The 56,768-nt window shown below is 64.2% G+C and carries 52 protein-coding genes; 5 read left to right on the top strand and 47 right to left on the bottom strand.

Annotated elements, in window-relative coordinates:
- Positions 1 to 87 precede the first annotated feature (87 nt).
- From fliP to QRM60_RS18195, 44 genes are all read right to left on the bottom strand, one after another.
- Entirely contained in the window at positions 88 to 930 is an 843-nt protein-coding gene (gene fliP, locus QRM60_RS18410) for a flagellar type III secretion system pore protein FliP (protein ID WP_011037082.1), read from the bottom strand.
- 1 nt (position 931) lies between these two features.
- Positions 932 to 1,339, bottom strand: a complete 408-nt coding sequence (fliO, locus tag QRM60_RS18405; protein ID WP_285446792.1) for a flagellar biosynthetic protein FliO — start codon at positions 1,337 to 1,339, stop codon at positions 932 to 934.
- Complete coding sequence (gene fliN / locus QRM60_RS18400; protein ID WP_014507674.1) at positions 1,336 to 1,674, bottom strand: flagellar motor switch protein FliN; 339 nt, start codon at positions 1,672 to 1,674, stop codon at positions 1,336 to 1,338. The genes fliO and fliN overlap by 4 nt, the downstream gene beginning before the upstream one ends.
- Complete coding sequence (gene fliM / locus QRM60_RS18395; RefSeq protein ID WP_011037085.1) at positions 1,671 to 2,684, bottom strand: flagellar motor switch protein FliM; 1,014 nt, start codon at positions 2,682 to 2,684, stop codon at positions 1,671 to 1,673. Before fliM ends, fliN begins: the two co-directional genes overlap by 4 nt.
- Before the next feature lie 12 nt (positions 2,685 to 2,696).
- Positions 2,697 to 3,239 (bottom strand): flagellar basal body-associated FliL family protein, encoded by a 543-nt coding sequence (locus QRM60_RS18390; protein WP_016945280.1) that lies wholly within the window; start codon positions 3,237 to 3,239, stop codon positions 2,697 to 2,699.
- A gap of 165 nt (positions 3,240 to 3,404) precedes the next feature.
- Entirely contained in the window at positions 3,405 to 4,685 is a 1,281-nt protein-coding gene (locus QRM60_RS18385; protein ID WP_076036905.1) for a flagellar hook-length control protein FliK, read from the bottom strand.
- Positions 4,682 to 5,137, bottom strand: a complete 456-nt coding sequence (fliJ, locus tag QRM60_RS18380; RefSeq protein WP_285446791.1) for a flagellar export protein FliJ — start codon at positions 5,135 to 5,137, stop codon at positions 4,682 to 4,684. Before fliJ ends, QRM60_RS18385 begins: the two co-directional genes overlap by 4 nt.
- Positions 5,138 to 5,140: 3 nt before the next feature.
- Positions 5,141 to 6,517 carry a flagellar protein export ATPase FliI gene (fliI, locus tag QRM60_RS18375; protein WP_012438339.1) on the bottom strand — a complete coding sequence of 459 codons (1,377 nt, stop codon included), beginning with the start codon at positions 6,515 to 6,517 and terminating at the stop codon, positions 5,141 to 5,143.
- The gene (locus QRM60_RS18370; protein WP_011037090.1) at positions 6,514 to 7,134 is read right to left on the bottom strand and encodes a FliH/SctL family protein; all 621 of its coding nucleotides are present in this window, start codon (positions 7,132 to 7,134) and stop codon (positions 6,514 to 6,516) included. Before QRM60_RS18370 ends, fliI begins: the two co-directional genes overlap by 4 nt.
- Complete coding sequence (gene fliG / locus QRM60_RS18365) at positions 7,131 to 8,120, bottom strand: flagellar motor switch protein FliG (RefSeq protein WP_011037091.1); 990 nt, start codon at positions 8,118 to 8,120, stop codon at positions 7,131 to 7,133. The genes QRM60_RS18370 and fliG overlap by 4 nt, the downstream gene beginning before the upstream one ends.
- Positions 8,121 to 8,130: 10 nt before the next feature.
- On the bottom strand, positions 8,131 to 9,858 hold the full coding sequence (gene fliF / locus QRM60_RS18360; RefSeq protein ID WP_014507678.1) for a flagellar basal-body MS-ring/collar protein FliF: 1,728 nt from the start codon (positions 9,856 to 9,858) through the stop codon (positions 8,131 to 8,133).
- A 13-nt stretch (positions 9,859 to 9,871) separates the two neighbouring features.
- The gene (gene fliE, locus QRM60_RS18355; protein WP_285446790.1) at positions 9,872 to 10,243 is read right to left on the bottom strand and encodes a flagellar hook-basal body complex protein FliE; all 372 of its coding nucleotides are present in this window, start codon (positions 10,241 to 10,243) and stop codon (positions 9,872 to 9,874) included.
- A gap of 836 nt (positions 10,244 to 11,079) precedes the next feature.
- Entirely contained in the window at positions 11,080 to 14,604 is a 3,525-nt protein-coding gene (locus QRM60_RS18350; protein WP_285446789.1) for a glycosyltransferase, read from the bottom strand.
- Positions 14,601 to 15,971 carry a polysaccharide pyruvyl transferase family protein gene (locus QRM60_RS18345; protein WP_285446788.1) on the bottom strand — a complete coding sequence of 457 codons (1,371 nt, stop codon included), beginning with the start codon at positions 15,969 to 15,971 and terminating at the stop codon, positions 14,601 to 14,603. The genes QRM60_RS18350 and QRM60_RS18345 overlap by 4 nt, the downstream gene beginning before the upstream one ends.
- A 36-nt stretch (positions 15,972 to 16,007) precedes the next feature.
- A complete protein-coding gene (locus QRM60_RS18340) occupies positions 16,008 to 17,531 on the bottom strand; it encodes an FkbM family methyltransferase (protein ID WP_285446787.1) in 1,524 nt (507 codons plus the stop codon).
- Complete coding sequence (locus QRM60_RS18335) at positions 17,528 to 18,151, bottom strand: UDP-3-O-(3-hydroxymyristoyl)glucosamine N-acyltransferase (RefSeq protein WP_075285701.1); 624 nt, start codon at positions 18,149 to 18,151, stop codon at positions 17,528 to 17,530. Before QRM60_RS18335 ends, QRM60_RS18340 begins: the two co-directional genes overlap by 4 nt.
- Positions 18,141 to 19,286, bottom strand: a complete 1,146-nt coding sequence (locus QRM60_RS18330; protein WP_075285700.1) for a Rieske 2Fe-2S domain-containing protein — start codon at positions 19,284 to 19,286, stop codon at positions 18,141 to 18,143. Before QRM60_RS18330 ends, QRM60_RS18335 begins: the two co-directional genes overlap by 11 nt.
- A gap of 3 nt (positions 19,287 to 19,289) precedes the next feature.
- Positions 19,290 to 19,943: an acetyltransferase gene (locus QRM60_RS18325; protein ID WP_075285699.1), complete on the bottom strand. Its 654-nt coding sequence runs from the start codon at positions 19,941 to 19,943 to the stop codon at positions 19,290 to 19,292.
- Positions 19,940 to 20,674, bottom strand: a complete 735-nt coding sequence (locus tag QRM60_RS18320; protein ID WP_115555975.1) for an SDR family oxidoreductase — start codon at positions 20,672 to 20,674, stop codon at positions 19,940 to 19,942. The genes QRM60_RS18325 and QRM60_RS18320 overlap by 4 nt, the downstream gene beginning before the upstream one ends.
- Complete coding sequence (locus tag QRM60_RS18315; RefSeq protein ID WP_075285697.1) at positions 20,671 to 21,435, bottom strand: SDR family oxidoreductase; 765 nt, start codon at positions 21,433 to 21,435, stop codon at positions 20,671 to 20,673. Before QRM60_RS18315 ends, QRM60_RS18320 begins: the two co-directional genes overlap by 4 nt.
- Positions 21,432 to 22,469, bottom strand: a complete 1,038-nt coding sequence (locus tag QRM60_RS18310; RefSeq protein ID WP_115555974.1) for a ketoacyl-ACP synthase III — start codon at positions 22,467 to 22,469, stop codon at positions 21,432 to 21,434. Before QRM60_RS18310 ends, QRM60_RS18315 begins: the two co-directional genes overlap by 4 nt.
- Positions 22,470 to 22,473: 4 nt before the next feature.
- Complete coding sequence (locus QRM60_RS18305) at positions 22,474 to 22,695, bottom strand: acyl carrier protein (RefSeq protein WP_070693100.1); 222 nt, start codon at positions 22,693 to 22,695, stop codon at positions 22,474 to 22,476.
- Positions 22,696 to 22,759: 64 nt separating this feature from the next.
- Positions 22,760 to 23,869, bottom strand: a complete 1,110-nt coding sequence (locus QRM60_RS18300) for a DegT/DnrJ/EryC1/StrS family aminotransferase (RefSeq protein WP_114998365.1) — start codon at positions 23,867 to 23,869, stop codon at positions 22,760 to 22,762.
- Positions 23,870 to 23,984: 115 nt separating this feature from the next.
- A complete protein-coding gene (locus QRM60_RS18295; protein WP_011037099.1) occupies positions 23,985 to 25,475 on the bottom strand; it encodes a sigma-54 dependent transcriptional regulator in 1,491 nt (496 codons plus the stop codon).
- Entirely contained in the window at positions 25,468 to 25,851 is a 384-nt protein-coding gene (locus QRM60_RS18290; RefSeq protein WP_005997154.1) for a response regulator transcription factor, read from the bottom strand. The genes QRM60_RS18295 and QRM60_RS18290 overlap by 8 nt, the downstream gene beginning before the upstream one ends.
- Before the next feature lie 8 nt (positions 25,852 to 25,859).
- Positions 25,860 to 27,263 (bottom strand): RNA polymerase factor sigma-54, encoded by a 1,404-nt coding sequence (rpoN, locus tag QRM60_RS18285; protein WP_285446786.1) that lies wholly within the window; start codon positions 27,261 to 27,263, stop codon positions 25,860 to 25,862.
- A gap of 225 nt (positions 27,264 to 27,488) precedes the next feature.
- Entirely contained in the window at positions 27,489 to 28,121 is a 633-nt protein-coding gene (locus tag QRM60_RS18280) for a response regulator transcription factor (RefSeq protein WP_011037101.1), read from the bottom strand.
- A 69-nt stretch (positions 28,122 to 28,190) separates the two neighbouring features.
- Positions 28,191 to 28,757 carry a PilZ domain-containing protein gene (locus tag QRM60_RS18275; protein ID WP_228436272.1) on the bottom strand — a complete coding sequence of 189 codons (567 nt, stop codon included), beginning with the start codon at positions 28,755 to 28,757 and terminating at the stop codon, positions 28,191 to 28,193.
- Positions 28,757 to 29,050 carry a hypothetical protein gene (locus tag QRM60_RS18270; RefSeq protein WP_016945285.1) on the bottom strand — a complete coding sequence of 98 codons (294 nt, stop codon included), beginning with the start codon at positions 29,048 to 29,050 and terminating at the stop codon, positions 28,757 to 28,759. Before QRM60_RS18270 ends, QRM60_RS18275 begins: the two co-directional genes overlap by 1 nt.
- An 8-nt stretch (positions 29,051 to 29,058) precedes the next feature.
- A complete protein-coding gene (fliS, locus tag QRM60_RS18265; protein WP_011037104.1) occupies positions 29,059 to 29,472 on the bottom strand; it encodes a flagellar export chaperone FliS in 414 nt (137 codons plus the stop codon).
- Positions 29,473 to 29,619: 147 nt separating this feature from the next.
- Positions 29,620 to 30,948 carry a flagellar filament capping protein FliD gene (fliD, locus tag QRM60_RS18260; protein WP_042599039.1) on the bottom strand — a complete coding sequence of 443 codons (1,329 nt, stop codon included), beginning with the start codon at positions 30,946 to 30,948 and terminating at the stop codon, positions 29,620 to 29,622.
- Positions 30,949 to 31,168: 220 nt separating this feature from the next.
- Positions 31,169 to 32,368: a flagellin gene (locus QRM60_RS18255; protein WP_042599040.1), complete on the bottom strand. Its 1,200-nt coding sequence runs from the start codon at positions 32,366 to 32,368 to the stop codon at positions 31,169 to 31,171.
- A gap of 317 nt (positions 32,369 to 32,685) precedes the next feature.
- The gene (gene flgL / locus QRM60_RS18250) at positions 32,686 to 33,891 is read right to left on the bottom strand and encodes a flagellar hook-associated protein FlgL (protein ID WP_285446785.1); all 1,206 of its coding nucleotides are present in this window, start codon (positions 33,889 to 33,891) and stop codon (positions 32,686 to 32,688) included.
- On the bottom strand, positions 33,891 to 35,765 hold the full coding sequence (gene flgK / locus QRM60_RS18245) for a flagellar hook-associated protein FlgK (RefSeq protein ID WP_011037108.1): 1,875 nt from the start codon (positions 35,763 to 35,765) through the stop codon (positions 33,891 to 33,893). Before flgK ends, flgL begins: the two co-directional genes overlap by 1 nt.
- 11 nt (positions 35,766 to 35,776) lie before the next feature.
- Positions 35,777 to 36,964, bottom strand: a complete 1,188-nt coding sequence (locus QRM60_RS18240; protein WP_011037109.1) for a flagellar assembly peptidoglycan hydrolase FlgJ — start codon at positions 36,962 to 36,964, stop codon at positions 35,777 to 35,779.
- Between the two features lies 1 nt (position 36,965).
- Positions 36,966 to 38,084, bottom strand: a complete 1,119-nt coding sequence (locus tag QRM60_RS18235; protein WP_014507703.1) for a flagellar basal body P-ring protein FlgI — start codon at positions 38,082 to 38,084, stop codon at positions 36,966 to 36,968.
- Between the two features lie 10 nt (positions 38,085 to 38,094).
- A complete protein-coding gene (gene flgH / locus QRM60_RS18230) occupies positions 38,095 to 38,787 on the bottom strand; it encodes a flagellar basal body L-ring protein FlgH (protein WP_011037111.1) in 693 nt (230 codons plus the stop codon).
- A gap of 38 nt (positions 38,788 to 38,825) precedes the next feature.
- Positions 38,826 to 39,611, bottom strand: a complete 786-nt coding sequence (flgG, locus tag QRM60_RS18225) for a flagellar basal-body rod protein FlgG (protein WP_005994332.1) — start codon at positions 39,609 to 39,611, stop codon at positions 38,826 to 38,828.
- 933 nt (positions 39,612 to 40,544) lie between these two features.
- Complete coding sequence (gene flgF, locus QRM60_RS18220; protein ID WP_040941329.1) at positions 40,545 to 41,300, bottom strand: flagellar basal-body rod protein FlgF; 756 nt, start codon at positions 41,298 to 41,300, stop codon at positions 40,545 to 40,547.
- Positions 41,301 to 41,444: 144 nt separating this feature from the next.
- On the bottom strand, positions 41,445 to 42,668 hold the full coding sequence (flgE, locus tag QRM60_RS18215) for a flagellar hook protein FlgE (protein WP_040941328.1): 1,224 nt from the start codon (positions 42,666 to 42,668) through the stop codon (positions 41,445 to 41,447).
- A gap of 31 nt (positions 42,669 to 42,699) precedes the next feature.
- Positions 42,700 to 43,365: a flagellar hook capping FlgD N-terminal domain-containing protein gene (locus QRM60_RS18210; RefSeq protein WP_285446784.1), complete on the bottom strand. Its 666-nt coding sequence runs from the start codon at positions 43,363 to 43,365 to the stop codon at positions 42,700 to 42,702.
- A 23-nt stretch (positions 43,366 to 43,388) separates the two neighbouring features.
- Entirely contained in the window at positions 43,389 to 43,796 is a 408-nt protein-coding gene (flgC, locus tag QRM60_RS18205; RefSeq protein WP_002813454.1) for a flagellar basal body rod protein FlgC, read from the bottom strand.
- A gap of 3 nt (positions 43,797 to 43,799) precedes the next feature.
- Positions 43,800 to 44,201: a flagellar basal body rod protein FlgB gene (gene flgB, locus QRM60_RS18200; protein WP_011037116.1), complete on the bottom strand. Its 402-nt coding sequence runs from the start codon at positions 44,199 to 44,201 to the stop codon at positions 43,800 to 43,802.
- Positions 44,202 to 44,668: 467 nt separating this feature from the next.
- Positions 44,669 to 45,613, bottom strand: coding sequence for a chemotaxis protein (locus tag QRM60_RS18195; protein WP_011037117.1), 945 nt, complete (start codon positions 45,611 to 45,613; stop codon positions 44,669 to 44,671).
- A gap of 228 nt (positions 45,614 to 45,841) precedes the next feature.
- Between QRM60_RS18195 and flgA the strand changes: the two genes are divergently transcribed.
- The 4 genes from flgA to QRM60_RS18175 all read left to right on the top strand — a co-directional run bounded on the left by flgA (position 45,842) and on the right by QRM60_RS18175 (position 48,515).
- On the top strand, positions 45,842 to 46,486 hold the full coding sequence (flgA, locus tag QRM60_RS18190) for a flagellar basal body P-ring formation chaperone FlgA (RefSeq protein ID WP_115555968.1): 645 nt from the start codon (positions 45,842 to 45,844) through the stop codon (positions 46,484 to 46,486).
- Between the two features lie 66 nt (positions 46,487 to 46,552).
- Positions 46,553 to 46,864 (top strand): flagellar biosynthesis anti-sigma factor FlgM, encoded by a 312-nt coding sequence (gene flgM, locus QRM60_RS18185; RefSeq protein ID WP_011037119.1) that lies wholly within the window; start codon positions 46,553 to 46,555, stop codon positions 46,862 to 46,864.
- A 14-nt stretch (positions 46,865 to 46,878) separates the two neighbouring features.
- Entirely contained in the window at positions 46,879 to 47,211 is a 333-nt protein-coding gene (locus tag QRM60_RS18180; RefSeq protein ID WP_011037120.1) for a hypothetical protein, read from the top strand.
- A 77-nt stretch (positions 47,212 to 47,288) separates the two neighbouring features.
- The gene (locus tag QRM60_RS18175; RefSeq protein WP_014507708.1) at positions 47,289 to 48,515 is read left to right on the top strand and encodes an ATP-binding protein; all 1,227 of its coding nucleotides are present in this window, start codon (positions 47,289 to 47,291) and stop codon (positions 48,513 to 48,515) included.
- A gap of 143 nt (positions 48,516 to 48,658) precedes the next feature.
- Here the strand turns inward: QRM60_RS18175 and QRM60_RS18170 are convergent, their stop codons facing one another.
- Together QRM60_RS18170 and QRM60_RS18165 are read right to left on the bottom strand one after the other, a co-directional pair.
- Positions 48,659 to 50,380, bottom strand: coding sequence for an EAL domain-containing protein (locus QRM60_RS18170; RefSeq protein WP_011037122.1), 1,722 nt, complete (start codon positions 50,378 to 50,380; stop codon positions 48,659 to 48,661).
- Between the two features lie 3 nt (positions 50,381 to 50,383).
- A complete protein-coding gene (locus QRM60_RS18165) occupies positions 50,384 to 52,477 on the bottom strand; it encodes a PAS domain-containing sensor histidine kinase (protein WP_103700674.1) in 2,094 nt (697 codons plus the stop codon).
- 157 nt (positions 52,478 to 52,634) lie between these two features.
- Between QRM60_RS18165 and QRM60_RS18160 the strand changes: the two genes are divergently transcribed.
- Entirely contained in the window at positions 52,635 to 55,421 is a 2,787-nt protein-coding gene (locus tag QRM60_RS18160; RefSeq protein WP_016945287.1) for an EAL domain-containing protein, read from the top strand.
- A gap of 995 nt (positions 55,422 to 56,416) precedes the next feature.
- Here QRM60_RS18160 and QRM60_RS18155 read toward each other — a convergent pair.
- Entirely contained in the window at positions 56,417 to 56,707 is a 291-nt protein-coding gene (locus tag QRM60_RS18155; RefSeq protein WP_115555967.1) for a hypothetical protein, read from the bottom strand.
- Between the last annotated feature and the right edge of the window lie 61 nt (positions 56,708 to 56,768).

Genomic DNA, 56,768 nt, shown 5'->3' with positions numbered 1-56,768 from the left:
CATCCATTTGGCCTTCTTGGCACTATTACTCAGAAGATCGTGAACAGGTTCTAAGACCGTGCTACCGCGCGCAACGCGCGCCCACCCCTACGACGCGTTAAAGCTCGCCGCCAGCGTGCCCACCACCAACACCCACCCATCCACCAGGATGAACAACAAGATCTTGAACGGCGCCGAGATCAGCATCGGCGACAGCATCATCATGCCCATCGACATCAACACGCTGGCGACCACCAGATCGATGATCACGAATGGAATGAAGATCAGAAACCCGATCTCGAATGCCGTCTTCAGCTCGCTGGTCACGAACGACGCCACCAGCACCGGGAACGGCACCGCGTCCGGGCCGGCGTACTTGCCGTCGCCGGCCATGCCCGCGAAGGTCATCAGGTCGGTCTCGCGGATCTGCGCCAGCATGAAGGCGCGCAGCGGCTGGGTGGTCAGCGTCCAGGCGGTGGAGAAATCGATCTGGTTGTTGAGGTACGGCTGCAGGCCGGCACCCCACATCTTTTGCCACACCGGCATCATCACCAACGCGGTCAGGAACATCGCCAGGCCCAGCAGGACCTGGTTGGAGGGGGTCTGGCCGGTGCCCAGCGCCTGGCGCAGCAGGCCCAGCACGATGGTGATGCGGGTGAAGGCGGTGAGCACCAGCAGCATCGACGGCAGCAGCGTGATCGCCGTCATCAGCAGCAGTGTCTGCAGCGGCAGGCTCACCGGTTGGTCGCCGATGCGGCCAACGCTGACGTTGGGCAGGGTGGGGATCTGATTGCCGGTGGCCGGCGCCGCCGGTGCGGCGGCAGGCGCGGCGGCCTGGGCCATGGCCGGCAGGGCCGCGGGCGTAGCGCTGGCCAGCAGCGGGCAGCTCATCACCAGCAGGATCAACACCAGGCGCACACTGCGCCCCCAGCGATTCCAACGACTGAACATGTCACGGGTCCTTGCGCAGCTTCTGTGCGAGCAGCTGGGCGAAATTGGGAAGTTGCTTGAAATTGGGCAGGGTGGGTGCAGGCGTGGGCGGCAGTGGTTCGGCCAGGGTGTGCAAGGTGCTGATGCCGCCGGCGGTCACGCCCAGCAGCAATTGCTGGCCGTTGACCTCAACCACCACCACGCGTTCCTTGGCACCCACCGCCAGGCTGGTGACCACCCGCAAGCCCTCGGTGCTGCGGAATCCGCTGCCGGGCATGCGCTTGAGCAACCAGCCCAGGCCGACGATCAGCGCGAGCACCGACAGCAATGCAAAGACCGCGCCAAACAGGCCGGGTGAAGAGGGCGCCTGCGCGCCGACCTGGGTGGCCTTGGCCGCGGCGGGCGCGGCAATGGCCAGCAGGCCGATCACCGCAGCCTCCGGATCCGTTCGCTGGGGCTGACCACGTCGGTCAGGCGGATGCCGAAGCGGTCGTTGATCACCACCACTTCGCCATGCGCGATCAAGGTGCCGTTGACGTACACGTCCAGCGGCTCGCCGGCGCCACGTTCCAGTTCCACCACCGAGCCCTGGTTGAGCTGCAGCAGGTTGCGGATCGGAATGCGCGCGCGGCCGACTTCCAGCGACAGGGTGACCGGCACGTCCAGGATGACGTCCAGGTTGAGGTCGGTGGCGTTCTGGTCGTGCTCGGCGTGCAGGCTTTCGAAGGTGGCGGGCGCGGCGTCGAGGATGTCGGAGTTGATCATTTGCTGGAGTCCTGGGAGGGAACGGCGCGTGGGGCTTGCACGCCGGGCGGGCGTACGGCGGTGATCTTGACGGCGTTGTTGCCGTTGGAAACGCCGAATTCACCGGTAAACAAGGGGATTTCTTCCACGCACAGCGGCACCTGGGCGGGCAGGTCGATCGGCAGGATGTCGCCGATCTTCAGGCCGGTGAGCTGGCGCAGGCTCATGCGCTTGCTGGCCAGCACGCTGGAGAGGGTGACCTCGGCGGTGTCCAGCTGCTCGCGCAGCATCACGTTCCACGAATCGTCGCGGTCGTTGCGGTCGCTCTGGATGCCGGCGTCGAGCAGTTCGCGGATCGGCTCCAGCATCGAGTACGGCAGGGTGATGTGGATCTCGCCGCCGCCGCCTTCCAGCTCCACGTGGAAGCGGCACACCACCACGTACTCGCGCGGGGTGACGATGTTGGCGAAGTGCGGGTTGATCTCCGAGTTGATGTACTCGAAGTCCACATCCATCACCGGCGCCCAGGCTTCCTTCAGATCGGCGAAGGTCTGCTTGAGCATCAGCTGGATCACGCGCATCTCGGTGGCGGTGAACTCGCGGCCTTCGATGCGCGTGTGGAAGCGGCCGTCGCCGCCGAAGAAGTTGTCCACCACGGTGAACACCAGGGTGGGTTCGAACACGATCAGCCCGGTGCCGCGCAGCGGCTTGAAGCGGATCAGGTTGAGGTTGGTGGGCACGTACAGCGAGTGCATGTACTCGTTGAACTTGACCAGGTCGATGCCGCGCACCGACAGGTCCGCCGAGCGCCGGATCAGGTTGAACAGGCCAATACGCCATAGCCGCGCAAAGCGCTCGTTGACCATCTCCAGGGTCGGCATGCGGCCACGGATGATGCGGTCCTGGCTGGACAGATCGTATTGACGGGCCTCGCCGGGTAACGGCTCCGGCTCGGTGTTGACCGCGCCCGAATCGACGCCATGCAGCAGGGCATCGATTTCGTCCTGGGAAAGCAGATCACTGACGCTCATGGGGACGGTGCCTTACTGGGTAACGAAACTGGTGAACAGCAGTTCTTCGACGCACTTCTTGCCGGTCTCGCTGGTCATGACCTTCTGCGCTTCGGCCAGCGCGGATTTCTGCAGCTTCTGCTTGCCGGGCAGGTCGGCCACATCGGCGGCCTTGACCTGCGACAGCAGCATCAGCAGATGCGCGCGGATGGCCGGGGCGTTTTCGGTGATGAGCTTGAGTTCTTCCGGGTCGCGGGTGACCAGCTGCACTTCGACCTGCAGGTACTGCGGGCCGTCGCCGGGGTCGGCCAGGTTGACCACGATCGCCGGGTCCATCGGGAAGTACTGCGCCGGCTTGGGCACTTCGGCAACCTTCGGTGCGGCGTGCTTGCCGTCTTTCTCTTCGCCCTTGTGGCCGAGGAAGAACCAGGCGCCGCCGCCGGCAGCCGCCAGCACAACGACACCGATGGCGATCAGCAGGATGGGCTTCTTGCCGCCCTTCTTCTTCTCGTCTTTCTCTTCGGTCTTTTCGGGTTTTTTCGCGGCTGCCACGGTGTGCTCCAGGGGAATGCTCACCCAGTGGATGCAATCAGCGTGCCAAAACCGCGCCGGTTTCCTGGCGCCCGTCTTCCGGATGCACCAAAACCCCCGCAGCCCTTACGCTGCGGGGGTATGGAGGGCACCACGGGCGGGGGCGTGCCCGCGGTGCGCGACGCGATCGGGCCCATGGGCCCGTGGGAATCAGGCGTAAGCGTCCAGCAATCCACGCTGGCGCAGCACCACCGACGGAATTCCGACGGGCGGGCTGTCTTCCAGGCTCAGGCCGTTGCCATCGGTGCCGGCACCGTTGCGATTGCCGGATGGGTTCTGCTGTTGCTGGCTCACATCGGCCTGGCCCAGCTGGAAGCCCTGCTGGCCGAGCATGTCGCGCAGGCGCGGCAGGCTCTGCTCCAGCGCCTGGCGTACATCGGCGTTGGCGGCGGTGAAGCTGGCATTGACCTTGTCGCCTTCCAGATGCAGGCGCACCTCGACCGGGCCCATCTCGTTCGGGGTGACCTTGATGTGGGCGTGGCCGATCTTCTGGTCGGCCAGCCAGCTGAGCCGGGCGCCGATGGCATCGTCGAAGGTGTCGCTGCCCATTTCCGGGGTCGGGGTGGGCGAGGCACTGAACACGGCCGGGGCGTCCTGCAGGCGGTTCAGCGCGGAGGCGGTGGTGGTCGGCAGCACGAAGGCCGGCGCGTCCGGCGCATCGGTCTTGAGGTCGTCGGCCGAGCTGTCCAGAGCGGCGGTGGCCAGGCCCATCAGCGCGGCGGCCTGCGGCTCGGCGCTGAGCGCCGTGGCTGCGGCGGGTTTGGCGGTGGCCGCCGCCGGTGCCAGCGCGCCCAACGAGGGCAGGGCGCTGGCGGCCGTGGCGGTGGTGGCCGGTGCGGCTGCATCGGTGGGCAGGGTGGGCGTGGCGGTAGTCGCCGTGGTGGCAGCGCTCATGCTGGCCGCCAGTGCTGCGGCCGCCGCAGCCAGGGCGTCGCCGCCCGGTACCGCTGCCGCCAGCAGGCTCATGCCGAACCCGCCCAGGCCCGCCGGCGGCCAGGCGGCCTCGGGGGTGGCAGTCGCGTCCGTGGGTTCTTCTTTGCCGTCGGCGCCGGCCGGCTTGGCCTTGGCAGTGTCAGTGGCTGCGCTGGTGTCCTTGGCCGCCGGCTCCTTGGTGGACTGCTTGGCGGATTGGGCAGATTTACCATCGCCGTCCTGCGCACGCGGGCGCGCAGTGGCATCGCCCGGCGCGTCCTCGTTGTTGTCGTCGTCGCTGCGTTGCTTGTCGGCGGGCGGCTTGGGCGCGGCCTGCTTGGCCGGCACGCGCTCGGGCGCCTGCGGCGGGGCCTGGTTGGGCGTGTTGGCCGGGTTGAGCATGCGCGCGAACTGGTCCTGCCCCGGGTCCTGCTCGGAGGAGGGATCGCTGTAGCTGGATTTCTTGCCGGTGCTGGCGAGTGCGCCAAGGCCGGCCGCAAAGGCGGACAGGGGGTTCATGCGGATTCTCCGGTGGCGTCTTCGCTGCGGGCCAGGCGCACGCGGCGCGCGCCCAGGTCGTCCATCTCACGTTGGTCGCGGCGTTCGATCACCTTGTTCTCCTGTGCGCGGTAGCTGGCAGCCAATTGCTCCAGCACCTGTTTTTCGCGGCTGGCCAGCAGCAGGCGGGTGCGCTCGGCTTCCACCCTGGCGCGGTTGCTTTCCACGGTCTGGGCCTGCTGCAGCACGGCGCTGTCGAGCCGGTCCAGGAAGGCGCGGCGGTTGCTCAGCGCCACCGCGCTGGTGCCCGACATCTGGCTGCTGGCGTATTCCTCGGCGTAGCGGCGCAGTTCTTCCAGACGCGACTGATGCGTGTCCAGGGCGCGCTGACGCTCGGCCAGGTCGCGGGCGACCTTGTCTTCCTGTTCCTGCGCACGCCGCAGCAGCGGGTCGATTCGTTTGGACTGCATCATCGGTTAGTTCTCTGGTTCCACCAGCCGCTGCAGCGCGGACAGGCTGTCGGTCAGATCGGACGCCTTGTGCACGTCCTGGCCAAGGAAGTCGACAATTTCCGGCCAGCGGGCCAGCGCTTCGTCGGTGGCCGGGTCGCTGCCGCGCTGGTAGGCGCCGATGGCGATCAGGTCGCGGTTGGCGGTGTAGGCAGACAGCAGGCGCTTGAGCTTGCGGATGCGCAGGCGCCAGGTGTCGTCGGCAATGTCCTGCACCACGCGGCTGACCGAGGATTCCAGGTCGATGGCGGGGTACAGGCCGCTGTCGGCAACCCGGCGCGAAAGCAGGATGTGGCCGTCGAGAATGGCGCGCGCGGCGTCGGCGATCGGGTCCTGCGGGTCGTCGCCTTCGGTCAGCACGGTGTAGAAGGCGGTGATCGAGCCGCGGCCCTTGGCGCCGTTGCCGGCACGTTCCACCAGCGCCGGCAATTTGGCGAACACCGACGGCGGGTAGCCGCGGGTGGTGGGCGGCTCGCCGACCGACAGGCCGATCTCGCGCTGGGCCTGCGCAAAACGGGTCAGCGAATCCATCAGCAGCAGCACATTCAGGCCCTGGTCGCGGAACCATTCGGCAATCGCGGTGGCGCGGTAGGCGCCATGCAGGCGGGCCAGCGGCGGGCGGTCGGCTGGGGCGGCCACGACCACGGCGCGGCGCAGACCTTCCTCGCCCAGGGTGGTTTCGACGAAGTCCCGCACTTCGCGGCCACGTTCGCCGATCAGCCCCACCACGATGACGTCGGCGGAGGTGAAGCGGGTCATCATACCGAGCAGCGTCGATTTACCGACGCCGGAGCCGGCGAACAGCCCCACGCGCTGGCCGCGGCCGATCGGCAGCATCGCGTTGATGGCGCGCACGCCCACGTCCAGTGAAGTGGTGATGGGTTCGCGCGCCAGCGGGTTGATCGACACGCCGGCCATGCCCACGCTGCCTTCGGCGCGGATCGGGCCCTTGCCGTCCAGCGGGGTGCCGTCGCTGTCGATGACGCGGCCGAGCAGGCCTTCGCCCACTTCCACGCCGCCGCGGCGCCGCGAGGGCACCACGCGGGCGTTGGGCAGCAGGCCGTGCAGTTCGGCGCTGGGCATCAGATAGGTGCGTTCGCCGGAAAAACCGACCACTTCGGCGTCGACCCAGCCGCCATCGACTTCCACCTTGCAGGTGGCGCCCATCGGCGCCTCGCAGCCGGTGGCTTCCAGGGTCAGGCCCACCGCGCGGCGCAGGATGCCTTCGCGGATCAGGGTGCGGCCGGCGGCCGGGTCCAGGCCCAGCCCGCCCAGACGGGTGGCCAGGCGCAGATTACGTGCATCCAGCCAATCGGCCGGGGTGGCTCCCAACAAGGCGCTCACAGGCCTGCTCCGGATTTACGCATGACGGTTTCCAATGCGGCCCGCAGGCGCGCGTCCAGGGTGCCGTCCACGCGGACGCTTTCGGCATGCACGCGCAGGTCGCCGCGGCTCAGGGTCAGGTCCGGGGCCACCCGGGTGGTGCTGCTGGTGGCCAGGTGCGGCAGCAGGGCGGTGATGTCGTCCGGATGCAGGCGCACCTCGACCTCACGGCCGGCGCTGCCAACCGCATCGATGGCTTCCTGCACCAGGTCGGCCAGCAGCTGCGGCTCGGCCTGGTAGGCGCGCCCGACCAGCGAGCCGGCAATGCGCACGGCCAGCTCGCCGAGCGCGCCGACCACTTCGTTTTCCAGACGTGCCAGCGGGCGGGTGAAGTTGTCCAGGATGCCGTCGATCTGCGCGGTCAGGCGGCGCACTTCCGACTGGCCCTGGGCAAAGCCTTCGGCATGGCCGCGGGCGAAGCCTTCCTGCTGGGCGGCGTCCTCGATGGCCTGGATCTCCTCCAGGGTCGGCGGGCGCAGCACCGGCTCGTACACGGCCGGTTCGTCGAACTCGGCTTCCGGCAGTGCCGGCGCCATGTGCAGGTCGGGGGCGAGCCAGCGGGTGACCACGTCGTTCATACCATCGCCTCCGCACCGGCGCCGCCGAGGCTGATCGCACCTTCGTCAGCCAGGCGGCGGACGATGGTGAGGATTTCCTTCTGCGCCGCTTCCACGTCGGCCAGGCGTACCGGGCCGCGGGCTTCCATGTCTTCGAGCAGGATCTCGGCGGCGCGCTGGGACATATTGCGGGTGATCTTTTCGCGCACCTTGACGTCGGCGCCGCGCAGGGCCAAGCCCAGGCGCTCGCCGGAGACTTCTCGCAGCAGCGTCTGCAGGCCGCGGTCGTCCAGGTCCACCAGGTTGTCGAACACGAACATCAGGTCCTGGATCTTGCTGGCCAGGTCGGCGTCGATCTTGCCGATCTCGCCCAGCACGCCCTGTTCGGGGCCGGTGTCCAGGAAGTTGAGGATGTTGGCAGCCACCTTGATGCCGCCCACGTTGGACGACTTCAGGTTCTGGTTGCCGGCAAATTGGCGCTCCATGATGTCGTTGAGCTCGCTCAGCGCATTGGGCGGGATGCCGTCCAGGGTGGCGATGCGCAGCAGCACGTCGGCGCGGGTGCGCTCGGGCAGCAGCTTCAATGCTTCGGCGGCCTGGTCGCTATCCAGGTGCGCCATGACGATGGCGATGATCTGCGGGTGTTCGTTACGCACCAGGTCGGCGACCGCGCGCGGGTCCATCCACTTCAGGGTGTCCAGGCCGGTGGTGTTGCGGCCCAGCAGGATGCGGTCGATCAGGCCGCCGGCCTTGTCGGCGCCAAGCGCCTGGATCAGCACGTTGCGGATGTAGTCGTCGGCGCCCACGCCCAGTGAGGTCTTGCCGGCCAGTTCGCCGTTGAAGTCGTCCATCACCTTTTCGACCTGGTCGCGCGAGATGCCGCTCATGGTGGCCATGGCGATGCCGATCTTCTGCACTTCCTTGGGGTCCATGTGCTTGAGCACCTCGGCCGCGTCGGTTTCCCCAAGCGACAGCAACAGCACCGCGGCACGCTGCACACCGGACATCGATTGTGTATCAGGCTTCACTGGCGACCCATCCCTTCACGACTTGTGCAACACGTTTTGAATCGGCTTTGACGGCTTCACGGGCCAGGCGCACCCGTTCTTCGTAGGCATCCGGCAGGGCGATCGGGAGCTTCTTGTCCTGGCCGATCTGCGCGGTGTCTTCTTCCAGGCGGGGCATCAGGTCGTCGTCTTCATCGACCATCCGCACGTCGGCGCTTTGCGGGGTGCCGTCGTTGCCGCCTTTCTTGTTCTTTTCCTTGACCGCAGCAGTGCCGGTCAATTGACGCAGGGTGGGGCGCACCACGCCGAACAGCAGCGCCAGCACCACCACCGCACCGACCAGCAGGCGCAGACCGTTCTGCACGCGCGGGTCTTCCCACCACTTCGGACCTTCCTCGCCCGCCACCGCTTCACGCACGAACGGGGCATTCATCACCGACACCGTGTCGCCACGTGCCGCGTCGAAGCCCACCGCCTGCTTGACCAGGCCTTCGATACGGGTGAGCTCGGCCGCGGTCAGCGGTTGCTCGACGATCTTGCCCTTGGCACCCGGGCGCGGGACGTTGTCCAGCAGCACCGCCACCGACACCCGCTTGATGCGGCCCGCCGGCTGACGGGTGTGTTGCAAGGTTCGGTCCAATTCGTAGTTACGGGTGGCGCTCTTGGAACTTTCGGTCGGCGCGGCCGGGGTGGCGGCCTGGCCAGCGGCCGGAGCGCCCGGTGCACCGGCGGTGGCATTGGCGGCCGGGGCAGGCGGCTGGCCGGGGCTGTTGCTGGTGGCGCCCGGAGGACCCTGCGGGCCGGTGGCGCTGGTGCTGCTGTCGCTCACTTGCTCACTGCGCAGCTTGGCCGGCTCGCCGTTGTAAAGTTCGCGGGCTTCTTCGACCACCGAAAAATCCATGTCCACGCTGACTTCCGGATTGACCCGGCCGGCGCCGGTCATCGGCTCCAGCAGCTCGCGGATGCGCTGGTTGTAGGAGCTTTCCTGGCGGCGCACCTGCTCGAACTGGGCGGCGTGCTGGGCGGCGTCGCTGTTGGGGTCGGCAATGGAGAGCATGCGGCCGCTCTGGTCGACCACGGTGACGCGCTCGGGTGTCATGTCCGGAATGCTGGACGCCACCAGATTGACGATGGCATCGACCTGGTTACGCTCCAGGCCCTGGCCGCCGCGCAGCTCCAGCACCACCGAGGCGCTGGCCACGTCGCGCTGGCGGGTGAAGGCGCTGGGCTTGGGAATGGCCAGATGCACGCGGGCCTCGCGCACCGGGCGCAAGGTACCGATGGTGCGCGAGAGTTCGGTTTCCAGCGCGTGCTGATAGCGGGCGTTTTCCACGAACTGGCTGACGCCAAAGCCCGGATCCTTTTCCATCAGCTCAAAGCCACCGCCGGTCTGCTGACCGGTCAGGCCGGAGCCGGCCAATTTCAGGCGGGCGTCGTACAGGCGATCCTGCGGCACCGAGATGGCGCCGGTGGACTGGTCGATCTTGAACGGGATCTGCGCGGTGCGCAGCAGGTCGGCCGCTTCGGCGTTGCCTTTATCGTCCAGGCCGGTATACAGCGCCTGGTAGCCGGGCTTCTGCGACCAGAAGAACACCGCCAGACCGGCAGCCACGGCCAGGGCGATCATCGCCATCATGGTCAGCTTGCGGGTGATCTGCATGCTGCGGATGCGGTCGAACCACTGTCCCGCCTTTTCGGCGTTCTGGTTCATGGAATCTTTGGTGATCGCGAGGGCCATGTGTCGTCAACCTTTACAGCGGCATGTTCATGACGTCCTGATAAGCCTGGACGAGACGGTTGCGGACTTCCACGGTGGCGCGGAAGGCCACCTGGGACTGCTGGGAGGCGACCATCACCCGTGCCAGATCGGCACTGGGGTCACCCATTTCGAACGCCTTGGCCAGCGCGCCGGACTTCTGCTGGGCCTCGTTGACGCCGCCGATGGCGCCGCGCAAGGTCTCGCTGAAGCTCGGTGCCTGGGTGGCCGGCGTGCCTTGCGCGCCAGCCAGTCCCTGGATCTGATTTCCGCGCGCAGCGTCGGCCAACTGACCCATCGGGCCTTGGCCCATCTGTGTCTGGTAGCTGCGGATCTGCGAAAGAATCGAGGTAACGGAGTCGCTCATGGGTGCGGTCAGCCAGGGAGGCATCCACACTAATGCAAGCGGCGTGCCGAGACCGCGGCGGGTTTCTGGCGCAGGGGCGGGGAGGGTGTCCGTAGCTGGGCTGAGTGTGATCCGCGGGCGCAACGTTCTCTGCGCTAGCGAGGCGGGCACCTACTGTTGAGTCGGGTGCTTCTTTAGCCGGGGCTTGTCGACAGGGCGAGCGTTTGTTCAGCCGGTTTGTCTAGCAAGACGCGGGCCTGTCTAGCGAAGAGCGGCTGATCTGCGGGTTTGCTGCGGGGCCCTTGCCCGCTCACCATCGCGGGACACGCCGCAAGTACGTCCTTGTAGGCTCTTACGCGGCATCCATGCCGCGTAAGGTCCCGCGACAGTGAGCGGGCAAGGACCAGCCGAGATGGTCGGTGTGTGGTTGCAAGCAGGCATGGCGTGCGTTGTTCGGCTCACCTTGCGTCCGATCAGCTTTCAAGCGCATGTCCAGCAACAGTCGGACTTCAGTAAAGCAACGCAAGACTTCCTAGCCTTGCAAGGTAAGCCTCGCGACAAGTGGCGTTTCACTCGACCACCGACCAACTTGCTGGTGCGGTGTCCTCGCCGCTTGCGGGACCGTGTGGCGGCATGGATGCCGCCACCGAGCCCCCAGGGACGGGTTCACGGCGTGTCCTGCGAGCGGCGAGGGCACCGCGCGCGCGACCAGTCAGGCTTTTGATCTATTCATTTGACTGTAGCTAAACGACGCCACGACTCGATATCTCTGCGACTGTGAGCTGATTGAGTCGGCGGGCTTGGTTTCGATGACAACGTGTCCTAACAGTAGTGCATGCAGCCGCGTCCTTGACCAGCTAATCCGGTAACCATGCCTCACGCCAGCGATCGAGATTGCTGCCGGTCAACATCCAGTCGCGGCGAACGACTTCACGCAATGCCGCGCCCTTTGCCGCTGCAGCAGCCGGGTCGGCCAGATGCTCACGGATCGCGCCGATCCAGTCGCGGTAACGGTTCTTGACCAGCGTAACGGGCAGATCGCCGCGGTAGCAGCGCACGTCGCTGGCGATCACCGGGTAACCGCACGCCCCGTATTCGAGCAGGCGCAGGTTGCTCTTGCACTCGTTGAACAGGTTCTGCTCCACCGGGGCCAGCGCGATATCCAGGTCCAACGCGGCCAGGGCCGCCGGGTAGTGGTCGATCGGCACGCCCGGCTGGAACTGGTGGATGTAGTCGCGCAGCGCGAACGGATACATGCCCAGGAAGACCCATTCGACCTCGCCAGCGAGTTCCTTCACCACATCGGCGATCAGTTCCAGATCGCCGGTGTGGCTGGCGCCGCCGGCCCAGCCGATGCGGGGCTTGCCGCCCTGGCGCACCGTGCGTTCTGGAAGGGCATCCCACCAGTGCGCCGGCAACCGGTTCTCGACCACGCGGATATCGCCATGCAGCCCGGCGAAGGCCTCGGCCAGCGCGGGCGTGGAGACCACAAAGCGGTCCACGAAGCTCAACCCGCGGCGCACCGTCTTGAGGATATCCTTGGGCATGTGCGCGCGGTGCGCGTTCTTCAGCGGCAGGTTGGGCAGATAGTCGTCGAGCTCATACACCTTGAACGCGCGCGACAACGCTTTCATCCGCCGCATCGCTTCCAGACGCGCTTCACCCACCTGGCGCTGCAGCACGATGACGTCGGGATCCTGACGCGTCAGCTCGGCAATGGTCAGATGGCCGTTGAACATCACCGCGTCCACCATGCCGGCGTCGCGCAGCGCCTTCAGTGGCTGGATCACCCGGTAATGGCCGCAGCCCTCGAAGTCGGCCGGCAGCGCCATCACCGTGGGCAGCGGCCGCCACGCGTCCAGCGGGCGCCAGCTCGCGCGCGGGTCGGCCAACCGGAAGCCGGTGCCGGTGTCCAGCGAGAACCCGGGGTTGTACGCGGGGTCGTGCGCCAGCAGCGGCAACCAGCGTGCATACATTGCTTCTTCGTCCAGCGCGGTGGCCGGCGCGATCTCCGCAGGGTCGATCAACAACTGCGCGCGTGGCGCAAAGACGTTGAGGTAGCCGGCCTGGTGCAGGCGCAGGCACAGATCGGCCGCACTCCACTGCGCCAATGCCGGCTCCTCTGCGAAGCCGCCCGCATCCAGAAACAGCTGGCGCGGCAGCATCAGGCACTCGCCGCCGAGTGCGGTGTAATTCTGGTCCACCTGCAATCGATGCAGATAGCCGGGCTCGTCGAAGGCGCTGCCGGCAAACGCGCGGCCCACCGGCGCCCCCAGGCCCAGCAGCAGGCCGGCGTGCTGCACGGTGCCGTCGCCGCGCAGTAGCTTGCCGGCGACGGCGCCCACTTCCGGGCGCAGAGCATGGTTGAGCAGTTGGCGTAGCCAATCCGGTTTCATCACGGCCGCACCTGCATCCAGCCAGAGCAGCAGATCGCCCTGCGCCTGACCCGCCGCCGCGTTGCAGACGGCATCGGCACTCAACTCGCGGGCGAAGCGCAGCACCTGGATCTGCTGGATCTGCAGCTGCGCGATGCCGGCCAGCCAATCGCAGGTGGCCGGGTCGGTGTTGGCATGGTCGAGCAGCAGCAACTGGTAATGCGGGTAATCGGTGTTGGCCAGGATGCTTTCCAGGCAGCGTTGCACCTGCGCCAGGCGGCCATCCACGCGCACCAGAATACTGACCAGTGGCTGCTGCGCATGCCTGTAATCCACCGCATAGCGGCCCAGGCCCTGATGGTGTGCGACTGCATCCGCGTAGCCGCGCGCTTGCAGGTGCGCAGCGATCGCGGCGTGCTCGTCTTCCTGCGTGCGCAGCGTGGACGGTGCGGCGATCAACAGCGGCTCGGCCACATGCGCGACGCTGGCCAGCCCGTCGCGCTCAACCAGGCGCAATTGGGTTCTTAGCTCGAATGCGGTGCCGGCATCGGTCGGAAAACCGCCATCGGCCAACAGCGTGCTGCGGCGGAATAGCCAATGCCGCGAGAGCGTGCCCGGCGTGCTCAACAACGCGTCCAGGAACAGCGCAGGCCGCAGCACCAGGCCAAGCTGGTTCTGCTCTAGCGCCACTCCCTCATCTGCGTAGATCGCCTGGCAGGTGTCGGGCGTCTCGCTCATCCGCAATGCCAGCAGCAGCAGCCCGGTGGGCGTGAAACGGCTGCCTGCTTCGACCACCACGACCCAGTCCGCCGCCTGTTGCGCGGCAACCGCGCGGTTGAGTGCGGGCACCAGGCCCTGCGCATCGATCAACACGGCATTGGCGCCACGCGCGGCGACCTGTGCCGCGGCACTGCTGACCACCCAGGTCTGCAGATTGCCGTACAGCTCCACCGCCGCAAGGCTGGCCAACGTGGTTTCGATCTGGGCCGCATCGCCGGCGGCATCGACGATCACCACCGCAATGCGCGGGCCACCGTCATGCGCATCCAGGCGCGCCTGCATCAAGGCGCGCTGCACAGCGCTGGGCTGGCGCACGGCCAACCAGGTCGGCGCGGTCACGTTCTCGGCCAAACCACCGCTTTGCACCAGCGCATCCAGCACATCGATGGACTTGAACACCCGGGCCTTGTCGGGGTTGAGCGGTGCCACCCGCACCAGCCGGTTGTCGCCGGTCTCGCGCCGCCAACCGAGCTGGCGGAGGCCTTGTCGGAAATCCTCATGGCCTTGGTCGCCAATGCCCGGCTGGTCGCGGCCCGCCTGGCTGAACTGCGCGTTCGACACCCGAAAGTGCGTGAGCGGGTTCGCCAGAAAGGCCAGGTTGCCCCGGCGCAGCAGCTTGACGTAGAGCGCCAGGTCGCCGACCCAATGAATCACTTTGTTGTTCAACGACATCAGTTCGGCGCCCAGCGCCAGCACATCGGCGCGGCGGCAAAGCACGCAGCTGGGCTCACCGATGAAGTTGATGGTGTGATCGGCCAGGAACGACACCAGATCCGGCCCATCGATCAACACGTCTTCGGCAAACGGAAAACAGGTGGCCAGGATGTCTGGCAACACCTGATCGTCGTCATCGATCCGCCGACGCCGCGACGACGCCATCACCGTGCCCGGATTGCGCTCGATCGCCTCGACCAGCTGCGCTACACAGTCTGGCTGCAACACGTCGTCATCGTGCAGGAACTTGATGTATTCGCCATGCGCCAGGCTGATGCCTTTGAGCTTGCTGCCGAGTTCGCCAAGCCGCGTTGCGTTGCGGTGATAGCGGATCGGGAAGGGCGCATCGGCCGACCGCGCTGCCACCGCCGCCTCGACCGTGCCGTCCGCATTGTCGTCGCAGATCACCAGCTCCAGCGCGGTGTGGGTCTGCGCCAGTACGCTGTCCAGCGCACGCTCGAAGAAGCGCAGCTTGTAGGCGGGTATGACGATGCTGACTAAACTAGGCTTCACTTAGGTTCACCCGTAAATCGGCTGAGGTAATCCAAATACTCCTTGCGCGTGAGCCCTGGATAGCGCCGTCTGAGGAGTTGGAATTTATCTACCAAGCGCCGAGATATCTCTCCGCCATGCTCTCTCCGAACAACGACTTCGCGGTCCAGATTCTCTACGAGTTCGGTGTAGGCTTCATGTAGTTCAGCTGCAACCGAAGGGCTAGTGCTTTTCTTTAGATCCGGAAATTCAAAGCAGGGTCTGTCATGAGATACAGTGCAAGGAACAAGGCCGACTGTGTCGAGAAAATCAAGAAATTCCTTGTACAAAACCGGGTAAGCGTTGTTCATTTCAGAGAGGTCGAGGTTCTCGAAAACTTCACGGATGTTGCTTCGGCTGTGAATGGTAGGGTCATAAGGGATGCGGAGGTATTCGCAAGTTTCCCTGGCCCTGGAATCCGGATTGGTCACAATGGCGGGGACGCCGCTATTAATCGAGAGAATTCCGGAGTGAAGTCGGGTTCCAATCGTGAGGCAATGGTCGTTGCTTTTGAAGAACGTGGCCCACCGGCTGTAATCAGAGAAAAATTCCAGTCGTCCAGCCATGGCCTTGGCCAGTAGTTGGAAGGATGTGGGTATTTCGTCGAGATTGAAAGGTTGCGCTGTGATGTTGCGGGTCGATGGCAGTGCTTTTTCAAGATAGAGCAAGTTGATGAAATACAATTCATCCTGAAGCAGATGGGATGTCCTCGGCAGCCCAGAATTGAAGAATGTTGCCGTAGTGATGACCTTGTCCGCATCCCATGGTTTTTTTTGCAGGGTCCGGGCGGGTCCGTTCTCAAAGTAGCTCGGGCAGCCAATCACTCCGACGTTCTTTATGCCCAGGCTATTCAAGATTTCGGCGGAATAATTTCCGCGAACACCAATCAGCTTGGACTTTTCGGAGAGAAGGGAGAAAAGTCGCTTTTGATTGGGACTTAGACGCTTGGCCAAGCCCGGATCGTAGCCATTGAAAGAGTTCGCGCAAAGGCTCACCGGCACGATCGGAATTGTGATCTTTTCAAGAAAGTGCGTGATTCGCTTAACAGGAAGTCCGGAGAAGTCCTCCCGGATGTCATCCTTCATCGTCCAGACAAGATGCGAGTACTTTCCATTGATCTCTTCTGCAAGTTGCTCGGAGAGCTTTGCCTCCAGTGCGTTAGAAATGTGGTCAAGCTTCACTGGGCGTCCGAACAACGCCTTTAATAAACCATAGGCAATGTAGCCGTTTCCGATGTTCTGCCCTCTGATATTGTCTTGGGAAGGTCCCATGCCTTTCAGGAAATCGGACATCGCCAGGGATTCAGGAAGGGCCGAGTTGAAAAGGAAAATCTTACTGGCGTCGGTCATCGCTCTATCTCTTCCAAGTCATTAATGCTCTCGGGCTTAAGCTGCCCAAGGCGGCGGCTCGGCTCCGGCGACGGGGGATGCATACAAAACGAGGTCGTAGTAGTGACCGGGAGAGTGATGGCGTAGACGGAAGTGATAGCCATCCACCAAGTTGTCCAGTTGTTCCACGATATCCAGTAGATCCTGGGCGTAGTGGTAGACACAGATAGCCATACGCGGTCGCTGGGTACGGATGAGGTGAGACGCGCCTTCCAGTGCCCTGGCTTCAAACCCTTCGATATCCAACTTCAGTAGCGTCAGTTTTTCCAATTCGTCGTCCAGGCGTGTAGTCGCCACAGAGATTCCGCCGTCCGGCGATACATGGCTGGAAACGGTGCCGGTCTCCTCGAAGCGCAGCGTCGTATGTTCGTTGGAGATGGCTTTTTTTATGGCTTTGAAGTTGTGCGGGAGAAGGGGGAGGGCGCTCGCGATGCCCTCCAGTTTCTGGAAGTTGATGCTATCGGGTTCAAAAGCGGTGATGCTTTCGTAGCGATGGCGGGATGCTTCTAGAAACTTGTGGACGATGGGGCCCTGGAAGGCGCCGCCATCGCAGAAATGTTCACGCTGGCCCAGCTGGAATGTGCTGCTATCGGCGTATGTTGAAAAGTACTCGTTGATGGGCGTAGCCCAGCAGTCCAACAGGAGGCTGGAATCGTAGGTCAGGCGGAACAACAGATTGCTGTAGAGCGTAAAAACGCTTAGGTCGTCGTCCAGTCGATCCGCAAAACTCAGAAATTCGTCCAGGCGCAGAAGCGTCCGCTGACGGTATACCTGGGCAGGCTCGTATACAGCCGCCAGCCCGCAGTGAGCAACGGCCAGGCAAGCATCTACTCTTTCAATGCCTGCTTGTTCGCAGAGCTTGTGGGCCAAGCCCGATTCTCCGGGGCCATAAGAAAAATCGATGGCCAATGCCTGGGGATGCTGGGCCGCGTGTTCGATAAACTGGCGCGAACTCCAACGCGGCACCCCATGAACGGTGTTGCTGTCGCCTGGCTGGTCATCAACGGCGGCAATGACATGGCTGGGGTGCTGGACGATCTTTGGGGCATAAATGTTGCCAATGCCCGAACGCGGTTGGAGCAGAAAGAGGGGGCGATGCTCAAAACGTGGGATTAGCGGATCCAGGGAAGGCGCAACGCTCAGTTGCTCAATTCCCGTGCGGGTGCAGAGGTCATTTGCAAACGCCCGTCCGCGCGGGCTGCAAGAGAAATCGATGGCGATCGCATCGGCATACTGCCCCGCCTTGGCAAGAAACTCCTGACTGCTCCAGCGCGGCGCGCCGTGAATGCGGTCCAGGTGGATGCTCTGGTCATCAATTGCAGCAACTACATGGCGCAGGTCGGCAACGACTCTGGGGCCATGCACCATGCCTGCATAAGACTCGGGAGCGACGAGGAATACAGGGCGGTTGGCAATCGCGGGTAGGCGGGCAATGACATCATCGAGTGCGGGGCGCTCCTGCTCCGCAATACGTAGAAGCCGTTGGCGAAGCAGCTCATTTCTTGAGTTCATGAACGTCATCTCTCGTAGGTATGAATAGGGGCGTCGTAGCGGGCATCGAAATAGGTCTTGGCCGGCACGTCCTCGCAGTAGACACGTGGCCAGCCAAGTTCGCAGCTTCGCCCAACCTTGACACCCCCACGCACGATGGCGCCGGTTCGCAGGATGCTATTGCTGCCGATCTCGACGCCCGCGCCGATTTGCACACCATTCTCTATCCAGCATGAAGATTTAACGCGGCATGCGGGTCCGAGGTGCGTGCCGGCATGGATGACGGTGTTGTAGTCGATCCTGCACCCGTGCCCAACGACAGCATTGGCACCCACGAATGCGTTGAGCCCAATGGCCGTGTCAGAGTCGATGGCTGCGCTTGGGTGGATGAAGGGCTCGAGCTTGAAGCCACGCTCCATTGCTGCCTGCATCAGTTCCATGCGCTTGAAGTTGCCGAAGCGTTCGTCGAAAGCCACGAACATGGCCCCGTCAGTCGGATTCAGTCCATCCAGCACGTCCAGATCGAATTCGTGTTCCGAGTCCTGTGGTACATCGATCCTGATGACCGTCTCGTCCTGACGCGCGTGCTTCCAGGCGTGAAAGGCCAGATCGAGGTATTCGCTGCCGCCGATGATCCACCTAGATCTCATGTTCGGTCTCCATCAGCACCGTGTACCAGCGCTCAACCAGGCGATTCATGGATTCATAGGCTCCCTGGGTGGGTAGCGGGGCGTCTGTATGCAGTGCCGCCTGCACCCGCTCCATGATGTCCACGTCTTCTCCCACTACCACCTTGCTGCCGTGCATCTGCGCAAGCAGCACTTGGCTGGAAGAACCGTAAGGCTGTTTCTTGCGTGCGCTAAACCAATAGATTTCCAGGTCGGTCCGGTCCGGTGCGACGGGGATGTGGTGTTCCAGAGTGAAGGAATAGCCCCCGTTGGCGCTCGCGATATGCAAATTTGGGAAGGCAAGCCAGTTAAAGTAGGCGTCCTGCTTGCCCCAGCGTTCCACTTTAGCGTGCCAGCCAAAATGCTTAAGGTTGGGGATGGTGGCTTCCGGGCCGCCGAAACTGAAGCGGCGCATCTCGCGCCTCAGCGCTGCGGGCGATATGTCCTGCAAGGCCTCCATGGACTCCTTGGCTTGTTCCTCGTTTACCTGGGGAGTGAAGTTGACGCTTTTGGCCAGGGTCTTGGGGTGGACAAAGCGCGGGTGGTTGGCGTCCCGCAGATTCTCGTAGGCCAGCTTCCAGTTGTACCGGCCATGCCATGTGGTCACCATGACCTCAGTGTCATAGGCGTTGGAACTACTTTCCAGCAAGGCGATGAAGTCTGCCGAAAACTGCTCCTCGATTGGCATGGGGTCTGGATCGAGGTTGACGAACAACAGGTTGCCGATGGCGCGCAGTGAGAATTCGCGCAGCTTCAAGTTGGCCTTTTCACTATTGTCCAGGTGGTAGATCGCATCGCAGTCCGGGATGTTCTTTACCCGGCCTTGTTCGTCGTAACTCCAGGCGTGATAGGGGCATACCAAAGGCCGGCAACCGAGAGCACCGGTTTGAATCAGTGCACTGCGGTGGAGGCAGACGTTCTCGAACGCACGGATTTGCCCGTGGAAGTTCTGGATCACCAGAGGAACACCCGCGATCTTGCGTGTGATAAAGCAATTGTGATCCTTCAGCAGCGTTCTGAGTCCTGCGAACAACCAGACCCTGCGGAAGATCTTGCGCTGCTCGCGATCAAAGATTTCCTGCGACAAGTAATACTTAGGGTGCATCCTGGAGCGCATGGATCAGTCCATCTTGATGTTCTTGTGGAATACGATCTTTGCCGGATTGCCGAATACCGTGGCGCCCGCTGGCACATCCTTCAGCACGACCGCACCGGTGCCGACGACAGCGTGTTCACCTACCTTGACGCCAGGCACTAGGGTGGCACGTGGGTGCACGACTGCGAAGTCGCCTATCTGCACACCGCCGCCCATGAAAACCTGTGCGCCCACATGAGCATAATTACCAATGCGAACGTCGTGTCCAATCACCGACCAAGTGAGGAGATTGGCAAAATCCCCGATCCACACATCCGGGCCAACGTGCACCTGGTTGCCGAGAAAGCAACCCGTGCCTAGACGCACACGGCGACTGAGATGCGCCTCTGTGCAGATCGGGATGAACGCGGCCCCCTTTGCAAGCAGCGGTTGAATGTATTTATGCCTTTCCAATGGGTCGCCTTGCGCGCAGACAAAAGCCTCGTTGCCACGCGGCACGTATGTCAAAGGGTCACCGACGATGGGTACCCCAACATCAAAGCCATCGAGAATATGCTTGCGGCTGTCCAGGAATCCGGTGACTTCCCATTCCTTGCGATGCGCTACATCACCTTGCATTTGCTCAAGGACCTCCCGGCCCCAGCCGCCCGCGCCGACGATGAGCACGGAATAGGTCACAGGACAGCCCCACCGTCCATCACCAAACTGGTCCCGGTTACCCAGCGGCTGGCATCGGACAAGAGATAGATCGCAGCGTTTGCTACGTCCTCTGGGGTGCCCAATCCAAGCGGATGGCGTTTGCGCTGTGCTTCCAGATGGGTTGCGTCCCAGATGGGCGTCACGACTGCAGAGGGAGACATGCCATTGACCCGGATCTTGCGTTTGGCCTGCTCCATGGACAGGCAGCGAATGATGCCGAGCAGGGCTGATTTCATGGCCGAATATGGTCCTACCCCGGGTGTGCCGATATGGGCCGCAGTGGAAAGTATGAAGACGATGGAACTTTGAGGCGCAAGAGCGTTCGCCTGCAACAGCCGCTGGGTGAGCATGACAGGGGCCAGGAAATTGACCGCATAGACATCGGTCATGAGCTTCTCGGTCAACTGCCTGATAGGGCTCAAGCGCTGCCTGCCAGCGCAGTGGACCAAGCCATCTAGGCTGGAAATGCCCTGTACCAGTCGTTCACGGTCTTCGGCTTCGGTCAGGTCGGCCAGCACTTGGAGGTGTCCTTCGCCATTCAACAAGTTGTAGGTTTCCTGCAGGCGTTCTGCATTCCGCCCTGTGATGACCAGGCGCGCCCCACGCCGCGCGCAGGAAACGGCGATTTGCCTGCCGATGCCCGAAGAAGCACCTGTGACCAAAATGGTCTTGCCATCCAGTGAAAAAGCGCGTTGCGCCGCGTTGGTCATGCGTAGATGTCCATCGGTACAGAAAAACCGCCATCAAGAATGAAGTGGTTGCGCGTGATCCAGCGGCTGGCATCGGAAAGATAGAACACTGCTGCATAAGCCACGTCTTCCGGCTCGCCCATGCCAAGTGGCGTCAATTCAAACAGGCTGTCCATATTGCCGCCGCTTCCCTGTAAGCCATCCAGCAAGGGAGTGCGCACATAACCAGGTGCGATGCAGTTGGCACGCATGCCCTGCTTGGCTACTTCCATACCCAGCGAGCGCATCATGCCCAGCAGAGCACTTTTGCTGGCAGCGTAAGCGCTGCTAGCCAGGGGGCCGATATGCGAGGCAATTGAGGCAATGAATAGCAGAGAGCCGCCCGGCGCGATCTGTTTTTTTGCCAACAGGCTTCGAGTCAGTAGCATGGGAGCGAAGGTGTTGCTTGCAAATGTCTGGTCCAGGTGCGCATGGCCGATCATTCGAAAGGGGGTCAGCTTGGACATGCCAGCTGCGTGCGCCAAGCCGTTGATGACACCGCTCGCAGCCACCACGTGGTCAATACCCTCCTGTACCGCCAAGTCCGCCACCACTTGCGTGTGGCCTTGGCCTTCCAGTTGGTTGAATGTGGCTTGCAAGCGCTCGGTGTTGCGTCCGGTGATGACAACGCTCGCTCCCATCTGTGAGCAAGTGATTGCAATTTGACGACCAATACCCGATGAAGCACCAGTCACCAGGACGCGCTTGCCTTCTAGGTAAAACGGATCACGCTCGGCGTTCATGCTTCGATCAGTGCCGGAAAAGCCGCGTTTTCGACGTCCACGATCGCCGTGCCCCACGACAAGCCGATACCGAAGCCGGCAAGCAACAGTCGGTGCCTGGCATTGCTCAGCGTATCGTTCAGGCGGACGGTCATGGTGACGGGCAGCGAGGCGCCACTGGTGTTGCCGAAGTCTCGCAAGGTAGACGGAACTTTCTCCGTCGGCAGCGCCAACTTCTTGCGGATGGTTTCGTTGATCATTTTGTTGGCCTGATGGAAAACGAAGAAATCAACGCTGTCCTTAGCAACACCAGAATACTCAAGTAATCTTTCCACCGCTGGAGGCACTCGCTGGGTCGAGAAACTCAACACGGCCGGGCCATCCAGAATGAGTTCGCCCGGCCAGTGCAGCACACCGTTTTCGTCACGTGTAGGAGAAATATGCTGGGGCCCGTAAGGCTCACGATGTCCACCTATGGGCAACATGATGGCCCGGTAGCCGCTACCGTCGCTGTTCAAGTCGAAATGCATAGGTGGCGCATTTTTGTCGAACTCCAGCGCCGTGGCGGTGCCCGCGTCGGAAAACAATGGGTCCAGAAGTGTGGCCGAGCGATCGCCGACTAGCAGAAGCGCTTTCTTGATGGTGCCCGCCGCTATCATGCTGCCCACCAAGTGCAGGCCAAAGGGATAGCCGGAGCAGCCGAGATTGACATCAAAGGCGATAGCGGTCTGCGGTAATTGCAGCCGGTGCTGCATGATGATGGCTGTGGCCGGGATGGGGTAGTCGGGTGACTGCGTCACGACAATCAATGCATCGATTTCTTCCTTGTCCCATTGCAGCTCTGCAAGCAGCTTTTCCGCGGAGATGAGCGCCAGATCGGAAAATGTCTGCCAGCTTGGGCAAATACGACGAAACTCGATGCCGATGTTACGCACTAGGCGTTCCCGTTCTGAGCGCATCTTCGGCGGACAATCGGTCAGGTTGGAAATGATCCGCTTGGGCACGCAACTCGCCATGCCCGCAAAACGGACATTGCTAAGAGTGGACAGTCCCATGGCTTTATCCCAGTAGTTTGTAAAGATCGTTTAGGGTGACGCAGTTCTTGAGATCTTCGCCGGTAATGACCTTTCCGTAATCCACGTCGAACATGACGATTACTCCCAACGCCGAGAGCGAATCCCACTCAGGCAAGTCAGCCAGCACGGTGTCCAGCGTGACCTCCACGGGTTCCTGGAAGTCGGTGGCAGAAAGAAAATTCTCGATAAAGGTTGCGTGGCTCATGCGGTCTCGCCTGGTTGTCTGTTGAAGATACGAAAGTCTGGAACCGGCAGGCATCCAGTGTGGCTCATGTGCGGTGTTGGGCGGCAATCAGGTCTGCGATGGTATCGACCTGGTCGCTGTGCAGGCCAGGGAAGATCGGCAGGCACAGCACCTGGTCGGCGACCGAGCGTGCCACCGGTAGCCACGCGGGCGCCGCGGAGGGCAGGGCGCGGTACATCGGGAAGTCGCTGATCAACGGGTAAAAATAGCGCCGCACCAGAATGCCGTGTTCGCGCAGCACTTGGTACAAGGCATCGCGCGAGAGCGGATAGTCGTCCTGCACCAACACTGGGAAATACGCGTGATTGGCACTGGAATGCGCAGGGCGCGCGACGCAGCGGATACCGCGTACATCGTCCAGCCGCTGCCGATACTGCGCATCGATCTGGGCGCGCTGCGCGATCGCCTGGTCTACGTGCTTGAGCTGCAGCAGGCCAAAGGCCGCGCTCACCTCGTTCATTTTGCCGTTGATGCCGGGCGCAACGACGGTGGTTTCGTCGACGAAGCCAAAATTCTTCAGATGCCCGATGCGCTGGTAGGTGCGTTCGTCCGGGCACACGATCGCGCCGCCTTCGAAGGTGTTGAACACCTTGGTGGCGTGGAAGCTCAGCACGCTCAGATCGCCGTGGCGAAGGATCGAGCCACCGCTGTCGCGTACACCGAAGGCATGCGCCGCGTCGTAGATGACCTTGAGGTTGTAGATGTCGGCGATGCGGGTGATCGCAGTGGTATCGCAAGCAGTGCCGTAGCAATGCACCGGCATGATCGCGGTGGTGTTCGGGGTGATGGCCGCCTCGATCTTGGACGGGTCCATGTTGAGCGTCACCGGGTCGATATCCACGAACACCGGGGTGATGCCTTTCCACAGCAGCGAGTGACAGGTGGCCACGAACGAGTAGGGCGTGGTGATGACTTCGCCGGTGATGCGCAAGGCCTGCAGCGCGGTGATCAACGCGGTGGTGCCGTTGGTCAGCAGCGCCAGGTGCGGCACCCCCAGGTACTCGCACAGGGCCTGCTCGAGCGCGCGGTGCATCTCACCGCCGTTGCTGAGGATGCGGCTGGACCAGATCTGCTCCAGGTAGGGCAGAAATTCTTCCAGCGGCGGCAGCAGCGGACTGGTGACGGGAATAGTCATCAACGACCCTGTTGGTGGATGTCGGGATTCCGACGCAGCGGTGTGGCCGCGTGCGGTTGATCCAGGTGAAGCAAGCGTCATGCCACCACGCGGAACCGGCTCCCCCCGGGTCCGCTCAGTTCGCCAGCTCGGTCTGCTCGCGGTCGATGCCGTACTTGCGCAGCTTCTCCACCAAGGTGGTGCGGCGCAGTCCGAGCAGTTGCGCGGCGTGGGCGACCACGCCTTGGGTGCGTTCCAGTGCCTCGTTGATCAAGGCCAGCTCGATGTTGGCCATATGGCCGCGCAGGTCGATGCCATCGTCGGGCAGGCTGGAAGCCGTCAGCGGTTCGGCATCGGCGTGCGCGGTGGCCGGCTGCAGGGTGACCACGTTGCTCGGCAAGGCGGCAACCTCGCCATGTGGCGCAACCAACGCCGGCTCCGGCGGCAGTTCCACCGGGATCGACGAAGCGAAATCACCGCGATAACGCGCCGGCAGGTCCTGCACGCGCACCAGCCCACCGGGATGCAGCACCGCCAGGCGCTCCACCAGGTTGGTCAGTTCGCGCACATTGCCCGGCCAGTCGTAGCTGCGCAGTGCCTGCAAGGCTTCATCGGCAAAGCGCACTTCGCCGCGGCCGGTGCGGGCCAGCTGCCCGGCAATGGTCTGCACCAGGATCGCCAGGTCGTCCACGCGTTCGCGCAGCGCCGGCATCTCGATCGGGAACACGTTGAGGCGGTAGAACAGGTCTTCGCGGAACTGGCCGTCGCTGATGCGGGTTTCCAGATTGCGGTGGGTCGCGGCGATCACGCGCACGTTGCAGCGGATGGTCTGCCCGCCGCCCACGCGCTCGAAACTGCGCTCCTGCAGCACGCGCAACAGCTTCACCTGCATCGGCAGGCTCATGTCGCCGATTTCGTCCAGCAGCAGCGTGCCGCCTTCGGCCATTTCGAAGCGGCCCTTGCGGGTGGTCAGCGCGCCGGTGAAGGCGCCTTTTTCGTGGCCGAACAGTTCGCTTTCCAGCAGATCCGGCGGGATCGCGCCGCAGTTGATCGCCACGAACGGCCCGTCACGGCGCGGCGAATGCTGGTGGATGGCGCGCGCCACCACTTCCTTGCCGGTGCCCGATTCGCCCAGCACCAAAACGGTGGTGTCGAACGCGGCCACCTGGTCGATCAGGCGGCGCAGGCGGGTGACCGCCTCGCTGTTGCCGGTGGGGCCGGTATCTTGCTGCACGCCGGCCTGGTGTTCGGCGTCCAGGCGTTTGAGGCTGGCACGGCGCAGCAGCGCCTCCAGCTGCGCATGCCGCAGCGGCGTATCCAGCGCCCACACGTTGGCCTCATGCAGGCCATGCGCCTGCGCAAACGCCGACGGGCTGCCTTCCATCAGCAGCACCGGCGGCGGCAGCTTGGCATCGGCCAGCCAGTCGAAGAACTTGTCGGCCTGCGCAGCGTCCTGCGCCGAGCCCACCATCACCGCCATCCACTCATCGTGGCGGTGGCGGCCAGGATTGATGTCGGCGCCGTCGGTGACCCAGCGCGGGTTGAAGTCCATGAACTCGAGCAACGACACCGTGCGCTCGGCGCGCACTGCATCGCTGTCGATTAACAGAATGCGGGACTCACTCATTCCTGGCTCCTTCCGTCAGGCCCTCCAGGATTGGCATGACTTCCTGGATATAGGACAGCTTGCTGACAAAATTGTCAGCACCCGCGCGAAGAGCGTGTTCACGATGCTCTGCATCGTCGAAGTGGCTCGCGATGACAATATACGGCGGATCGTCCTGCGTCTTGATCAGACGGGTGGCCTGCAGGCCTCCCATCTCGGGCATGGCCAGGTCCATCAGCACGACATTGGGGCGCAGCGACTCAGAGCGCTCGATCGCTTCCAGTCCATTGGCGGCACTGCCCACGATATTGAGCCACTCCACTTTGCGAAAATGACGCATCGCAGCGTTGATGAAGCCCTCGTGGTCGTCGACCAGCAGCACGGTGAGTTTGCTCATAGTAGTCCTTATCCCGCCCGGGCAAGCAGCGGTTTGGTGGTGCGGCGGCGCTCGCGAGCCGGGGCGATGTCGAGTTGTTCGCGGTACTTGGCCACGGTCCGTCGCGCAATATTAACGCCCTGGCGCGACAACAGCCCGGCGATGGCTTCGTCGGCCAGCGGGCGTCCGGCCGGTTCGCTCTCGATCAGGCGGCGCACCATGGCCTTGACGGCCTGGCCGGAGACGCTGGCGCCTTCCAGCCGCACGGCGAAGAAATGCTTCAGTTCGAAGGTGCCGCGCGGGGTCTGGATGTATTTGCCAGTGGTAATACGGGAGATCGTCGACTCGTGCATGCCGATCTCGTCGGCGATCTCCTTGAGCGTCAGTGGCGCCATGGCCTCTTCGCCGCGGGCCAGGAAGGCGGCCTGGCGCTCGACGATGGCACGGGTGGCGCGCAGCAGGGTCTCGTAGCGCATCGACAGGCCGCGGGTCAGCCAGCGGGCTTCCTGCAGCATGTCGCGCAGCGGCTGGGCGGCGTCGCCGGCTTCGGCCAGGGCGCGTTCGTGCACCGGATTGATGCTCACCCGGTGGGTGGTGGCCGGATTCAGCGCCACCCGCCAGCTGCCATCGGCGTGCCAGGCCAGCACGTCCGGGATCACGCTGGCGTTGGTTTCCTGCAACAGGTCATCGCCAGGGCGCGGCTGCAGCGACAGGATCAGCCGCACGGCTTCGCGCACATCGTCCACATCGGCATCGTGGGCGCGTGCCAGCAGCGCGTAGTCGTGACCGGCCAGCAGGTCCAGATCGCCGGCCAGGATGCGGCCGGCCAGGTGGCGCGCAGGCACGCGGCCGGGCAGGGCGGCCAGCTGCGCCAGCAGGCATTCGCGTAGATCGCAGGCCGCCAGCCCGGCCGGGTCGCCGTGCAACAGCCGCTGGCGAATCGTCTCGGCCGCGTCCACGCTGATGCCCAAGCGGGTGGCGGCCAGTTGTTGCAGGGTGGGCAGGGCTTCGGTCAGGTAGCCGGCGTCGTCGGTCTGTTCCAGCCAGAACGCGGCGGTGCCGAGGTCGGTTTCGTCCATGTCCAGCGCCAACTCGCGCAGGATGCGCACATGCGGGTCGGTGGATTCGCCGGCGGCCACGCGCTGCATGCGGTCGTCGTCTTCGCCATTCCAGCTGCTGCTCTGCACATCCCACATGGTGCTTTCGGGCAACTCGTCAAAGGCGGCCATGTCGGTGGCGCCATCCTCGGCGCTGGCAGCCTCGTCGCTACTGTCGGCCAGCTCTTCCAATTCCAGTAGTGGATTGGTTTCCAGGGCGCGACGGATCTCCAGTTCCAGCTGCATGCCGTCCAGTTGCAACAGACGGATCGACTGCAACAGCTGCGGGGTGAGGTGCAGTTGTTGGCCCAGCTGGGCAGAGATGGTCGTCTTCATGGAGGCGCTTTCCGGAAGGCGCCGCAAGCGTGCGGCGATGGAATGCATCTTGCAGGACGCAGCGACGGGTTTCGAATCAGGGAGTCAGGTGAGGTGACTCATGATTTTCCTGACACCTGGTGGGGGATTCCCCTACAGCTATTGCGAGCTCAAGCGTGCCCGCCGGAATTCCGTCACTGTTTTGTGGCAATGGCCGCGTTGCGCGGCCCTGCCTGGCTGGATCGGCTAGACCAGCTCGTTGTGATGCTTGGCGGCCAGCAGCACCAGATCATTGGCGCGGCGGCACCCCAGCGATTCCATCATGCGGGCACGGTGGGTTTCCACGGTCTTGACGCTGATGCCGAGGTCGGCGGCGATTTCCTTGTTGCTCTGGCCGCGGCCGATCTCGCGCAGGATCTCGCGCTGGCGCGGTGACAGCGCGGCGATGCCGACCGGTTTTTCGCGGCCCAGCATCGGGGCGATCATCTTCGAAGAGATCTGCGGGCTCAGGAACACCTGGCCGGCGGCGGCGGCGCGCAAGGCCAGCTCCAGTTCCAGCGGGGCGGCGTCCTTGACCACGAAACCGACAGCGCCGCGATCGAGCGCATCGCGCACGTGCACCGGGTCGTCGTGCATGGACATCATCACCACATGGGTGCGCGGTGCGGCGCGCAGCACATCGGTCATGGCATCCAAGCCGCTACGGCCGGGCAGGGACAGGTCCATCAGCACCAGGTCGGGCCGGTGCAGGGAGGTCATGTCCAGGGCTTGTTGCGCATTGCTCGCTTCGCCGACCACATCGATGCCGGAAAAGGTCTGCAGCAGCCTCGACAGGCCAGCGCGAACAAGGGTGTGATCGTCGACGATGATGACTCGCACGGCGGAGAAGAGACCTTTTTTTGTAAAGGGCACCTTAGCCGACGCGGCGCCTGAGCGCCAACCATCGGTTCAGCGCTGGCGACGGGCGTCGGCGATCTGACGGCGATGCAAACGAAACAGATGACGTTCCAGGGCGTCCTGCAGACCGGTCCCCAGTGGGGCAAAGCGTAACCACAGCCAGTGCTGTTGACCATCGCTTGCGCTCGCCAGGACGTCGGCAGGCAGTTGTAACAATTCAGGAAGCCAGTCCGACGGCTGCAGCAGAACGCTGCCTGTCGTGCCGGGTGGGTGCGCGTGCGGGCTGGCCAGCCGGATGCCGCGCACCGACCAATGCACCGTGCCCAGCGCCAGGCGGGTGTCGCTCTGGCGGACCAGGCGGCCGATCAGGGCCAGGATGAGGTCGAGTTTGGCGTCCATGCGCTGCACCAGCAGCGGCAGCTCGCCGCGCTCTTCGCTGCTGTCTTCGCTGCGCAGGTCTTCGACCTGGCCGAGGCTGCGCAACAGGGTTTCGGCAGTGGCCTGTGAACCGGGGTCGGCCGTGACGTGGAAGCCGGCCGGCAGGCGCAGCTCGCAGCTGAGCGTGTCGGCGAACAGCTCGGTATCGGCCGCCGGTGCGAGCGTGCCGAGCGTGGACATCAGATGCGTCCGACGCGTGCGTAGGCGCGGCTGGCTGTGGCCGAGGTGCGCTGCGCACGGATCAGCTCCAGCAACTTGCGCTGGCGCTCGCGCATCATCCGCACCAGCTCCTGCTGCATGGCCTGCAGCGCTTGCACCGCATCGCGGTCCTGCGCCACATCGGCGTGCTTGCAGTATTCCTGCACGTGCAGGTCGTGGACATCGAGCATGTGCGGCATCACCTCGAACTCCTCGCGCGACATCGCGATACGGATCTCGGACACTTCGTCTTGAAGGCTTTGCACACTATGCATGGGAGGACTCACGAGGCGGCAGCGATGCCGCGTTGATCGAGGGGGATGGAGTTCCACGCCGAGTCGATTTCGCTGAGCAGATCCAGCGCTTCGGTCAACGCGGTCTCGTCGTTGTGCAGATTGGCCGCGGTCAGGCGCTGGATCACGTAGTCGTACAGGGCCGACAGGTTACCAGCGATCTCACCGCCGGCTTCGTGATCGAGCGAGCCGTTGAGATGGCCGACGATTGCGCAGGCTTCGCCAATGGCCTTGCCCTTGCGCGCCTGGTCGCCCTGCGCCAGGCATGCCTGGGCCAGACGAATGCGTTGGCAGGCACCGGCAAACAGCAGCGACACCAACTTGTGCGGATCGGCTTCGGTCACGCTGGTGGACACGCCGACCTTGCGGTATTGCTCGGCGTACTGACGATTGGAACCGTACATGGATGACTCCCTCAATTGGCTGGCCTTCGCTGGTCCCGGAGCTGGGAGCTCCTGCGACAACGCTCCTGCCAGAAGGCAAGGCCGATATCACGATAGGTACTTCTTTTATCGGCAAGACCAAGGCGTGACTTGAGGACGTGCATCACATCATTTGATCGCGAGCAGGCTGCTGAGCGAACCGGTGGCGCCCTGCATCTTGCTGATCATGGTTTCCATCGCGGTGAACTGCGCGGTGTAGCGGTCGGTGAGCTTTTCCATGCGCGCATCGAGGTTGTCCAGGTCCGCTTCGAAACCCTTGATCTGCTTGTTCAAGCTGTCCGAACGCAGGGTCAGGGTGCCGTTGTTGACGTTGACGTTGGCGTCCAGCAGTTTGGTCAGGCCGCTGCCGAACTTGCTGTCCTTGCCCAACGCCTCGGCGGCCGCGCCACCATCGGCGGCGATGGCGGTGTCGAACTTGCCACCGTCGAAGCTCATCACGCCATCCTTGTCGATGGTCAGGCCCAGCGCCTTGAGCTCGCTGATGCTGCCGCTGACCTGGCCGCGCAACTGCTGCTGCAGGCCACGCACCAGCGAGTCGCCGGTCAGCGCCGAGGCGGTTCGGGTTTCGGCGTTGTAGCTGCTGCTGTTCTTGAGCAAGGTGTTGGCGGTGTTGTAGGCCGCCGCAAATGCGGTGAGGTTGCCTTTCAGGCCGCTGGTGTCGGCAGTGACGCCCAGGGTGACCTTGGTGCCTTCGGCGGCCTTGGTCAGGTTGAGCACCACGCCCGGCACGATGTCGGTGACGGTATTGGAACTGGAGGTGCGCTCGAAGCCGTCCACGCGCACCAGCGCGTCGGCGGCGGCCACCTGCTGGGTCAGCCCGCCGGTGACGCCGGCGCCAAAGGTCAGCGCGCTCAGGCTGGGGTCGCTGGCACTGACGGTCAATGCGCCCTTGGTGCCGGTGTCGGCGGCATTGAACACCAGGTGCTGGCCATCGTTGGCAGTCACCACGCTGGCAGTGACGCCCTTGCCGCCGGCCGCCTTGTTGATGGCTGCGGCGATGTCGGTGAGCTTGTCGGTGCCGCTGATGTCCACGGTGATGCTTTTGTCGCCGTAGCCAATGGTCAGCGTGCCGCTGCCAACGGTGGCATCGGCGGTGAATGCGCCGGAGGCCAGTTTCTGCGCGCTGGCCAGCGACACCACTTCCACCGAGTAGTTACCCGGCGCGGCCGAGCTGGTGGTGGTGGCGGTAAAGCCGGCATCGGTCGGGACGCTGGCCTTGTAGGCATTGGTGTCGGCACTGCTGACCACCTTGTCCAGCGCAGACTTGAGCGTGGTCATGCTGCTCTTGATCTGGCTGATCGCCGATAGCTGCGTGGTGGCGGCGGTGCCGGCCTTGTTGATGCGTGCCTGTTCCGGATCCTTCTGACGGGACACCAGGGTGGACACCACGGTGGGGATATCCAGCCCGGAGCTGGACGTACTGATCACCGATGCCATGTTGCATTCCTCGTCTGGGCATCCGGAAGGCGGATGCATGGGATTACGAGACGGATATCGGCCGCATCCGGGAGGACTTGAGCGGCGTCGACGGGTCTGGTTGACCCGAAAACACATGCAACTTTCATGCCTGGCGCGTCGGTCGTCTGGCGTCAAGAAACCCGCGCCCACAAAAAAGCCCCTCCGGAGAGGGGCTTTAGCGTTGCTGTGACGCTGCCGGTTACTGCAGCAGGCTCAGCACGTTCTGCGGAACCGACTTGGCCTGGGCCAGCATCGCGGTACCGGCCTGCTGCAGGATCTGCGTGCGGGTCAGTTCGGCGGTTTCCTTGGCGTAGTCGGTGTCGCGGATACGGCTACGCGAGGCCGACAGGTTTTCCGAGGTTGCGCTCAGGTTGGCGATGGTGGAGGTGAAGCGGTTCTGCACCGCACCCATGTCGGCGCGCGAGGAGTTGACCGCGGTCAGCGCCTTGTCGACGATTTCCAGGGCCTTCTGCGAGCCGGAGAACGTGGAGATATCCAGGCTGCTCAGGGTCGAAGCGGTGGAGCCGGATGCAGCCGAAGCGGTGGTGAGACCGGCGCCGACAGTGATGCCAGCAGCGCTGGAGGTACCGGCCGACAGCGAGGTGAAGTCCTGGCCAGCCTTCAGCGATTCGATCTGCATGGTGCCGTCGGCCTTGATCGAGGCGTACATGCCGGTCTGGTCCAGCTTGTCGTTGATCGCCGCAGCCACCTTCTTGTTCACGTCCGCAGCGGTGTCGCCGGCGCCGACCTTGACGTCAGCGATAGTGACGCTCTTGGCCGAACCGGTCGAATCGTTGAACGACAGGCTGATGCCGGTGACCGAACCAGATGCAGTGGCGGTGCCGGTGACGCCAGCGCCGGAGACGGCGGCAGCGAAGTTGGCCTTGCCCAGCGAATCGACATTGGCGTCGACGATGCTGTTGATGCCGATGGTCTGGCCGGCGTCGGCGCCGACCTGGAACAGCGCGCCGGAGAAGTCGCCGTTCAACAGCTTGGTGCCGTTGAAGTTGGTCTGGTTGGCAACGCGGTCGATTTCGGCGGTCAGCTGCTTGACTTCGGAGTTCAGCGCGTCACGGTCGCTGGCCGAGTTGGTGGCGTTGGACGACTGCACCGACAGCTCGCGGATACGCTGCAGGTTGCTGCCGATTTCGACCATCGCGCCTTCAGCGGTCTGGGCCAGCGAGATGCCGTCGTTGGCGTTGCGCGAGGCAACGTCCAGGCCGCGGATCTGCGTGGTGAAGCGCTCGGAGATTGCCAGACCTGCGGCGTCGTCCTTGGCGCTGTTGATGCGCAGACCCGAGGACAGACGCTGGATGCTCGTCTGCATGCTCGCGCTGCTGGTGTTGAGGTTACGCTGAGCGTTCAGCGACATTACGTTGGTGTTGATTACCTGTGCCATTTTGATATCTCCTCTAAGCGATTTTTCCGGCAAGGGGGCTTGCCTGGAGCCTCCGCAGGGGGGCCATCAAGTTGGCCGTTGCCGCTGCTGAGATGAATAACGGCGATGCTGTGGGAACCTTTAGCGCATTTCAGTATTTTTTTTCTATTTCTTGCTTGAAGGCGCAACGCGCGCAGCGTTGTGTATCAAGGGGTTCGGTTTATTCGGCAGCAACTGCAGGATCTTTAGCGTTGGTATAAATGCACCCGCGATAAACTCCGTTGCCTTCGCACATTGCTCGTGCGAAGGGGCAGGAAACCACGGGTTTTTACGCGCAATCAGCGGATCAGATTGAACAGCGAAGACGACTGCATCTGCTGAAAGATCGTTTGCGCGGCCTGCAAGGAGGCGCGCTCAAGTTCGTACTGCCCAATGGCCGAGGCGTAGTCCAGATCGCGGATCGACGACAAGGTGGTCTTGAGCGTGACTTCGTTGGATTCGAGCAAGGAATTGGCGTTGTCGATCGCCGACAACTGCGCGCCGCCAGAGGCGCGCGCATCGATCATCTTGGAAGAAGCCTGCGCGATGTCGCGCATGGACGACTGCAGGGTGTTGATCATGGCCGCCTTCTGGGTCGGCGTCTGCGTATCGGAATTCAGCGCGGCCACCATGTCGTCGATGGTGGAGAACACGTCCTTGGTGCCGGAGGCGCCGATCTGGAAACTGTCGCCCACCGCCGGCGCGCCGCTGATGCGCATGCGCACCCCGGCGGCGTTGATGTCTTCGCCATCCTTATAGGTACCGGTGCTCACCAACGCGTTGGTGCTGTCGCGCACCTCGTAGGTGTCGGCGGCGGTGAACTGCACGCTGTAGCTGCCACCGTTCCAGCTACCGGAGCTGGCGTCGCGGCTGAAATCCAGCAGCAGCCCGGTCCCGGTATTGGTGGCATTGGCGTGCGCATCCACGCTGCCGTCGCCGGTGCGGATGCGCATGAAGATTTCGCTGCCGGGCAGGGTGTCGCTGACGAAGGTGTCCGGCGCCACTTCCACCTGCTTCTGGGTCTGATCGCCGTTGTAGAGCACGTTGCCGTTGCTCTTGATGAAAGGCGCATTGCCATCGGAAGTGCCGGCGAACAGGTAGCGGCCGGTGCCGTCGGTGCTGTTGGCCAGGCTCACCATGCTGTCGCGCAGGGCGGTCAGTTCCGAGGCGATCGCTTTACGGTCGTCCGGGCTGAGCGAGGAGTTGTTGGACTGCACCGCCAGTTCGGTGACGCGCGCCATTTTGTCGCCGGCCTGCGCCAGGGCGTTCTCCTGCAGGCCGAGCCGGTTCTGCACGTTGTTGGCGTTCTCGCCGAAGCGGGTGATCGCCGCCAATGCGCGGTCCAGGCCGACCGCGGTGCCTGCGGCAACCGGATCGTCCTGGGCAGTGACCAGGCGCTGCCCGCTGGAGAGCTGGGCTTCCAATTGGTTCAGTCGCGACTGCTTGGCCGTCATCGCCGACACCGACTGGCTGTACATCATGCTGGTGGAGATACGGTTGGTCATCAGCGTACGGCGCCCAGGATCGCTTGGAAGATGGTGTCGGCGGTGGAGATCATCTGTGCGGCGGCCTGGTAGGCCTGCTGCAGTTTCAGCATGTCGGCGGCTTCCTCGTCGAGGTTGACGCCGGAAATGGAATCGCGGCTGGCCTGCGCCTGGTCGTTGATGACCTCCTGCGCGTCGGCCGCGTAGTTGGCTGCGCGTGCGGCCGAGCCCACCGAGGTGGTCAGGCCGGACAGCGCGCCATTGAGCGTGACCGTGCCGCCATTGAGCGCCTTGGCGTCTTCCACCTTGGCCAGCAGTTTGGCGTTGCCGTTGTCGCTGGAGCCGGCGCCCATCGGGCCGACGCCGAAGGTGTCGCCAGCCTTGGGCGCGCCATCCAGCGCGAAGCTCCAGCCGTTGGCGCTGATGGTCTGGCCGGGCGTGTAGGCGAACGGGCCGGTGCCATCGATGGTGTACTGATTGGCATCGATGAACTCCACCGACGACGGTGTCAGCAGCGCGGGGTTCTGCGCATTGGTGACCTTGACGTCGCTGATCTTGCCGGTGCCCAGGTTGGCGATGGTCGCAGTGGCTTTCACCGGTGTGGCCGCGGCAATGCGCGAGGGGTCGGTGATCGCCACCGAGAGGCTGCCCGCGAGGCCGGCGGTGGGTTGCAGCAGGAATTTGTCGCCGTTGGCCGGCGCACCACCGACCACCATGCTCACGCCGTTGACCACCAGCGGATCGGCAGCGGTGCCGGTGCCGGTCAGCGGTACGGTGGAGCCGGTGTCGGTACGGGTGGCCTTCCAGCTACCGGCATCGAAGCTCAGGGTGACGTTCTGCCCGTCCACCGCGCCCAGATTGCTGAAGCTGGCGGTGAGGGCTGCGGTGCCGGTGTTCTTCGGGTTGGCGGCGGTGGTGGGCGAGCCGATGTTGAAGAAATTGCCGCCCAGCGCGCCGTACAGGTCCATGCCCTGGCTGTGCGCGGTGTTGAAGCTGCTGGCCATGCCCACGGCCAGCCGGCCAAGTTCGGCCTGGGTGGGCTCGAGCACGTTGCTGCGAAATTCCAGCAGGCCGCCGATCTGCCCGCCCAGCGAGCTGGGGCTGAGGCTGACGTTCTGCCCCTGGGTCTGCATCGCCACCTGCAGCTTGGTCGGCTGATACGGGTCGGCCACCGTGGTCAGCTTGGCCGCGGTGGTCCCCACCACCAATGCCTGGCCGCCAGCGGTGAAAACATTCATGAAACCGCCGTCCTGGATCACCGCGGTACCGCCGGTGTAGCCAACCAGCTTGGACACCAGCGCATCGCGCTGATCCAGCAGGTCGGCCGAGGCGTTGTCGATGCTGTTGCCGATGGTGCCGTTGATCTTGGCGATCTGCTGCGTCAGCCGATTGACTTCATCCACCGACGAAGTCAGGCCGCTGTTGACCTCATTGCTCAGGCTGTCCATCTGCCCGTTGAGCTGCTTGAAGCGCGTGGCCAGGCTGTTGCCGCTGTCGAGCATGCTCTGCCGCTCGGCGGTGGAGGAGGCGTTGGACGACAGCGCGCTGGCCGAGTCGAAGAAGTTGGACCACAGCCCGGCCACGTTGGTAGCCGTATTGGAGTACAGGCTGTCCACGCGGTTGGACAACGACGACAGCTGCTGCAGGCGCGAAAGTTCGCCGCCACTGTCGAGCAGGCGCGAGATGGCCAGCTGGTCGGCCACGCGGCCCACATCGCTGATCTTGGCGCCATTGCCCACGAACGCGTAGCCCATGTCGGTGGGCGTGCGCGTTGCAAATTCCACACGTTGGCGGCTGTAGCCTTCCGTATTGATGTTGGCGACGTTATGGCTAACGGTCGACAACGCCCGTTGGAAGGCGATCAGTGCGCTGGTCCCGGTGGACATGATGGACATGGGCGATTACCTCAGCGACGAATGGTGCCTAGCCCAACGGGCTCGGCGGTACTGGCATAGCGGTTGGACAGGTCGGCCGCCGCGTTGCCAATCGCGGCCACCGCACGGTCGATGGTCGGACCGTTGGCGATCGCCGCGATCTTGGCTGCGTAGCCCGGATCGGTGGCGTACCCGGCCTGTTGCAAGCCGCGTGCAAAACCCTTGATATCTGTGCCGGCCTGCAGCGCCGTCTGGTAGCGGCTGTTGTTTTTCAGCAGGCGCACGTAGTCGGCAAAGCTCTCTTCGGCCGAGCCGTAGGCGCGGAAATCCGCGGTTTCGGTGGTTTTGACGCCGTTGACGTATTCGTGGGTACCGGTGGTGACCTTGGCGCCGTTCCAGCCGGTGGCCTTGATGCCAAACAGGTTGTTGGAATCGCCGCCATTGCCGATGCCGCGACGGCCCCAGCCGGTTTCCAGCGCGGCCTGCGCCACCAGCGCGCGCGGGTCAACGCCAAGTTCGCGGGCGGCCTTTTGCGCATGCGTCCAGATCTTGGCGACAAAGCCTTCCGGTGTGCGCTCGCCCAGGCTGGCGGCGGCGCTGGAAGCGGCGGTGGCATTCACTGCGGCGTTGGCGTCGGCCGCATCGGTGGCGGTGACATCGCTCCAGCGGTCGTTGGCCGAGGGCCAGCTCAGCGCGGCCGCGTCATCGCCGCCGGCTTCACCGCCGGTGCGCCCGGCAATCAGATCCAGCACCTGGCTCATGCCGATGCCGGTGAGGCCGCCTGCGCCGATACCTGCAGCGGTGCCGACCGCTGCGCCGAGGCTCGCACCGACGCTGGTTGCCGCGCCGTCACGGGCGGGAAGCGGCAAAGACGCGTCGCGCTTGCCGGCCACCAGCGCATAGGCCTTGGCGGCATCGGCGGTGCTCAGCGAGGTGTTCAAGGCCGGGCCGCCGGTGTCGCCGCTCAGCTGCTTGGAGATCATTGCCGACAGACCAAGCCCCTTGCCGTCGGTCAACGCCTTGGCCATCTGCTGGTCGTACATCTCGCGGAACATCTGGTTTTCACCGGGAAACATCGGGTCGCCGGAGCTCGCATCGCGCATGCTCTTGACCAGCATCTGCGCGAACTGGCCTTCGAGCTGACGTGAGACCTTGTCGATCTTTGCAGGATCGGCCTTGGTGCTCGGGTTGAGATCAATGGGCGATGCAGAGATACGCATGTCAGATCACCTCTAGCTCCGCCGTCAGCGCGCCAGCCTGCTTCAGAGCTTCGAGAATGGCGACCAGGTCGCCGGGAGCCGCACCTACCTCGTTGACCGCGCGAACGATCTGATCGAGCGTGGTGCCGCCTTCGAACTTGAACATGCGGCTACCTTCGGAGGTGGCCGTGATGGTGGACTGCGGAGTGACCGCGGTGCGGCCGCCACTGAAGGCGCCCGGCTGGCTGACATTGGTGTTTTCGCTGATGGTCACTGTGAGCGAGCCATGCGCGATCGCCGCCGGCATCACCCGCACCAGCTGGCCGATCACCACCGTGCCGGTGCGTGCATTGACCACCACCTTGGCCGGCGCATCGCCGGGCGAGAGTTCGACGTTTTCCAGCCGCGCCAGCAGGCCGATACGGGCGCTGGGGTCGGTGGGCGAGCGCACCGAGACGGTGACGCCATCCACCGCACGCGCGGTACCGGCGCCGAAGCTGTTGTCGATCGCCGCCACCATGCGCGAGACCGTGGTGAAGTCGTTCTGGTGCAGGTTCAAGGTGATCTCGCCGCTGCCGGCGAACACGTCCGGCAGCGCGCGTTCCACCGTGGCGCCGTTCGGAATGCGGCCGACGCTGGGAATATTGACCGACACCCGCGAGCCGTCCTTGCCCTGCGCGCCGAAGCCGCCCACCACCAGGTTGCCCTGGGCCATGGCATACACCTGGCCGTCGGCGCCCTTCAGTGGCGCCATCAGCAGCGAGCCGCCACGCAGCGACACCGCATTGGCGATCGAAGAGACGGTGATGTCGATCGGCTGGCCGGGCTTGGCGAATGGCGGCAACTCGGCGTGGATGGCCACGGCCGCGACGTTTTTCAGCTGCGGGTTGACGTTCGCCGGAACATTGACGCCCAGCTCGCCGAGCAGGTTTTTCAGGCTCTGCACGGTAAAGGGCGCCTGGCTGGTGCGGTCGCCGCTGCCATCCAGGCCAACCACCAGACCGTAACCGACCAGCGCGTTGCCGCGCACGCCGCCGACCTGGGCGAGATCCTTGATGCGTTCGGCCGACGCCGGTGCGGCGATCGCGCACAGCGCGACAGCGGCAGCGAGCAGACGGTGGGGCAGGGAAGACAGATTCATGGTCGCAGGCTCAGTAGGGCGACAGACGGGAATTGAAGAAGCGGCTCAGCCAGCCCATCGCGTTGGACTGCGCGATCGCGCCGCGGCCACCGTAGGCAATGCGGGCATCGGCCACCTTGCTCGACGGCACGCTGTTGTCGGGGGCGATGTCGGCGGCGCGCACGATGCCTTGCACCTGCACCAGCTCATCGCCCTGGGTCAGGCGCAGATTCTTCTGGCCCTGGATCACCAGATTGCCGTTGGGCAGGCGCTGCATCACGGTGACGGTCACGCTGCCCTGCATGCGGTTGCTCTGCGCGGTATTGCCCTTGCCATCGAAGCTGCGGTCGCCGCTGGTGGAGTTACGCAGCACGTCGATGCCGTTGACGGTGAGCGGCACACCCAACAGCGTGGGCGTGCTCATGTCCACGGTGTCGGCCTTGCTGATGCTGGTGTTGGCGGTGGACGAAGCGGTGGTGTTTTCCACCAGGTTCACCGTCAGCAGGTCGCCGACATCGCGTGCGCGACGGTCGCCGTAGAGATTCAGGCTCGGGCCGGCCGCGTAGATCGCACCGGCGGTGGGCTGCGCGACCGGCGCAACCACCGGCACGATCGGCGCCAGTTCGGCGAACGGCCGCACGTCGCCGGCTGCCACGCAGCCACCCAGCAGCGCGCTGCAGGCGATGGCGAGGCACAGGGAGGAAAGAGAGGGCAGGCGGGACATGGCGTGAGTTCCTGAGAAGGCGACGAGCGGCGAGCCGATCAGACGTTGTTGTTCAAGTAACCGAGCATGGAGTCGGTGGTGGAGATCGCCTTGGCGTTCATTTCGTAGGCGCGCTGCGTCTCGATCATGCTCACCAGCTCTTCCACCGTATTGACGTTGCTGCCTTCCAGCGCGCCCTGCACGGTGGTGCCCAGGCCGTTGAGGCCGGGGGTGCCGTTCTGTGCGGGACCGGAGGCGGTTGTTTCGACGAACAGGTTCTCGCCCTTGGCCTGCAGGCCCGAGGGGTTGATGAAGTCGGTCAGCGTCAATGCGCCGATTTCCTGCGCGGCCGCCTGGCCGGCCAGGGTCACGCTGATGGTGCCGTCGTTGCCGATGGTCAGCGACTGCGCGCCTTCCGGCACCTGGATGCCCGGCTGCAGCGGGTAACCGCTGTTGGTGACGACTTCGCCCTGCGCGTTGATCTGGAAGGTGCCGTCGCGGGTGTACGCGGACGTACCGTCGGGCATCTGCACTTCGAAGAAGCCACGGCCGTTGACCATCACGTCGAGCGCGCGGCCGGTCTGCTGTTGGCTACCCTGGTCGAAGCCCTTGAAGGTGGAGACCACGCGCACACCGGTGCCCAGTTGCAGGCCGGTGGGCAGCTGCGTCTGCGCGGAGGTGGAACCACCCGGCGCACGCACCTGTTGATACAGCAGGTCTTCAAACGCGGCACGGTCGCGCTTGAAGCCGGTGGTATTGGTATTGGCCAGGTTGTTGGAAATGACCGACATGCGCGTCTGCTGCGCATCCAGTCCGGTTTTGGCGACCCACAAAGCCTGATTCATGACCCGATTCCTCGTTAGACCCGGGGATGTGTTCCGGGCACGGCTGGGTATATGCACGTGTTGTGCCAAAGCCGCGCCGGATTTCTGCCGGCTGTGCGGTGGGTCACGCAGAGGGGGCGCGGCGGCCTGCGCAGGGCAGGGCTGGCGGCGGCTAGGCGGCGGCTAACCGGAGGCGGTGGAGACCTTCGCGGCAGAGCGGGCGCGGTAGATCGGTTGCCGGTCAGCGATGTGGTCGAAGACGTGTGAACCCTTGGCGCTGCGTGCGGAAGGGTGCTTGGGACTTGCCGGCTGGTATTGCGACACAATCAACAGCCTGGGTGGTCGAGCGCGTGGTGCCGTCAAAAGCCTGGTCAGTCGAGCGCGCGGTGCCCTCACCGCTCGCAGGACACGCCGTGAACCCGTCCCTGGGGGCTCGGTGGCGGCATCCATGCCGCCACACGGTCCCGCAAGCGGCGAGGACACCGCACCAGCGAGTTGGTCGGTTGTTTTCTTAAAATCTTGTCCGTTGCTCGGCTTTCATTGAGAAGATGATCGGACGCGCGGTTATCTAAGCAACCCACGTCAAGCATTGCTTGCACCATGCACCGACCATCTCCACTGGTCCTTGCCCGCTCACCGTCGCGGGACCTCATGCGGCATGGATGCCGCGTAAGCGCTTACAAGGACGTACTTGCAGCGTGTCCCTCGATTGTGGGCGGGCGGACCCTGCAGCCAAGCTGGGTGAGCCAGGGTCCTGCAGCCACGCTGCAGATCAGCCGCAGCGAGAGACCAGATCATTCGCTCAGCAGTAGACCTGCGTGTGCATGACGATAGTGGCCAAACGACATGTCGATTGCGTCAGCCTGCCATGCCGCCTCGCGCCTGCTCTCGAATTGGTTGGCAAAAACCCTGGCCGGCCGACCCGCGACGACAAAGTCACCTTGGCGATGACGGTTAGCCGCTGACACGCAGCAACGAATTGGCCGACTGCGCGTTGTCGTCGCCGTTCTTGATGATCTTCACCTGCATCTCGAACTGGCGCTGCAGCTGGATCATCTCCACCAGCGCGCCGGCTGCATCCACGTTGCTGCCTTCCAGCATGCCGCTGTTGACGGTCTTGCCGGTGGCCACCGCAAATGCCTGCGCCGGGTCGGTGCTGGTATTGCGCATCAACCCGTCCGGGCGCCGCGTCAAACGATCGGCGGGCGCATCGACCACCTTCATCTTGCCGACGATGGCCATGGTCTGCGGGCCTTCGCCCTGCGGAATGATCGAGATACTGCCGTCGCTGCCGATTTCCATCGCCTGGTGCGGCGGGATGGTCATCGGGTTGCCGCCTTCATCCAGCACCGCGTGCCCGTTGGCAGTGACCAGCTGGCCATTGGCGGTGAGCGCCAATTCGCCATTGCGGGTGTAGGCCTCGCTGCCGTCCGGCGACTGCACGGCCAGCCAGCGGTCCTGCTGTAGCGACACATCCAGCGGGTTGCCGGTCACCTTCTGATGGCCCTGGCTGCGATCGAAGCCCTGGTCCACATGCAGCGCATCGATCCGCGACGGATACCCCTTACCCCGGATCTGGAATGCCTCGGTGTTGGCCAACGCGGCCTTGAAACCCACCGTATCGACGTTGGCGAGATTGTGCGACACGGTGCTCTGCGCCTGCAGCGAAGCGCGGGCACCGGTCATTGCAACGTAGAGGGCTTTGTCCATGAGACACCGGGATTAGGGAATCGGGAATCGGGAATTGCAAAAGCGGGATTGCTGGAGACTGGGAGAAGGGGGGCAAGGCCGGCATCCGATGCACGAGATGCCTGCTCTTACGATTCCCTACTCCCGATTCCCCATTCCCAGCTCTTAACGAATATTGATGATCGTCTGGGTGACCTGATCCTGGGTCGAGATCATCTGCGAGTTGGCCTGGAAGTTGCGCTGGGCCACGATCATGTTCACCAGCTGCTCGGTCAGGTCCACCGTGGAGGCTTCCAGCGAGCCGGATTCGATCTGGCCCAGGTCCGAGGTGTCCGGTGCGCCGGTGCGGGCGGCGCCGGAGGTGTAGCTTTCGGCCCACATGTTGTTGCCCTGCGACTGCAGGCCCTGCGGGTTGACGAAGCTGCTCAGTGCGACCTGGCCCAACGCCTTGTCGGCACCATTGGAGTAACGCGCAAACACCACGCCGCTGGTGTCGATGCTGATTTCGTTGAGCTTGCCGCTGGCGTAGCCATCCTGGCGCGTATCGCGCAGCGCGAAGGCTTCGCCGTACTGGGTGGAACCGCTGACATTGAGCTGCATGCTCAGCACGCCGGCACCGGTGCTCGGGGTGAACGGGTCCATCGCCACGATGCCGTTGGCCGGCGTGGTCAGCGAGCCGGTGTCGGAGAACTGCAGCGTGGTCGGCGCGCCAACAGCCGAGCCATCCACGTAGTTGTGCACTTGCCACTCGTTCGGGTTGGCGGTCTTGACGAAGTAGGAGGTCTGCACGTGGCTGACGCCCAGCGAGTCATAGACATTGATACCGCCGGTGGAGTGGCTGTAGGTCTTGTCATCGGCCGGGTTGAACGGGGTCACCGTCGGTGCGGTGGCGTTGCCGGGCAGGGTGAAGGCCAGGTTGACCGTGGAGGTCGACTTGGGCGGGCTGTCGGTGGTCAGCAGCTGCAGGTCCGACAAACGGCCCACGTCGAAGCCGTTACCGCTGGGGTTCGGCGCGAACACCTGCAAACGGGCGCCCTGCGGGTTGATCACATAGCCGTTGGCATCGGTCTGGAAGTTGCCGGCGCGGGTGTACATCTTGGCGCCGTTGGAGGACACGGTGAAAAAGCCCTCGCCAGAGACGGCCAGGTCCAGGCTGCGGCCGGTCGGGTCGATATTGCCCTGCGAGAACTGCTGCGCCACGTTGCTGACGCGCACGCCCGAACCCACCGCATTGCGCGACAGCCCGTAGCTGGTGCTCTGGAACATGTCGGCAAACTCGGCGCGCGACTCCTTGAAACCAGTCGTGTTGACGTTGGCGATGTTGTTGGAGGTGACGTTCAGATCGGCATTGGCTGCGTTGATGCCGGACAACGAGGTATTGAAAGCCATGGATGAGTTCCTTTAAGTGGCGGTTGCCGGCTCAGCTGACGCGGAGCACGTTGGCGAGCGGGGAGGTGCCGAGCCCCGTCAGGTTGAGATACAGGCCGTCCGAGCCGATCGTGACGCTGTCCACCGGTGCATCGACGTAGGTGGACAACTTGCTCTTGGCACCGGCGGTGTCGGTTTGGGTGGCGGTAATGCCGTATTTGCCGGCGGCCATGCGGTTGCCGTTGGCGTCGGTGCCATCCCAGGCAAACGACACCTCACCGGAGGCGCTGGCTGGCACGCTGAGCTGCTTGACGAAGGTGCCGTTGGCATCGGTGATTTCGAAATTGACGAAACCGGCCGACGTCGCGGCGACCACGCCCTTGGCCGAGCCGGTCGCATCGATCGCCACCTGTGCCGAGGGCACCAACACGTTATGGCCCACCAGCGCGGCACCCTTGAGCACCTGGTCACTGTTCATCGAATCGGAGAAATTGCCGACCTTGGTATTGAGGTCGCCAATGCCCTGCACAGTGGAGAACTGCGCCAACTGGCCCAGAAACGCGCTGTTTTCCATGGGCTTGAGCGGGTCCTGGTGCTGGAGCTGCTCGGTCATCAATTTGAGGAAGTCGGCCTGGCCGAGCGCGTCCTCTTTCTTGGCGACCTTGCTGCTGGTGGTCAGCCCAAGGCTGTTGTAAAGGTCACTGCCGATCGTGCTCATCTGGAATGGTCCGTAAGGAAGGGTCAGCGACCCATGGTCAAGGTGGCGAGCGCCAGTTCCTTGGCGGTGTTGAGCATTTCCACGCCAGCCTGGTAGTTACGCGAGGCGGAAATCATGTTGACCATCTGCGAGACCGGGTCCACGTCGGGCGAGAACACGTAACCGTCGGCGTCGGCCAGCGGGTGGCCGGGCTCGTAGCGGCGGATCGGCGGCGCATTGGTGGTGGTGATCTCTTTGACGTTCACCGAGGTCAGGCTGGGGTCCTGGCGGTTTTGCTGCGCCTGGAAGATCGGCTCGATCGGCTTGTAGGTTGCTTCCGCCGAGCCCGCGACCGAGTCGGCATTGGCCAGGTTGGAGGCGATGGTGCTCAGGCGCACGGACTGCGCGTGCAGCGCAGAACCGGCGACATCGAAAATCGGAAGATTGCTCATGACTTATTGGCCCGTGATCGCGGTGAGCATCGAGCGCACCTTGGATTCGAGGAAGCTCAGCGACGCGCGGTATTCCAGCGCGGCGCGGCCGTAGGCGGCGCGTTCTGCATCGGGATCGACGGTGTTGCCGTCCAGGCTGGGCTGGTCGGCTTCGCGGGTGATCTGAAACGGGTTGAGGCCGGCGGTGCTGCCGATCTCGTAGTGCTTGGCATCGGTGGCCTGCATCAGGCCGCCGTCGCGGACGCCTTCGGCCGCCTTCAATGCCGCTTCGAAGTTCAGATCCTTGGCCTTGTAGCCAGGGGTGTCCACATTGCTCAGATTGCTGGCAATGAGCTTCATCCGCTGCTCGCGCAAGGTGAGCGCGTCGCCGTGGATGCCTAGGAAGGAAGTGAAGGGACTGGACACGGTGTTCTCCCGTGGAAGGTTGCCAGGGGAGAAGCAATGTTTGTGCCAGATCCTGGGCGCCGTGCTGGTGGGGCCGGGCAGGGGGGCTCTTGGGCGTCGCCGCTGGGTCGCTTGGCATTGCAAGCGGTGGGCCGCGCCGCACGGGCCGTGCCATCGTCGGCAGGGCCAGGCGCGGTGACGGGGCAGCGGGCTTTGCCGCGTTCTTGTTTAAAGCTTGCCAGAGCGCAACGCGGCTAATGTACCGAGCCCATTGCGCGCGAGCAGGCGAAGCCATCTACGGAAGTGGCTGATCGCTAACAAGAAGAAGGTGCGTATGCGAGGGCCAGGCGCAGTCAAACCCTTGCGGCTCTCGCGCAGGCGTATGGCCGCCCGTTTGGGCAGCAGCATATTCGGAGGGAATCTCAGACGGGGGAAATCCCCGTCAGGCCTGCGCGCTCAGGCGGGCAGGGCGGCCGGATCCAGCAGGATCAGGCGGCTTCGGCCACCACGCGCAGGCGGGCCAGCACGTAATCGGCCAGCTCGTGAGCGCTGTACTTGGCCACGAAGGCGTTGGCGCCCACCTGCTCGACCATGGCATTGTTGAACACGCCCGACAGCGAGGTGTGCAGCAGCACGTACAGGCCCTGCAGGCCCGGCGTGCGCCGGATTTCCGTCGTCAGCGTGTAGCCGTCCATTGCCGGCATTTCGATATCGGAGATCACCATGGCGTAGCGCTCGGCCGGGTTTTCGCCCGATGCCGCCACCTGCAGCAGGTGATCCAGCGCCTGGCGGCCGTCGGAGAGAAGCGTTGCCGCCACGCCCAACTGGTCGAGCACGCTGCGGATCTGCTGGCGTGCCACGCGTGAGTCGTCCACCACCAGCACCTGGAACTGCCGGTCGGAGGTGACCAGCTGCAGCCCGGGATCCAGTTGCACGTCCTTGCTGACCTTGGCGATGTCGGCCAGCACGCTTTCCACGTCGATGACCTGGATCAGCTCACCCTGGAAGCGCGTCACCGCCGTCAAATAAGTGGCTTCCGCGCCCAGTTCCGGCGGCGGGTGAATATCTTCCACCGCGATATTGACGATGCGTTCCACCCCGCTGACCAGAAAGCCCTGCACCGAGCGGTTGAACTCGGCCACCACCAGGTAGCCGGGCCCGTTGTCGCCATGCGGGTCGCGCTCCGGGTGGCCAATGGCCAGGCCTAAGTCCAGCACCGGCACCGAGCGCCCGCGCACGTCGGCGACGCCGGCGAACTCGGTCGGCAGGCCAGGCACCTGGAACAGTTCCGGCCGGCGCAGCACTTCCTGCACCTTGAAGACGTTCACGCCAAAAAGCTGGCGGCCGCCCAGCCGAAACAGCAGCAGGGCCAGTCGATTGTGGCCAGCCAGACGCGTGCGCTGGTCGATGCGGTTGAGCAGATCGTGGGTCATGGGGCAGATATCGACAGGGGTGCGCAATAACTTGAGCAGGAATGGAGAATCGGGAATCGTCTGACAGGCCATCGGTCCGTCCCCCTTACCAATCGACGGGCGGTCCACATACTTGAGGTATCCGATGCGCCGCCCGGCTTTTGCGATTCCCGATTCCCCACTCACGATTCCCCAGAAAACGGCACACAGCTTGCAGGAGCTTCCGCGCCTTCTTCCGGATCTGGTCCCATGCGCCTGCTCCTGCTTGTCATCCTGTTGGTGTCTGCCCCGGCCTGGGCCGATGGCTACCAGTCCGTCGATTCGATCCGTGCCGCCGCGCTCGCCACCGTGGGTCCCGATGCCGAAGCGGAGGCCACGCTCGATCCCGGCCTGCGCATGCCGGCGTGCCCGATCGCGCTGCAGGCCCAGCCCACCGGTACCAATACGGTGGAAGTGGCGTGCCCGCAGCCGGCTGGCTGGCGCCTGTTCGTGCCGCTGAAGGTGCGGCGTAACCAGGATGTGCTTGTCCTGCGTCGCGGCCTCACCTCTGGAGAAACCATCTCGCTGGCCGATATCAGCATCGAGAAGCGCGATGCCGCGCGGATCGTCGGTGCGGTCCTGGCCGACCCGGCTACAGCGGTGGGCAAGACCGCCCGCCGCATCCTGCCGGCTGGCACGCTGTTGTCGGCCAATGACCTGGTCACCCCGCGGCTGGTACGGCGTGGCGACACGGTGCCGCTGGTGTCGCGCAACGGTGGGCTGGAGGTGCGCATGAGCGGTCGCGCGCTGTCCGACGCTGGCGAGAACGAGCGTGTCTCGGTGGAGAATTCATCCTCGCGCCGAGTCGTTCAGGGCATTGTTGAAGCGAGCGGTACCGTGGTGGTATCCAGATAGAAATTCTCTATAAAGTTTTTTTTCTGGCCGCCGTTATCCCCTACGACCTGTAGAGGAGTTCCTGACATGAGCCAGAAAATCGAAGGCAATCTACCGACCGCAGCGACTCTTCGTACCGCCACCGTGGGCAGCAAGATTGCCTCCGCTGGAGAAGACCGCGCGTCTCCCGTTGCCGCAACACCGCCCACCGACAGCGTCAAGCTGACCGGCGAAGCGACCAACCTGCAAGCGCTGCAGCGCGAGCTTTCGCAGTCCTCGGCGATCGACACCGGTCGCGTCCAGGCGGTGAAGGAAGCGTTGCAGAACGGCAGCTATTCCATCAACCCGGATGCCATCGCCAGCCGCATGATGGATCTGAACCAGCAACTGGCGGGCTAATTGCCGGCCAAAGGATGAACGTGAACGATTCCCTGCAACGTCTCAGCGATGCGCTGGCCGGCGAACGGCAGGCATTGATCGAGCACGACATCGAAAGCTTGATGCGGCACACCCAGGACAAGCTTGCGGCACTGCGCGCGCTCGAAGTGCAGATGCCCGAAGGGCAGGAAGAGCGTCTGCGCGAACTGGCCGAAGCCAACCGCGCCAATGGCGCGCTGCTGGCACGCCGGCGCCGTGAGGTGAACTGGGCACTGCGGCATCTGGGGCGGACCGAAAGCGCACCGTCCTATGACGCCAATGGCCAGTCCAGCGTGTTGCGCGCCGGCCGCTCTCTCGCGGTGGCCTGAGCGCCACGCCGCATTCGGCAACACGGCCGGTCACGGGTTCGGCGTATATTGAGGCGTCCTCTACGCTGCCTCGTCCCGTGACTGCCAAGTTCTTTCTCAATCAGACGTTGTTGCCTTCCTCGGCCATGCTGCGCGCCTTCGGCGATCAGATGCTTGAGGGTGTGTTGCTGTTCCGCGCCGATGGCCAATTGATCATGGCTAACGCAATCGCGCGCCAGAGCCTGTGCAAGGAAGATCCCACCGACGACCGCAATCTCGGTGAGCGGATCTCGCAGGTCTTGCCGGCCGATGCGCTCAACCAGGCGCGCAGCAAGGGCAGCTGGACCGGCAGCCTGCCGGTGAGCGACCGCGTGGTGATTGCGCATCTGTATTACAACGAGGAGCAGGGCGTCGGGCATTTTTTGGCGCTGTTCCACAATATCGAAGGCCAGCAGGACTACGAGCGCGAGCTGCAACAGCGGCATGCTGAGTTGCGCCAGGCCTATCTGCGCTTGAACGGCGCCCAGGACAAACTGCTGCAGTCCGAAAAAATGGCCTCCATCGGTCAGCTCGCTGCAGGCGTCGCGCATGAGATCAATAACCCGATCGGCTATGTGCACTCGAACCTGGGCAGCCTGCAGGAATATCTGCGCAGCCTGTTCACCCTGATCGAAGCCTACGAACGCGCGTTGCAGGCGCCAGATCCGAAAGCGCTGATCCCGGAAATCGACGAGATCCGCAACCGCGCCGATATCGACTTCATCAGCCGCGATCTGCCGCAGCTGATGGCCGAGTCGCGCGAGGGCATCGAGCGCGTGACGCGCATCGTGCGCGACCTCAAGGACTTCTCGTACTCGGACCGTTCTGAGTCCTGGAAGATGGTGGATCTGCATGCCGGCCTCGAATCCACGATCAACATCATCTGGAACGAGCTCAAGTACAAGGTCACCCTGGAGCGCAATTACGCCGAGCTGCCGTTGGTGGAATGCCTGCCATCCGAACTCAACCAGGTCTACATGAACCTGCTGCTCAATGCCGGGCAGGCGATTGTCGAGCGCGGCACGATCACCGTGACCACCGGTCGCGACGAGGCAGAAAACGTCTGGATCCAATTCCAGGACAGCGGCGCCGGCATTGCCCCGGACCTGCTGCAGCGCATCTTCGACCCGTTCTTCACGACCAAGCCGGTCGGCAGCGGCACCGGCCTGGGCCTGTCGATTTCCTACGGCATCATCAACAAGCACCACGGCCGCATCGACGTCGAAAGCGTCCCGGGGCAGGGCGCAAGCTTCCGGATCGTGTTGCCGGTGCGGCAGCCGCGGTAGCGCTTCGCGCTGGGAATGGGGAATCGGGAATGGGGAATCGATAGAGCGGCGTCGCTGATGCTTCGTTGCCCGGAGGTGCTCATTCCACACGGAAACAAACGGAGCACGCGCACCGCTTGTACCGATTCCCCACTCCCGATTCCCTATTCCCGGCCGTTCCGCAACTCATCATGCGTGCGGAATGCCTGGCGAATGTGCTCGCGCAACTCGTCGTCGTTCCAGGGCTTGGTGAGGAAGCGGTAGATCGCGCCGCGGTTGATTGCTTCGGTGACCGTGGCCAGGTCGGTGTAGCCGGAGAGCACCAGGCGCACGGTGTCGGGGTAGAGCATCTTGACCCGGCCCAGGAACTCGGTGCCGCTCATGTCGCTCATGCGCTGATCGGAAAGGATCACCTGCACATCGTTGGTGGCCAGCAGGTCGAAGGCGTCGCGTACGTTGCCGGCGGCCAGGATGCGGTAGCCGTCGCGGCGGAACAGCCGCACCAGCGAGCGCAGCACGTTTTCTTCGTCGTCCAGCAACAGCAAGGTACGGTCGGGGCGGCTTTCGGCGAACGATTCCGGGCGCAGGTAGCGGCGGCGTAGCGCCATGCCGGCAGACTCGGCCGACATCGGCTCGCCGAACAGATAACCCTGGAAGATGTCGCAGTCGTTGCGTCGCAGAAACCCCAACTGCGCCTGTGATTCCACGCCGTTAGCAATGACCGTCATGCCCAGCTGATGGCCCATCGCAATGATGGCGCGCGCGATCGCGGCCTCGCGGCTGCCGGCCGGTGCGCTCTTGATGAAGCTGCGGTCGATCTTCAGCCGGTCTACCGGGTAGCGCACCAACGCACTGAGGCTGGAGTCGCCGGTGCCGAAATTGTCCAGGCTGAGACTGATGCCTTCGTTGCGCAGGTTGGCCATCGTCTCGTGGACGAAGTTGACGTTGTTGGTCAACGCGCTTTCGTTGATCTCCAGCGTCACGAACTGCGCCGGCACGCCGGCGGTCTGCAGCATGGCCATGACTTCGTTGAAGAAGCCCGGGCGCAGCAGCTGCAACGTGGAGACGTTCACCGCAATGCTGAAATCGTCAAAGCCCTGGTCGCGCCACAACCGTGCCTGGCGCACCGCGTTCTGCAGCACCCATTCGCCGATCTGCACGATCACGCCCAGCCGCTCGGCGGTGCGCATGAAGCGCTCCGGCACCAGCATGCCCAGCGTGGGCGATTGCCAGCGCAGCAAAGCCTCCATGCCGACGATGCGGCCATCGCGCGCGCTCACCAGCGGCTGGTAACGCAGCCGCAGTTCGCCATGCGGGATGGCATCGACGATCTGCCGCGCAATGATGCTTTCGCTATGCGCATTGGTGGCCGAGTTGCGCGTGTACAGGCGCACCGTATTGCCGCCTTCGCGCGCGGCCTGGTAGCTGGCTTCTTCGGCGTAGTCGAGCAGGGTGGAGAGCGAGGTGGAATGTTCCGGACACAGGCTGATGCCGACCTTGCCGGTCATGAACAACGTATACGGCAACACCGACAGCGGCAATTCCAGCTGCTGGCGGATCTCTTCGGCAAAGTCTTCCGGCAGGGGCGTGTCTTCGCGCCGCACCGCCACCACGATCATTTCGTCGCTACCGTGCCGCCACAATTTGCCGCGCGTGCCCAGGAATTCCTGCAGCCGGCGTGCGGTCAGGGTCAACGCCTGGTCGCCGACCTCGCCACTCATGTTCTCGTTGATCGAGGCGAAGTGGTCGATGTCGATATGGAAGATCATCAGCGGCGGGCCGCCGGAGGCGGCGGCGTCCACCAGATGCAGCAATTCAGGGTTTCCCGCGCCCAGACGGGTGGGCTTGACGATTTCCAGTCCGGGCGGGATCACAGGGCTCCACATGAATCAGCGTCCACCATCTTCAGGGACGGACTCGCCGACCGGGTGATAGGGCAGGCGCAACGTCACGCGCGTGCCTGCTCCGGGAGCCGATTCTATCGCGAGCGCACCGCCGACGGTTTGCGCACGCTCACGCATCACGATCAGCCCCAAACCACGTGGACCTTCCGGTTCGAACCCGTCGCCATCGTCGCTGACTTCCAGGCGAAAGCCGTCGCCGTCGATCGACTGCAGACTCATCCGCACTTCGCCCGCGCACGCGTGCCGCAGCGCATTGGTGAGGCTTTCCTGCGCAATACGGAAGCAGGCCTGTTCGATTTCGTTGCCCGGCCGCTCGTCCAGGGCCTGGATATCCAGTTCAAGCCGCACCTGCGAGGCGCGGAACAGCATCGACGCCTGCCACCGCAAGGCGGCTTCCAACCCCAATGCATCGAGTTGCGGCGGCCGCAGCAGCATCGAGAGATTGCGTAGCTTGGTGACAGTGCTGTCTGCCAACGAGACGATCTCCTGCAGATCCTCGCGGCGCGCCACCGGGTCGGCTTCATCGAGTGCGGCGTGCGCCGACAACTTCATCGCGGTGATCGCCTGGCCGATGTCGTCGTGCAGGTCGCGCGAGATGGCGCGGCGTTCGTCTTCCTGCAACGAGAACAGCCGCTTGGCCATGGCTTGCAGTTCGGCATTGCTTTCGGCCAATGCATCGCGCATGCGCTCGGGCTCGCTCAGGTCGCGCACCACCAGCAACTTGCAGTCACGCCCGCCATAACGGATGTCACCGGCCGACAGCCCCGCGTAAAAGGTGCTGCCGTCGCGCCGGCGCATCGCCCGGGCGCTGGACACCGGCTCATTGCGATCGCTGCCGGCACGTAGGTACTCGCGCACCACCGGCAGATCGGCATCGCCGACCAGGGTCTGCAAGGGTTCGCCCAGGATGGTTTCGCCCTGGAAGCCAAACTGCGCCGAACCGGCAGCGTTGGCGTACATCACGTGTTCGTCGGCCAGGATCAGCACGCCATCCGGCAACACCCGCACCAGCTCGCGGAACTGCTCCTCGCGCTCGCGCAGCAGGCGGCGTGACTGCTCACGCTCGGTCACGTCCTGCAGCGTGCCGTGGATGTGCCGCGCGCCGGTCGGGGTGGTCACGCTCTCTGCACGCAGGTGCACGGTGCGCGGCTGCGAGTCGCCGCCGACCAGCGGCAGCAGGACGTCGATCTGCACCTCACCGCCGGTGCACATGTCTTCGATCATGCGCACGATGCGCGCCTGGGTCGCGGTATCGGAGGCGGTGAGCAGCTCTTCGAGCCGATGGTCGCGCCGATGCATCGGCACGCTGCGCCCCAGCAGGCGATACACCGCGGGCGAATAACGGCCCACACCGGTGGCGCGGTCCAGCTCCCACGAGCCCACCCGGGCGATGGCCTGGGCTTCTTCCAGACGGTTGAGCGCCTCGTCGCGCAGCTGTTGCGCCTGACGCTCCTCGCTGCGGTCCACGGTGACCACCAGCCGCGCCGGGCCGCTGGCCAGGTGCAGCTGGTTGCTGCGGATCTCCACATGGCGCAGGCCGCTGCGGGTCAGCAGGTCCTCGGTGAGCGCACAGGTGTCATCGCCCTTGGTGCGGATCTGCGCAACGATCTCTTCCAGCCGGCCGGCGTCGGCATCCGGCCAGATCGCGTGGATGGTCTGCTCCAGCAGGGCATCGCGCTCCCAGCCGAAGAATTCCAGTGCGGCCGGGTTGGCATCGAGAATGCGCAAGGTGGCCAGGTCATAGATCCAGGCCGGGCTGGGCAGGGCGTGGAACTTGGCCTGCAACAGGGCTTGGGATTGCGCCAGCTCGCCGTGTTCTTCCACGATCTGCTGGGCAAAGCGGCGCAGCACCAGATGGATCACCACGCTTGAGATCAGCAGGAAGCCGGCATCGGACCAACGCTCGGGCTGGGGCGCACCGGCCAGGTCGAGCATGCGGTTGCCCAGCAGCAGCCAGACCACGCCCGCCAGCAGATACAGGCCGGTGAGCGTCCACAGGCCGCGCTGCAGGCGCTCGGCGAGGCGAAGTCGGGACACGGGAGCAGAAGAGAACACCGGCGCGGCAACGTGTTGGTGCATGGTCCGCGGACGACCTTATGGAGCGGGCAATGCGGCCATCTTAGCCGTAACTCGGCCCGGCACGGCCGGCCAGCGAAAGGCTGCCTCAACTAATCCGCCAGACGGCCGCTATCCATTGCGACTCCGAGGCAGGGGTCGACCTTCGGAGTGCTCCAGAGTGGACTCAGGCGTCATCGCAAGCATGCTGCAGCACCCGCTGACCTCAGCGGTGGTGTTGTTGGATGCGCATGGCCAGCCCCTGGCGGCCAACCGCGTCGCGCAATCCCTTGGATTGCCGGCAACCCTTGGCGCATACGCCGAAGTGCTGGAAAGCAGCCGTGCCCAGATCGCCGAAAGCGGCGGCATGGCAGCGTGCGTGCTGCCGGGCAGCGGTGGTGGGCGCCTGGAAGGGTGGCTGCGCGCGGTCTGCGACGAGCAGGGCCAGGTCATGGCCTTCACCCTGAGCATTCCCGAGCCACTGGGCGCCGATGGCACCAGCCGCTGGGAAATCGGCCTGGACAGCGCCGATCACGGGCTCTGGGACTGGGACATCGCCGCCGATGTGGTGTACCGCTCCGAACGCTGGACCCGCATGCTGGGTTACTCCGAACAGCCGCTGCCGAACAATCTCACCGCTCTGTCCGGGCTGATCCATCCTGACGACCATGCGCAAGTCAGCGCGGCCGTGCAGGCGCATCTGGACGGGCGCACCGATACCTACGTGGCCGAGTTCCGGCTGCGTCAGCACGATGGCCAGTGGCGCTGGATCCTGGATCGCGGCCGCGTGGTATCGCGCACCTCCGACGGTCGCCCGTTGCGCATGGTCGGCACGCATACCGACGTGCATCACCATAAATTGCTCGAGCAGCAGCTGCGCGAGCAGCAGGCGCAGCTCGAAGAAGCCCAGCGTATTGCCAGTATGGGCAGCTGGGGCTGGGATACCTTGAAGGACCAACTGTGGGTGTCGCAGGATTTCCTGCAGCAGCTTGGCCTGGCGGACCTGCGCCTGCACAGCGTGCGCGACATCCTGCGCCTGCTGGCCGGCCCGTCCGTGGCGCACCTGCGCAGCGCCTGGCGCAAGATCAAGCACGAAGGGATGCCGGTGCATTTCGAGCTGGAGATCAACGGCCGGCTCGGGGTCAATCCACATCATCTACGCGTCTGGGCACAGCCGGTGTTCGACGGCGACGGCGCACTGGTGCGCGTGCTCGGCCAGCTGCAGAACGTAACCGAGCAGCGGCAGACCGATGCCCTGATCCGTTGGCGCACCGAGTTGCTCAACCGCGTGTCTGCGCTGGGCAAGATTGGCGGCTGCGAGATCGAGGTGGATACCCGGCGCATGCAGTGGACCGAGGAGTGCTATCGCATCCATGGCTTGCGCAAGGAAAACATCACTCTGGAGCAGGCGCTGTCGCTGTACACCCAGGATTCCCGCGACGCCTTCGAAGCGGCCTTGCTGCGCATCGTCGATGGTGGGCTGCCGGAACAGCTGGAGCTGTGCTTCTACCGCAACTCCGGGCAGCGGGTGTGGGTGCAGGTGCTGATCGAGCTGGACCGTCGCGAAGGCTTGCCGCCGCGGTATGTGGCGCTGTTCCGCGATGTCAGCCGCGAACGCGAAGCCAATGAGCGCATCGAATTGCTTGCGCATTACGACCGCCTGACCGGCCTGCCAAACCGATTCCTGCTGCGCGAACAAGCCGAGAATGCCATCCGCGAAGCACACGAGCGTGGCCAGGTGATGGCCATGCTGCTGATCGACCTGGATGGCTTCAAGAGCATCAACGATTCATTCGGTCATGCCACCGGCGACAACCTGCTCAAGCTCGCGTCCTCGCGCCTGCATCAGCACTTGCGCAATAGCGATCTGTTTGGCCGCTTCAGCGATGACGAGTTCATCGTGCTGCTGCGCGATCTGTCCGAGCCAGAAGACGCCGGCCATGTGGCACGCAAGCTGATCAGCGCGCTGGGCGAGCCGCTGCGCAAGGACCACGTCACCCTCAAGCTCGGTGCCAGCATCGGCATTGCGTTGCAGGGTGAAGGCCTGTCGGATTTCGACAGCCTGTTGCGCGCCGCCGATGCGGCGATGTATGCGGCCAAGGATTCCGGGCGCAACACCTTCCATTACTACAGCCAGGATGTGCTGCTGCGCGCGCAGCGCCGCCTTGAGCTCGAGCACGCGCTGCATGGCGCGTTGGAGCGCGAAGAATTCACCCTGGTCTACCAGCCGCTGGTCAACACGGTGGGCGATACCTCGCCTGCGATTGAAGCGCTGATGCGCTGGAATCGCCCCGGCCATGGCCCCTGCAGCCCGGCCGAGTTCATCCCGATTGCCGAAGAGTGCGGCGAGATCGTGCGCCTGGGCGAGTGGGTGATTGGCGAAGCCTGCCGTCAGGCCGTGGTGTGGGACCGCGCCGGCCTCCATTTCAGCCGCATCGCGGTGAATGTGTCTGCCGTGCAACTGCGCGAGCGCGGTTTTGCCGAGCGCGTGCTGGAGATCTGCCGCGACAACGGCTGGTCGCCGGCACGGCTGGAGCTGGAATTGACCGAATCAGCCTTGATCCGCGATTCGGACTCACTGCGCCGTTGCTTCGAGTTGTTCGAACAGAACGGCGTGTTGCTCGCGGTTGACGACTTCGGTACCGGCTTCTCCAACCTGCATTACCTCAACCGCTTCCCCGTGCAGCGGCTGAAGATCGACCGCAGCTTCGTGCAGGGCATGCTCGACGATGCCAACACGGCCGAAGTCACCCAGGCGATCGTGCATCTGGGCCATGCGCTCGGCATGCAGGTGGTCGCCGAGGGCGTGGAAACCGTGCAGGAAGATGCCTTGCTGCGTCAGCAGGGCTGCGACGAAATCCAGGGTTACTTCTATTCGCGCCCACTCTCGCCGCGCGACATGGCGCAGTGGCTGCGCGAAGCCGAAGCCGGCATGCGCCTGGGCGCACGCCTGGTCATCGCCAGCTGACGCACTCTGCGGCCTGGCCTGGTCTAGGCGTCGTCTGTAATTCAATGCCCAGATCAAAAGCTCAGTGCGTTGAGTGCACGTGCCTTTACAACTCCCGGCGTTGCCCGCGGTATGCGGTCGCGCGCCCTGCAGCCAGGCTGCGGATCAAGCGCTACGACTGACCTATCTGCTCGCGGCACTTCCAAAATGCATGTGTCGCTAGCCGAACAGCAGCGTCATTTAGGTGCGGTCGTCCCCACGTCAAAAACTCAGCGGGTGGAGCGCGCGGTGCCCTCACCACTTGCGGGACACGCCGTGAATCCGTCCATGGAGGCTCAGTGGCGGCATCCATGCCGCCACATGGTCCCGCAAGCGGCGAGGACACCGCACCAGAAAGTTGGTTGGTGGCCCATGAAACGCTGTTTGTTCTTCGAGATGACGTCGGACCTTGAGCTAGCGCATAAGTACCGGAATAGCGCGTCACGCTGTGCTCTTGACCTTGCAAACCGACAATCTTGAATGGTCCTTGCCGGCCCACCGTTGCGGGACCTTATGCGGCATGGATGCCGCATAAGAGCCTCCATGGACGGATTCACGGCGTGTCCCGCAATGGTGGGCCGGCAAGGGCCCCGCAGCAAACTCGATCGTTCCTTGCTCGCTATTAGTCGCGCGATCTGAAGGCGCGCGATCGCTGCAGAGCAACCCAGCAGCACGAAGAACAATGCCGCATCGATCCTTCATCCGAGGATTCACGGCATATCTGGCGATGCTGGGCGAGCAACCATTTAGCGGCCAAGCCGCAGATCAGCTGATCGGAGCATTAGTCGAAGCTGTAGACGTCATAGAAGACATCGCGCAGACGGGCAGGGGAGAACTCACCCTGGTGCTGCATCGAATGGTGCTGTGTGCTCAGACCCAAGCCTGGTGGCACGGTCTGATGCAGAAGCACTCGATGTCGGGCATTGAAAACAACCGGCGGGGCGCCTGCCGAGGAACGCCCCGCCGTCGTGCAACCGTCAGCGTGCAGACACGCCGACAGCGGCGCCATCCAGCCCCATATCCCAAGCCACGGTCGCGAACAGCAGTTCTTCTTCGCTGCAGCTGCGGCGTGGGTGCTGCATTGCCCGTACTTCCGCACGGGCAGCACGCTCCAACTGTTCCAGCGCGGCCGGCAGGCGCACGCTGCGCAGCGCGGGGCGGGCAGCCTCGCTGTGGGCGATGCGCTCGGCCTGCGCCGCTGCCGTGGCAGCGGCCGCCGCAAGTGCGACATCGGCGCGTGGTTCTGGGAGCGAGACGGAAAGGGTCATGTTCGTGGCGTATCGAAGGGTCGTGCGGAACGACAAATCCCCGGGAAGACCGGGGAATGTC

The sequence above is a fragment of the Xanthomonas sp. fls2-241-TYG-148 genome (assembly GCF_030208815.1).
Classification (GTDB): domain Bacteria; phylum Pseudomonadota; class Gammaproteobacteria; order Xanthomonadales; family Xanthomonadaceae; genus Xanthomonas; species Xanthomonas campestris.
Note: the sequence above shows the minus strand (reverse complement) of the source record. Positions and strands in the feature narration are given on the sequence as shown.

What these genes read in the sequence shown, in the direction of transcription:
- fliF (WP_014507678.1), bottom strand. Translation starts at nt 9,858, where the DNA reads ATGGCCCTCGCGATCACCAAAGATTCCATGAACCAGAACGCCGAAAAG.
- QRM60_RS18270 (WP_016945285.1), bottom strand. Translation starts at nt 29,050, where the DNA reads ATGCATAGTGTGCAAAGCCTTCAAGACGAAGTGTCCGAGATCCGTATC.
- flgK (WP_011037108.1), bottom strand. Translation starts at nt 35,765, where the DNA reads ATGTCCATCATGTCCACCGGGACCAGCGCACTGATCGCCTTCCAACGG.
- QRM60_RS18330 (WP_075285700.1), bottom strand. Translation starts at nt 19,286, where the DNA reads ATGCGCTCCAGGATGCACCCTAAGTATTACTTGTCGCAGGAAATCTTT.
- QRM60_RS18385 (WP_076036905.1), bottom strand. Translation starts at nt 4,685, where the DNA reads ATGAACCCCCTGTCCGCCTTTGCGGCCGGCCTTGGCGCACTCGCCAGC.
- rpoN (WP_285446786.1), bottom strand. Translation starts at nt 27,263, where the DNA reads ATGAAGACGACCATCTCTGCCCAGCTGGGCCAACAACTGCACCTCACC.
- flgC (WP_002813454.1), bottom strand. Translation starts at nt 43,796, where the DNA reads ATGAGCAATCTTCCGATTTTCGATGTCGCCGGTTCTGCGCTGCACGCG.
- QRM60_RS18195 (WP_011037117.1), bottom strand. Translation starts at nt 45,613, where the DNA reads ATGACCCACGATCTGCTCAACCGCATCGACCAGCGCACGCGTCTGGCT.
- QRM60_RS18345 (WP_285446788.1), bottom strand. Translation starts at nt 15,971, where the DNA reads ATGACCGACGCCAGTAAGATTTTCCTTTTCAACTCGGCCCTTCCTGAA.
- QRM60_RS18165 (WP_103700674.1), bottom strand. Translation starts at nt 52,477, where the DNA reads ATGCACCAACACGTTGCCGCGCCGGTGTTCTCTTCTGCTCCCGTGTCC.
- QRM60_RS18155 (WP_115555967.1), bottom strand. Translation starts at nt 56,707, where the DNA reads ATGACCCTTTCCGTCTCGCTCCCAGAACCACGCGCCGATGTCGCACTT.
- QRM60_RS18210 (WP_285446784.1), bottom strand. Translation starts at nt 43,365, where the DNA reads ATGAGCACGATCGGCAGTGACCTTTACAACAGCCTTGGGCTGACCACC.
- fliJ (WP_285446791.1), bottom strand. Translation starts at nt 5,137, where the DNA reads ATGATGCAGTCCAAACGAATCGACCCGCTGCTGCGGCGTGCGCAGGAA.
- QRM60_RS18340 (WP_285446787.1), bottom strand. Translation starts at nt 17,531, where the DNA reads ATGACGTTCATGAACTCAAGAAATGAGCTGCTTCGCCAACGGCTTCTA.
- QRM60_RS18275 (WP_228436272.1), bottom strand. Translation starts at nt 28,757, where the DNA reads ATGTCCACGCTCGGCACGCTCGCACCGGCGGCCGATACCGAGCTGTTC.
- flgL (WP_285446785.1), bottom strand. Translation starts at nt 33,891, where the DNA reads ATGACCAACCGTATCTCCACCAGCATGATGTACAGCCAGTCGGTGTCG.
- QRM60_RS18290 (WP_005997154.1), bottom strand. Translation starts at nt 25,851, where the DNA reads ATGAGCAAACTCACCGTGCTGCTGGTCGACGACCACGAGGGCTTCATC.
- flgF (WP_040941329.1), bottom strand. Translation starts at nt 41,300, where the DNA reads ATGGACAAAGCCCTCTACGTTGCAATGACCGGTGCCCGCGCTTCGCTG.
- fliP (WP_011037082.1), bottom strand. Translation starts at nt 930, where the DNA reads ATGTTCAGTCGTTGGAATCGCTGGGGGCGCAGTGTGCGCCTGGTGTTG.
- flgE (WP_040941328.1), bottom strand. Translation starts at nt 42,668, where the DNA reads ATGGCTTTCAATACCTCGTTGTCCGGCATCAACGCAGCCAATGCCGAT.
- QRM60_RS18235 (WP_014507703.1), bottom strand. Translation starts at nt 38,084, where the DNA reads ATGAATCTGTCTTCCCTGCCCCACCGTCTGCTCGCTGCCGCTGTCGCG.
- QRM60_RS18370 (WP_011037090.1), bottom strand. Translation starts at nt 7,134, where the DNA reads ATGAACGACGTGGTCACCCGCTGGCTCGCCCCCGACCTGCACATGGCG.
- QRM60_RS18335 (WP_075285701.1), bottom strand. Translation starts at nt 18,151, where the DNA reads ATGAGATCTAGGTGGATCATCGGCGGCAGCGAATACCTCGATCTGGCC.
- flgG (WP_005994332.1), bottom strand. Translation starts at nt 39,611, where the DNA reads ATGAATCAGGCTTTGTGGGTCGCCAAAACCGGACTGGATGCGCAGCAG.
- QRM60_RS18320 (WP_115555975.1), bottom strand. Translation starts at nt 20,674, where the DNA reads ATGACCAACGCGGCGCAACGCGCTTTTTCACTGGATGGCAAGACCATT.
- QRM60_RS18300 (WP_114998365.1), bottom strand. Translation starts at nt 23,869, where the DNA reads ATGACTATTCCCGTCACCAGTCCGCTGCTGCCGCCGCTGGAAGAATTT.
- QRM60_RS18170 (WP_011037122.1), bottom strand. Translation starts at nt 50,380, where the DNA reads ATGTGGAGCCCTGTGATCCCGCCCGGACTGGAAATCGTCAAGCCCACC.
- QRM60_RS18295 (WP_011037099.1), bottom strand. Translation starts at nt 25,475, where the DNA reads ATGAGTGAGTCCCGCATTCTGTTAATCGACAGCGATGCAGTGCGCGCC.
- fliN (WP_014507674.1), bottom strand. Translation starts at nt 1,674, where the DNA reads ATGATCAACTCCGACATCCTCGACGCCGCGCCCGCCACCTTCGAAAGC.
- fliG (WP_011037091.1), bottom strand. Translation starts at nt 8,120, where the DNA reads ATGTCCGGTGTGCAGCGTGCCGCGGTGCTGTTGCTGTCGCTTGGGGAA.
- fliM (WP_011037085.1), bottom strand. Translation starts at nt 2,684, where the DNA reads ATGAGCGTCAGTGATCTGCTTTCCCAGGACGAAATCGATGCCCTGCTG.
- QRM60_RS18310 (WP_115555974.1), bottom strand. Translation starts at nt 22,469, where the DNA reads ATGGGACTGTCCACTCTTAGCAATGTCCGTTTTGCGGGCATGGCGAGT.
- flgM (WP_011037119.1), top strand. Translation starts at nt 46,553, where the DNA reads ATGAGCCAGAAAATCGAAGGCAATCTACCGACCGCAGCGACTCTTCGT.
- fliS (WP_011037104.1), bottom strand. Translation starts at nt 29,472, where the DNA reads ATGTACGGTTCCAATCGTCAGTACGCCGAGCAATACCGCAAGGTCGGC.
- QRM60_RS18180 (WP_011037120.1), top strand. Translation starts at nt 46,879, where the DNA reads ATGAACGTGAACGATTCCCTGCAACGTCTCAGCGATGCGCTGGCCGGC.
- QRM60_RS18305 (WP_070693100.1), bottom strand. Translation starts at nt 22,695, where the DNA reads ATGAGCCACGCAACCTTTATCGAGAATTTTCTTTCTGCCACCGACTTC.
- QRM60_RS18255 (WP_042599040.1), bottom strand. Translation starts at nt 32,368, where the DNA reads ATGGCACAGGTAATCAACACCAACGTAATGTCGCTGAACGCTCAGCGT.
- fliD (WP_042599039.1), bottom strand. Translation starts at nt 30,948, where the DNA reads ATGGCATCGGTGATCAGTACGTCCAGCTCCGGGCTGGATATCCCCACC.
- fliE (WP_285446790.1), bottom strand. Translation starts at nt 10,243, where the DNA reads ATGAGCGACTCCGTTACCTCGATTCTTTCGCAGATCCGCAGCTACCAG.
- flgA (WP_115555968.1), top strand. Translation starts at nt 45,842, where the DNA reads ATGCGCCTGCTCCTGCTTGTCATCCTGTTGGTGTCTGCCCCGGCCTGG.
- flgH (WP_011037111.1), bottom strand. Translation starts at nt 38,787, where the DNA reads ATGTCCCGCCTGCCCTCTCTTTCCTCCCTGTGCCTCGCCATCGCCTGC.
- QRM60_RS18240 (WP_011037109.1), bottom strand. Translation starts at nt 36,964, where the DNA reads ATGCGTATCTCTGCATCGCCCATTGATCTCAACCCGAGCACCAAGGCC.
- QRM60_RS18315 (WP_075285697.1), bottom strand. Translation starts at nt 21,435, where the DNA reads ATGAACGCCGAGCGTGATCCGTTTTACCTAGAAGGCAAGCGCGTCCTG.